Source organism: Agriterribacter sp., from assembly GCF_035497235.1.
Classification (GTDB): Bacteria; Bacteroidota; Bacteroidia; order Chitinophagales; family Chitinophagaceae; genus Agriterribacter.
In genome coordinates, this window is record NZ_DATJEB010000042.1 from 57,672 (window position 1) to 115,342 (window position 57,671).

At 43.1% G+C, this 57,671-nt stretch carries 43 protein-coding genes (2 of these 43 cut by a window edge); 22 read left to right on the top strand and 21 right to left on the bottom strand.

Going from position 1 to position 57,671, the window contains the following annotated elements; translation table 11 throughout:
- The 5 genes from VL121_RS14870 to VL121_RS14890 form a co-directional block, all read left to right on the top strand.
- Positions 1-104 carry the 3' portion of a gluconate 2-dehydrogenase subunit 3 family protein gene (locus VL121_RS14870; RefSeq protein ID WP_325406690.1) on the top strand. It extends 427 nt beyond the left edge of the window, so only the last 104 of its 531 coding nucleotides appear in the window; its start codon lies off the left edge, out of view; it ends in the stop codon at positions 102-104.
- A gap of 18 nt (positions 105-122) precedes the next feature.
- Positions 123-1,838 carry a GMC family oxidoreductase gene (locus VL121_RS14875; protein ID WP_325406692.1) on the top strand — a complete coding sequence of 572 codons (1,716 nt, stop codon included), beginning with the start codon at positions 123-125 and terminating at the stop codon, positions 1,836-1,838.
- A gap of 251 nt (positions 1,839-2,089) precedes the next feature.
- Positions 2,090-5,623 (top strand): PVC-type heme-binding CxxCH protein, encoded by a 3,534-nt coding sequence (locus tag VL121_RS14880; RefSeq protein WP_325406694.1) that lies wholly within the window; start codon positions 2,090-2,092, stop codon positions 5,621-5,623.
- Positions 5,624-5,826: 203 nt separating this feature from the next.
- Entirely contained in the window at positions 5,827-7,014 is a 1,188-nt protein-coding gene (locus VL121_RS14885; protein WP_325406696.1) for an FG-GAP repeat domain-containing protein, read from the top strand.
- A gap of 344 nt (positions 7,015-7,358) precedes the next feature.
- The gene (locus tag VL121_RS14890; RefSeq protein WP_325406698.1) at positions 7,359-8,219 is read left to right on the top strand and encodes a sugar phosphate isomerase/epimerase family protein; all 861 of its coding nucleotides are present in this window, start codon (positions 7,359-7,361) and stop codon (positions 8,217-8,219) included.
- Between the two features lie 293 nt (positions 8,220-8,512).
- Here the strand turns inward: VL121_RS14890 and VL121_RS14895 are convergent, their stop codons facing one another.
- A complete protein-coding gene (locus VL121_RS14895) occupies positions 8,513-8,689 on the bottom strand; it encodes a glycosyl hydrolase (protein WP_414635425.1) in 177 nt (58 codons plus the stop codon).
- A complete protein-coding gene (locus VL121_RS14900; protein WP_325406702.1) occupies positions 8,655-8,987 on the bottom strand; it encodes a glycosyl hydrolase in 333 nt (110 codons plus the stop codon). Before VL121_RS14900 ends, VL121_RS14895 begins: the two co-directional genes overlap by 35 nt.
- Before the next feature lie 205 nt (positions 8,988-9,192).
- Between VL121_RS14900 and VL121_RS14905 the strand changes: the two genes are divergently transcribed.
- The 4 genes from VL121_RS14905 to VL121_RS14920 all read left to right on the top strand — a co-directional run bounded on the left by VL121_RS14905 (position 9,193) and on the right by VL121_RS14920 (position 14,709).
- Positions 9,193-11,286 (top strand): ComEC/Rec2 family competence protein, encoded by a 2,094-nt coding sequence (locus VL121_RS14905; protein WP_325406704.1) that lies wholly within the window; start codon positions 9,193-9,195, stop codon positions 11,284-11,286.
- Between the two features lie 56 nt (positions 11,287-11,342).
- A complete protein-coding gene (gene purH, locus VL121_RS14910; protein WP_325406706.1) occupies positions 11,343-12,902 on the top strand; it encodes a bifunctional phosphoribosylaminoimidazolecarboxamide formyltransferase/IMP cyclohydrolase in 1,560 nt (519 codons plus the stop codon).
- A 121-nt stretch (positions 12,903-13,023) separates the two neighbouring features.
- Positions 13,024-13,998, top strand: coding sequence for a DMT family transporter (locus tag VL121_RS14915; protein ID WP_325406708.1), 975 nt, complete (start codon positions 13,024-13,026; stop codon positions 13,996-13,998).
- Positions 13,999-14,277: 279 nt separating this feature from the next.
- On the top strand, positions 14,278-14,709 hold the full coding sequence (locus VL121_RS14920; protein ID WP_325406710.1) for an SRPBCC family protein: 432 nt from the start codon (positions 14,278-14,280) through the stop codon (positions 14,707-14,709).
- Positions 14,710-14,712: 3 nt separating this feature from the next.
- Here VL121_RS14920 and VL121_RS14925 read toward each other — a convergent pair whose 3' ends face one another.
- From VL121_RS14925 to VL121_RS14940, 4 genes are all read right to left on the bottom strand, one after another.
- The gene (locus VL121_RS14925; RefSeq protein ID WP_325406712.1) at positions 14,713-16,029 is read right to left on the bottom strand and encodes a polysaccharide deacetylase family protein; all 1,317 of its coding nucleotides are present in this window, start codon (positions 16,027-16,029) and stop codon (positions 14,713-14,715) included.
- A 351-nt stretch (positions 16,030-16,380) separates the two neighbouring features.
- On the bottom strand, positions 16,381-16,992 hold the full coding sequence (locus tag VL121_RS14930; RefSeq protein WP_325406714.1) for a peptidylprolyl isomerase: 612 nt from the start codon (positions 16,990-16,992) through the stop codon (positions 16,381-16,383).
- Positions 16,993-17,542: 550 nt separating this feature from the next.
- Positions 17,543-18,622, bottom strand: a complete 1,080-nt coding sequence (locus VL121_RS14935; protein WP_325406716.1) for a glycoside hydrolase family protein — start codon at positions 18,620-18,622, stop codon at positions 17,543-17,545.
- Positions 18,619-21,384 (bottom strand): alpha-L-rhamnosidase, encoded by a 2,766-nt coding sequence (locus tag VL121_RS14940; RefSeq protein ID WP_325406718.1) that lies wholly within the window; start codon positions 21,382-21,384, stop codon positions 18,619-18,621. Before VL121_RS14940 ends, VL121_RS14935 begins: the two co-directional genes overlap by 4 nt.
- 782 nt (positions 21,385-22,166) lie before the next feature.
- Between VL121_RS14940 and VL121_RS14945 the strand changes: the two genes are divergently transcribed.
- The 5 genes from VL121_RS14945 to VL121_RS14965 are packed head-to-tail and all read left to right on the top strand — an operon-like array spanning position 22,167 to position 29,743.
- A complete protein-coding gene (locus VL121_RS14945) occupies positions 22,167-23,591 on the top strand; it encodes a DUF3375 domain-containing protein (protein WP_325406720.1) in 1,425 nt (474 codons plus the stop codon).
- A gap of 2 nt (positions 23,592-23,593) precedes the next feature.
- The gene (locus VL121_RS14950) at positions 23,594-24,160 is read left to right on the top strand and encodes a DUF4194 domain-containing protein (RefSeq protein WP_325406722.1); all 567 of its coding nucleotides are present in this window, start codon (positions 23,594-23,596) and stop codon (positions 24,158-24,160) included.
- 30 nt (positions 24,161-24,190) lie between these two features.
- Complete coding sequence (locus VL121_RS14955; RefSeq protein WP_325406724.1) at positions 24,191-25,192, top strand: virulence RhuM family protein; 1,002 nt, start codon at positions 24,191-24,193, stop codon at positions 25,190-25,192.
- Positions 25,185-28,565 (top strand): ATP-binding protein, encoded by a 3,381-nt coding sequence (locus tag VL121_RS14960; protein ID WP_325406726.1) that lies wholly within the window; start codon positions 25,185-25,187, stop codon positions 28,563-28,565. The genes VL121_RS14955 and VL121_RS14960 overlap by 8 nt, the downstream gene beginning before the upstream one ends.
- 14 nt (positions 28,566-28,579) lie before the next feature.
- On the top strand, positions 28,580-29,743 hold the full coding sequence (locus tag VL121_RS14965; protein ID WP_325406728.1) for a Wadjet anti-phage system protein JetD domain-containing protein: 1,164 nt from the start codon (positions 28,580-28,582) through the stop codon (positions 29,741-29,743).
- A 635-nt stretch (positions 29,744-30,378) separates the two neighbouring features.
- Here VL121_RS14965 and VL121_RS14970 read toward each other — a convergent pair.
- The 8 genes from VL121_RS14970 to mutY all read right to left on the bottom strand — a co-directional run bounded on the left by VL121_RS14970 (position 30,379) and on the right by mutY (position 37,251).
- The gene (locus VL121_RS14970; protein ID WP_325406730.1) at positions 30,379-30,828 is read right to left on the bottom strand and encodes an SRPBCC family protein; all 450 of its coding nucleotides are present in this window, start codon (positions 30,826-30,828) and stop codon (positions 30,379-30,381) included.
- A gap of 17 nt (positions 30,829-30,845) precedes the next feature.
- Positions 30,846-31,007, bottom strand: coding sequence for a hypothetical protein (locus VL121_RS14975; RefSeq protein ID WP_325406732.1), 162 nt, complete (start codon positions 31,005-31,007; stop codon positions 30,846-30,848).
- A 242-nt stretch (positions 31,008-31,249) separates the two neighbouring features.
- Entirely contained in the window at positions 31,250-32,632 is a 1,383-nt protein-coding gene (locus tag VL121_RS14980; RefSeq protein WP_325406734.1) for a LutB/LldF family L-lactate oxidation iron-sulfur protein, read from the bottom strand.
- On the bottom strand, positions 32,625-33,206 hold the full coding sequence (locus VL121_RS14985; RefSeq protein WP_325406736.1) for a DUF3109 family protein: 582 nt from the start codon (positions 33,204-33,206) through the stop codon (positions 32,625-32,627). Before VL121_RS14985 ends, VL121_RS14980 begins: the two co-directional genes overlap by 8 nt.
- A 283-nt stretch (positions 33,207-33,489) precedes the next feature.
- Positions 33,490-34,134 (bottom strand): gliding motility lipoprotein GldD, encoded by a 645-nt coding sequence (gldD, locus tag VL121_RS14990; protein ID WP_325406738.1) that lies wholly within the window; start codon positions 34,132-34,134, stop codon positions 33,490-33,492.
- A gap of 125 nt (positions 34,135-34,259) precedes the next feature.
- Positions 34,260-35,603 (bottom strand): gliding motility-associated protein GldE, encoded by a 1,344-nt coding sequence (gene gldE, locus VL121_RS14995; protein ID WP_325406740.1) that lies wholly within the window; start codon positions 35,601-35,603, stop codon positions 34,260-34,262.
- Positions 35,604-35,701: 98 nt separating this feature from the next.
- Positions 35,702-36,136, bottom strand: a complete 435-nt coding sequence (locus tag VL121_RS15000) for a single-stranded DNA-binding protein (protein WP_325406742.1) — start codon at positions 36,134-36,136, stop codon at positions 35,702-35,704.
- Positions 36,137-36,174: 38 nt separating this feature from the next.
- The gene (gene mutY / locus VL121_RS15005) at positions 36,175-37,251 is read right to left on the bottom strand and encodes an A/G-specific adenine glycosylase (protein WP_325406744.1); all 1,077 of its coding nucleotides are present in this window, start codon (positions 37,249-37,251) and stop codon (positions 36,175-36,177) included.
- A 230-nt stretch (positions 37,252-37,481) separates the two neighbouring features.
- Here mutY and VL121_RS15010 point away from each other — a divergent pair, with 230 nt between their 5' ends.
- From VL121_RS15010 to VL121_RS15020, 3 genes are all read left to right on the top strand, one after another.
- On the top strand, positions 37,482-37,814 hold the full coding sequence (locus tag VL121_RS15010) for an HU family DNA-binding protein (protein WP_324558639.1): 333 nt from the start codon (positions 37,482-37,484) through the stop codon (positions 37,812-37,814).
- Between the two features lie 22 nt (positions 37,815-37,836).
- Positions 37,837-38,688, top strand: a complete 852-nt coding sequence (locus VL121_RS15015; protein ID WP_325406746.1) for a tetratricopeptide repeat protein — start codon at positions 37,837-37,839, stop codon at positions 38,686-38,688.
- A gap of 307 nt (positions 38,689-38,995) precedes the next feature.
- A complete protein-coding gene (locus VL121_RS15020; protein ID WP_325406748.1) occupies positions 38,996-40,546 on the top strand; it encodes an Rne/Rng family ribonuclease in 1,551 nt (516 codons plus the stop codon).
- 325 nt (positions 40,547-40,871) lie between these two features.
- On the opposite strand, the gene VL121_RS15025 is transcribed toward VL121_RS15020, so the two are convergent.
- Complete coding sequence (locus tag VL121_RS15025) at positions 40,872-41,039, bottom strand: hypothetical protein (RefSeq protein ID WP_325406750.1); 168 nt, start codon at positions 41,037-41,039, stop codon at positions 40,872-40,874.
- A 218-nt stretch (positions 41,040-41,257) separates the two neighbouring features.
- Here VL121_RS15025 and VL121_RS15030 point away from each other — a divergent pair, with 218 nt between their 5' ends.
- The 3 genes from VL121_RS15030 to VL121_RS15040 all read left to right on the top strand — a co-directional run bounded on the left by VL121_RS15030 (position 41,258) and on the right by VL121_RS15040 (position 45,396).
- Positions 41,258-43,435: a DUF5916 domain-containing protein gene (locus tag VL121_RS15030; protein WP_325406752.1), complete on the top strand. Its 2,178-nt coding sequence runs from the start codon at positions 41,258-41,260 to the stop codon at positions 43,433-43,435.
- A gap of 189 nt (positions 43,436-43,624) precedes the next feature.
- Positions 43,625-44,095 carry a redoxin domain-containing protein gene (locus tag VL121_RS15035; protein ID WP_325406754.1) on the top strand — a complete coding sequence of 157 codons (471 nt, stop codon included), beginning with the start codon at positions 43,625-43,627 and terminating at the stop codon, positions 44,093-44,095.
- 113 nt (positions 44,096-44,208) lie between these two features.
- A complete protein-coding gene (locus tag VL121_RS15040) occupies positions 44,209-45,396 on the top strand; it encodes an MFS transporter (RefSeq protein WP_325406756.1) in 1,188 nt (395 codons plus the stop codon).
- Positions 45,397-45,475: 79 nt separating this feature from the next.
- Here VL121_RS15040 and VL121_RS15045 read toward each other — a convergent pair whose 3' ends face one another.
- From VL121_RS15045 to VL121_RS15060, 4 genes are all read right to left on the bottom strand, one after another.
- Positions 45,476-47,641, bottom strand: a complete 2,166-nt coding sequence (locus VL121_RS15045) for a S46 family peptidase (RefSeq protein ID WP_325406758.1) — start codon at positions 47,639-47,641, stop codon at positions 45,476-45,478.
- 111 nt (positions 47,642-47,752) lie between these two features.
- On the bottom strand, positions 47,753-48,163 hold the full coding sequence (locus tag VL121_RS15050; RefSeq protein ID WP_325406760.1) for a hypothetical protein: 411 nt from the start codon (positions 48,161-48,163) through the stop codon (positions 47,753-47,755).
- A gap of 303 nt (positions 48,164-48,466) precedes the next feature.
- Positions 48,467-49,831, bottom strand: a complete 1,365-nt coding sequence (hisS, locus tag VL121_RS15055) for a histidine--tRNA ligase (protein WP_325406762.1) — start codon at positions 49,829-49,831, stop codon at positions 48,467-48,469.
- A gap of 24 nt (positions 49,832-49,855) precedes the next feature.
- A complete protein-coding gene (locus VL121_RS15060) occupies positions 49,856-50,323 on the bottom strand; it encodes a low molecular weight protein-tyrosine-phosphatase (RefSeq protein WP_325406764.1) in 468 nt (155 codons plus the stop codon).
- 246 nt (positions 50,324-50,569) lie between these two features.
- Between VL121_RS15060 and VL121_RS15065 the strand changes: the two genes are divergently transcribed.
- Both VL121_RS15065 and VL121_RS15070 read left to right on the top strand, forming a co-directional pair.
- Positions 50,570-52,138 carry a serine hydrolase domain-containing protein gene (locus tag VL121_RS15065; RefSeq protein ID WP_325406767.1) on the top strand — a complete coding sequence of 523 codons (1,569 nt, stop codon included), beginning with the start codon at positions 50,570-50,572 and terminating at the stop codon, positions 52,136-52,138.
- A gap of 57 nt (positions 52,139-52,195) precedes the next feature.
- The gene (locus tag VL121_RS15070; RefSeq protein ID WP_325406769.1) at positions 52,196-54,007 is read left to right on the top strand and encodes an alpha-1,3-galactosidase-related protein; all 1,812 of its coding nucleotides are present in this window, start codon (positions 52,196-52,198) and stop codon (positions 54,005-54,007) included.
- 105 nt (positions 54,008-54,112) lie between these two features.
- Here the strand turns inward: VL121_RS15070 and VL121_RS15075 are convergent, their stop codons facing one another.
- Both VL121_RS15075 and VL121_RS15080 read right to left on the bottom strand, forming a co-directional pair.
- Positions 54,113-56,725: a family 20 glycosylhydrolase gene (locus tag VL121_RS15075; RefSeq protein WP_325406771.1), complete on the bottom strand. Its 2,613-nt coding sequence runs from the start codon at positions 56,723-56,725 to the stop codon at positions 54,113-54,115.
- An 84-nt stretch (positions 56,726-56,809) separates the two neighbouring features.
- On the bottom strand, positions 56,810-57,671 hold the 3' portion of the coding sequence (locus VL121_RS15080) for a THUMP domain-containing class I SAM-dependent RNA methyltransferase (protein WP_325406773.1). The gene runs 311 nt beyond the window's last position; 862 of the gene's 1,173 nt are visible here — the last part of the coding sequence; its start codon lies beyond the right edge, outside the window; the stop codon is at positions 56,810-56,812.

The following is a 57,671-nucleotide window of genomic DNA, read 5'->3' on the forward strand; positions in this document are numbered from 1 at the left end:
TGATACAGGGGTTCACCAATTCAAAATATGTGATGACAGACCTGAAGCAATATGAAATGGTTCCCGGCAGGTATAACGGGTATTTCCCCGTAGATAAGGTTTAATAAAACGCAATAAAAATTATGCCTCAGTTAAATACAGACAGCATTAAAGAACGCACATTCGATGCCATTGTAATTGGCTCGGGGATCAGCGGTGGCTGGTCGGCAAAAGAACTTACCGAAAAAGGATTGAAAACATTGCTGCTCGAACGTGGCAGGGATGTAAAGCACATCAAAGATTATCCTACCACCAATATGCTTCCTTACGAGTTTGAGCACAGGAACGAAGTGCCGCTGGCGATAAAGGAGAAATCGCCTATCGTTAGCAAGTGTTATGCTTTCAGGGAAGACGCTATGCATTTTTTTGTTAAGGATGATGAGCATCCCTACATACAGGAAAAACCATTCGACTGGATAAGGGGTTACCAGGTAGGCGGAAAATCGTTATTATGGGCCCGTCATACACAACGCTGGAGTGATTTTGATTTTGAAGGCCCGGCACGGGATGGCTTTGCGGTGGATTGGCCGATTCGTTATAAAGACATTGCTCCCTGGTACAGCTATGTGGAAAAATTTGCAGGCATAGCGGGTAATAAGGACGGCTTAAAAGAATTGCCTGATGGTGAGTTCCTTCCTGCTTTTCAACTTAATGCAGTAGAGGATTATTTTAAAGAACAGGTAGCGCTTAAATATAAAAACCGTCATTTGATCAGTGCACGGCTGGCACATTTGTCTCAACCGCAGCCTGTTCACCTGGAACAGGGCCGGGGGCAGTGCCAGAACCGAACCCTGTGCCAGCGCGGATGCCCGTTTGGCGGATATTTCAGCAGCAATGCTTCCACTATTCCCTGGGCGCAAAAAACAGGTAATCTAACACTGCGCCCTTTTTCTGTAGTGCATTCCATCATATACGATGAAAAGAAAGGAAGGGCAACCGGTGTTAAAGTAATTGATACCAATACAAAGGAAGAGATAGAATATTTTTCCAGGATCATTTTTGTAAATGCATCTGCCATCAATACCAATCTTATTTTGCTCAATTCAAAATCAAGCCGTTTTCCAAACGGATTGGGTAACGATAGCGGTGTATTGGGAAAGTATGTAGCCTTTCACCACTATGGTGGTAACGTGAGCGGCAGGTATGAAGGCCCGTTAGATAAATTCACAACGGATGGGCGTAGTCCGGGAAGTGGCTATATCCCCCGCTTTAGAAATGTATACAAACAGGAAACAGATTTCCTCCGTGGCTATGCAGCAGGGTTTAGCGCGGGACGTGGATTTTACAGCGATACATCTGCAATAGGTGAAACATTAAAAGATAATTTGCTGAACCGGAAACTCGGTTCATGGCATGTGGGTTCGCACATGATGGGCGAAACCATTCCTAAAGAACAAAGCTTTATAAAGCTGGATGCAGATAAAAAAGATGACTGGGGCGTTCCGTTATTAAAAATTTCAGTAGACTTTGATGATAATGATGCAAAGATGCTGAATGATTATTTTGAGCAGGTTAGTGAAATGTTTACAGCCGCAGGATTTAAAGACGTAAAAACCAGCAAACGCCCCGGCGCGCCGGGCCTGGATATTCATGAAATGGGTGGTGTTCGCATGGGGCATGATCCCGGAACATCCATGCTTAATAAATGGCATCAGTTGCACGCATGTAAAAATGTATTTGTAACCGATGGCGCCTGCATGACCTCAACTTCTACTCAAAATCCATCACTCACGTATATGGCTTTTTCTGCAAGGGCAGCCAATTTTGCGGTGGAAGAAATGAAGAAAGGGAATCTTTAATTTGAAAATTTGAAAATGTGGGAAATGTGAAAATGCCTGCCATTGATAAGCGAAAAAATGCAATGAGAAAGGAGTAAGGTGAGCGGTGGATTGCGAAAGGTAAATGTGCTTTGGCTGACTGCTCACTGCCGGTACCTTCACAAGGTTAGTGCAGGATGCTCATGTAAAATAAACTGCCTATTTTACATTTATTTCTATAATATGATATTTTCAATATCCATGGCATAACTTTTTAAACGATTGTATTCAATATGCGCCAATCTCTTTTTACCATCCCTTGTATTTTTATTTTATGTAGTTGTCTTTTGTCCTGCGACCGGTCTTCCGCTACAAAGCCGGGAAAGCGCGATGAGAAAAAATTTTCCGAACATGTTCGGAGTACAGCATTTCAAACACCTGAACAGGAACGTGCCGGGTTTATATTGCCGGAAGGTTTTGAAATAACACTCTTTGCTTCCGAGCCCGATATCACTAAACCTATGAATATTGCTTTTGACGACCAGGGAAGGCTTTGGGTTACACAATCATCGGAGTACCCGATGGCGGCAGGTTCCGGCAGAGGCGGAGACCGCATCAGCATACTGGAAGACACAGACGGGGATGGAAAGGCGGATAGATTCACTCATTTTGAAGACACTTTAAATATCCCTATCGGCATATTACCCGTAAGCGATGGCGCTATTGCTTACAGTATTCCTAACGTATACCGGTTTGCCGATACCAATAAGGATGGCAAAGCCGATAAGCAAAAAGTGTTATTGGGCCCCTTTGGTTTTAAAGATACCCATGGTATGGTAAATAATTTCATTCGTGGCTTCGATGGCTGGATACATGCTTCTCACGGGTTTACCAACACTTCTACCGTATCCGGTACGGATGGGGATTCCATTACCATGACATCGGGTAATACCTTCCGGTTTCAGCCCGATGGGAGCCGGGTGGAACAAACTACTTTTGGAAGGGTGAACCCCTTTGGTTATAGTTACGATGAATGGGGTTACCTGTATTCAATAGATTGCCATACCAAACCCATTTACCAGTTGATACCCGGGGCAGACTACCCGCATTTTGGAAAAAGAGCACCTGCCGGAATTGGTTTTGGACCGGAAATGACGAGTTATGAATTAGGGTCTACAGCGCTTGCCGGGCTGGAGTATTATACCGGTGAGCAATTTCCCGAAGCGTACAGAAATAGTTTTTATTCGGGTGATGTGGTAACCTGCCAGGTTAACCGCAATACCATGACGTTCAGCGGATCTACACCTATTGCTAAACGCGAGGAAGATTTCCTGGTAAGTAATGATCCCTGGTTTCGGCCGGTGGATGTAAAAGCAGGACCCGATGGTGCATTGTATATAGCCGATTTTTATAACCGTATTATTGGTCATTACGAAGTGCCGTTAAACCACCCGGGCAGAGACCGGGTAAGTGGCCGGATATGGAAAATTACTTATAAAGGAAAGGAAGCGCATAAGGATGTGAAAGTAAATGATTGGTCGAAAGCCAGCATAGAAGAACTGATAAACGGTTTGCAAAGCACGCAGCTAACTACCCGTTTTGCGGTTGCCAACCGCATCGTGGATGTATGGAAAGAGAAAGCCGTTGAGCCTGTAAAAAAGCTGCTGGCTGAGGCGCCACCGCAAAAAGTATATACACAGGCTTTATGGATTTTGCATCGTTTAAACGCATTGCCCGGTGAACAGCTCAATGAAGCGCTGCGCCACCAGGATCCGGTAATAAAAGTACATGCGCTAAGGATACTTACGGAAATGGATACCCTAAGCCCTTCGTACCATGATATGGTTGCAGAGGCGATGACTGATCAAAACCCTCATGTGCGGCGTATTGCGGCCGGCGTGTTCACCAAATTTACCCATGCTGAAAATATTGCCCCGCTGCTCAACCTGTATAGTAAAGCCGATGAAAAGGATTCACACCTCAGGTATACAGCATTGCTGGGCGTTCGCAATAACCTGAGAGATAATAAAGAAATAAAAAAAGTACTGGGTATGCAGTGGAATGAAGGGCAGTTGGCTATCCTGTGCAAAGTAATGCTGGATGTGCCTTCTGCTGAGACCGCGGATTTTGTGCTGAACTATATAAAAAGTCATGAAATGCCCCGGCAGCAGCTTATTCACAGTTTTGAATACGCGGGGCGTTATCTCTCTTCCTCAAGGGTAGACGATGCGGTTACGCTGATCAGCCAGCAGTTTGAAAAAGATAAGGACGTGCAATTTATGCTGTATAATACCATACGGCAGGGCATCGCCCAAAAAGGAGCAAAGCCTTCAGCACGGATGCAGCAGTGGGGTATCGGACTCACCAAATATTTCCTTGAAAACATTTCCGAAGCTGGTGATATCTGGAAAAGCCGCCCGCTCGACAGCACCGGTGAACCTGCGGATCCATGGAGGGTGTCTGATGAGTTTTTAACAAATGTGGCTCCGGCCTTCCGTATCATCTTCAGCGAGGCGCATGGTTATAATCCAATGGCAGTACTATATTCGGTTCCGTTTACATTGCCTGCCACCCTGCATATGAATGTTTTTGATAACGATATACACAATAGTGATACCAAAAAGGGTACATCAAAAAATGTTGTTCGCATACGCCTGCAGGGTAATAATGAAGTGGTAGCTGAATACAGGATGGAGCAGAAGGAAACCATGGAATTTAAAGATCTCATCAAAGAAAAAGTATCTTTTGATCTTTCGGCCTGGCAGGGAAAATTGGGTTATATAGAAGTTGTTGACAGTACAAAAACGGGTTCTGTTGGTATAGGCAAGCTGGAACCGGCGGTTGTACCCATTCCTGACCAGGGAACAGATGAAATTAATGAACGCCGCATACAGGCGGCCGAAATTGCCGGCGAATATAAAGTAGCTGCACTGCAGCCTGCTTTGCAAAAAATAGTGGCATCCGAATGGTTGAATTATAAAGTTCGTGCAGCAGCGGCCAATGCGCTCATGAATATTGCTCCCGGTAATAATACAGCATTGATCGGGAAGCTGTTCAATGATAAAACAGCATTGCCCGCACTCAGGCAAAGAATGGCTGCAACGCTGGCCCAGGCGCCTTCCGCAGCCGTTTACAGCATATTGCAGAAGGGGCTGACCGGAAGTGGCTTTTCAGTACAAACGGCTGTTGTTTCCAATCTCTCTGCTTCACAGGAGGGCATTGATCACATATTAGATGCGTTTAAGACAGGGCAGTTTAACCCGGCTGTGTTAACGGAGCCGTCTGTACGGGAAAGGCTGGCCGCCAATATTACACCGGCCCAGCAAAAGCAATTGGATGTACTTTGGGGTAGCAGTAAAACGGATGTGGAAGAAAGGCAAAAACTGATTGAGGCCCGGATTGCGGGGGTTGGTATTTCTACCGCTACTGCTGAAGCAGGAAAAAATATTTTTGTACAAAACTGCAGTATGTGCCACCAGGTAAAAAGCGAGGGTGGTTTGGTAGGCCCGCAATTAGATGGAATAGGAAACTGGGGTATTAAGGCGCTTACAGAAAAAATTCTTGATCCTAACCGGAATATATCGCAGGCTTTTCGTACCTATAACATTACTTTGAAAAATGGAAAACTAATGAGTGGATTATACCGCAGAACGGAGGGTGAAGTAATGGTATATGCCGATCCATCGGGTAAAGAATTTTCGGTGGCTAAAAGTGATATCAAAGAAAACAAGCCATCGCAATACACTTTAATGCCCGACCAGTTCAGGAATACCATTAAAGAGGAAGATTTTTACGCGCTGATGAAATATTTGCTGGGTGTAAAGTGAGAGAATGGTGAGAAGACGTGAGAAGTGAATAGTGAATTATTTATCGTCTCACGTTTATCGTTTCACGAGATGAAATGTGGAAGTGTATTTATTCACTATTGACCATTGACTACTCACGAATAAGGATATGTTCGTAAAATTGCCCCGGTACGTGTCTTCACGCACCGGAATAAGTAAATTTATAAATGTTTAAAATTTAAATTATGATAGCAGAGATGCATAAAATATTATTAAGCGGTTTAGCATTGGGCTTAATGGTTGCTGGCTGTACTGCGCAGGGCAAGCAAAAAAAATCCAGGGCGGTTGCATTTAGCAAGCAGGTGTTAACCAAAGATTTCGTTAGCGAAGGTGCAGCAATCGGAGACGTGAACAGGGATGGCAAAACAGATGTGATAGCAGGCGCTTTCTGGTTTGAAGCGCCGGACTGGAAAAAACATGAGATAGCAAAACCGGAAAAATATGTGGTAGGAGTGGGTTACAGTAATTCATTTTTGAATTTCAGCATGGATGTAAACCAGGACGGATGGATTGACCAGGTGCGTATTGACTGGCCGGGTAAAACAGCCGTATGGCACGAGAACCCAAAAAATAAGCCAGGCCATTGGCCGGTGCATGTTATTCATACATCGGTAGGTAATGAGGCGCCGTTGTTTGTTGACGTAGATGGTGATGGCAGGAAAGATATAGTGTGTAACGATCCTGAAAAAAAACAGATCATCTGGCTGCAATCGCCGCAAAAAAAGGGCGATACCGCATGGACGCTAACGGTTATAGCCGCCGGTGATGATATACCCGGCACGCATATGTATACGCATGGCTTGGGTTATGATGATATAAACGGAGATGGAAAAAAAGACGTACTGATCAGCAAAGGATGGTGGGAGGGACCTGCCGATCCTAAGCAAGCCAACTGGACGTTTCATGCGGCTGACCTGAGCCAGGATTGCGCGCAAATGTATGTGATGGATTTAAATGGAGACGGGTTAGCGGATATCATCAGTTCTTCTGCGCACAATTACGGCATATGGTGGCATGAACAGAAAAAGGATGCAAGCGGGAATATTACATTTGCGCATCATCATATTGATTCCAGTTTTTCGCAGAGTCATAGCCTGGCGTTGGTGGATGTTAATGGTGATGGCAATCCTGATCTTATAACCGGCAAACGGTATTTTGCACATAACGGCGGAGACCCCGGCGCACATGAACCCGCGGTATTGTACTGGTTTGAATATAAACCAGGTAAAGTACCTGCCTGGATGAAGCATGAAGTAGACAATGACTCCGGTTCCGGGTTGAATCTTGTAGTAGAAGATATAAATGGCGATAAATTGCCCGATATTATCGTGTCAAACAAAAAAGGCGTGCATGTTTTTTTGCAGAAAAAGTAAAGAGGTCCAAAGGCAGATGCATTTCAAGGCTGTAGTTTTATCAGGTTATCCGAATTAAGGCCAGCAATAACGTCCTGCTGCAGAAACCACAGTAGTACAAAAGCTTTAATCAGGGAACCATACCGAAAACGGGGTGTAATCGTTTTCGGGCGCCTTTTTTTGTTTCTTTTTTGGGCGAGCAAAAAAAAAAGAAGAAAAAGCAGATTTCACTCTCCTGTAAGAATTAATACGAGGCGTAAATACTTTCATTTTTTATTGTATGAAAAAAATTGAAATGTGTACTTGCAAAGCAGTCTGTCCTTCTTATATTTACAACTAACATTCACTAATTAAATATTTGATTCATGAGATTTGGTATCAACACGTTTTTATTTACCTCTCCTTTTACCACAGAAAGCATTTCATTATTCCCCCAGTTTAAAAAATGGGGATTTGATTCCGTTGAAATTGCCCTGGAAGATGCATCACATATTGATCCGGTTACTGTGAAAAAGGCATTGGATGATAACGGACTGGTTTGCGGTTCCATTTGCGCCGCTATGGGTGGAGGACGTGATCTGCGGGGTACTGCCGAAGAACAGAAAGGGGCGCTGGATTATTTAAAAGCGGTAATTGACCTGTCTCCGGCATTAGGGCATCCTACGTTAATTGGCCCCTTATATTCAGCGGTAGGCAGGGCAGAGCTGGTGGCACCCAAAGATTATAAGCAGCAATGGGATACCGTTGTAAAACATTTGCGTACGCTGGCCGCACATGCAGGCCAACTCAATGTAAAGCTGGCTATTGAACCGCTTAACCGCTTTGAAACGGATTTCATCAATACCTGCGACCAGGCATTGAAAATGGTGAATGATGTTAATGAAGGTTCACTGTTTGTGCATTTGGATTCCTTTCATATGAACATTGAAGAAAAAGATTCGGCAAAGGCGATATTGAAAGCGGGTAATAAGCTGGGGCATTTTCACGCCTGCGGCAGCGACAGGGGCACACCCGGCAATGATCACATTAACTGGACAGGAATATTCGATGCATTAAAGCAGGTGGGTTATGATGGTGATGTAGTCATTGAATCCTTTACTCCCGCCATTGAAATCATCGCCAGGGCTGCATGCATCTGGAGAGAGATGGAGCCTTCAAGAGAAAGCATTGCTATTGAAGGCGTGAAGTTTTTAAAGAAGCAACACGAAGCTGGGGCTGCCGGGTAAATTTTTTTGCAGGTGAATTATGCTGATGAAAGGGGTTGTCTAAAAAGTAATATTTTGCCACGAAGCAGTCACTAAGCCGCGAAGAAAATAAAACCTGAAGATCAGGACTTTGCGTCTTAGTAGCATATCTCCTATACCGGCCCTTTTGAGACAGCCTCTTTTTCTGTTTACGACTTATCATTATACCGCAGGAAGCATTTGTCTTTGCTTGAATCATTACAGACCCTTCCTTCGTCAGGGTGACTGGCCGTGGGTTCTTTGCCGGGTATTAGCACAAAGGCTCAACCCCATCACTACCGCCGGTCATTCCAATGCTGTAATGAAACTTTAGTGCGGCTATTTTCAACAGTATAATGCGCCGGCTCCTTTGCGCCCGTTTCAGGATGCCATATTTCAACCGCTTTCCCTGCAATCCTGAAGCTGGCTCCTGTTTGTTCATTCTTGGCGCTTCTGCTGTTTACCCAATACAATTCCTGTGCGGGTAATTTTCTGCAGTACCTTCAGCGGTATATGCCCATTCACGGATATCAGCTTTGTAGCCCGTACCATCCTTACCAATAGTCCCTGGCGCCACATGGCAGACATGGGAACAGCAGCGCTGCGTTTTACCTCCGTGCCATCCGCAATCAGCGTTCTTCCGCTTTCGTGAGATTCGGAATAGCGCTTCATTCCCCGTTCTTTTAACAGGCTGGTTAACTGGGCGTAATGATTTTCCACAACAAGCTCACTGAGTGTTTTGCGAAAATCCGGTATGGGGGAAAACTGCACGTACGGTTTGATGAGGGGGAAAGAGGTGGGGCATGACTGTAAGAAAACCACAATCTCTCCTGCTTCTCTTCTCTGCTCTGCTGGTGTACTTTGCCCTGTACAGCAACCTGTTGTATCCAAAGATCATCCCGCTTAGAGCAGACAATTTTAAAATTTATTGCGCCGGAAATTTTGTTTTTTCCGGCTTCTTTCTTAGCTTTTAATCATGTTGCTACCTGTGCTTCCTATATGGAAACAAGCACCGTTTATACGCCTGCTCATCCCGCTCATATTGGGGATAATACTGCAATGGTATTTCCCGCTTCCTGTAAAATACATCTGCATTATTGCCTGCATTGCCCTTATATTTTTCCTGCTTGCCCAATGTTTACGCGGTTATCTTTTATTCCTGCACAAATGGATATATGGTATTACACTTATGATGATGATCTTACTGTTTGGCGTAGCCATCACGCATTTTAAAAATATTACCCATCAGCAATACTGGTTCGGGCATTTGTATAATGATAGCATCGTTGTGGTTGCTGTTTTAGCTGAACCATTAATTGAGAAGAATAAATCCTACAAAGCCGATGCTACGGTGTATGCACTTATACACAATGGTAGCGTGGTTCAAACCAAAGGCGGCATCATTATTTATTTTAAGAAAGACAGCAGTCTTTTATCGAAATTAAACTACGGATCAACCCTTGTTTTTAAGAAAGGATTGCAGGCTGTCAGAAACTCCGGTAATCCCGGGGCATTCGATTATAAGCGGTACAGTCTTTTTCACGGTATTACGCATCAGGTATATCTTACAGAAAATGAATTTGCTGTAAGCAAGCTGCAAACCCGGTCTGCATATACAAATGGGCTGCAGCAGTCGCGTAAGGGGTTATTAGAAATATTAAAAAAATATATTCCCGGCAAGCGGGAAGCCGGTGTGGCGGAAGCATTGCTCATTGGCTACCGCGATGATCTGGAGCGCGACCTGGTACAGGCCTATGCCAACACCGGTGTAATACATGTTATTGCCATATCGGGCATGCACCTGGCCATGATTTACGGATTGCTGATTGTGTTACTGAAACCGCTGCAGCGAAATGCAAAAACAAAATGGGTGAGGGGATTGATCATACTATCGGTATTATGGCTGTTCACCTTACTTTCAGGAGCCGGGCCTTCCATTTTAAGAAGCGCGGTTATGTTTTCTTTTATTGTAGCGGGCGAAAGTATGCGCAGGAAAATATCGGTATATCACACGTTGAGCGCATCGGCATTTTTTCTTTTATGCTGGAACCCGTTTTTTCTTTGGGATGTGGGTTTTCAGTTGTCTTATGCAGCCGTATTAAGTATCGTTGTTTTTTTGCGTTCCGTTACCCACTGGTTTTATTGTAAGCATGCCATCGTTAATTATATGTGGAAGCTCATTGCCGTAACGCTTGCAGCGCAAATACTTACTACGCCATTGAGCATTTATCATTTTCACCAGGTACCCAACCTGTTCCTTATCAGCAACCTGGTTATTGTTCCGCTTTCCGGCTTTATACTGTATGGTGAGATATTGCTTTGCCTGCTATCACTGTTTCCTGCTGTTGCATTGCCTGCAGGAAAAATACTTTCCGCCATGCTGCGCCTGATGAATGATTGTATAACTTTTATAGATGATATTCCTTTTGCCGTTAGCGATAATATTTCCATCTCCATGCTTCAGACCGGTCTGCTGTACGTTTTTATTATTACCCTTGCCGTATGGTTAATGAAGCAAAAAAAGCAAATGCTGCCTTATGCTCTGATGGCGCTGCTGGCCTTTATGCTTTACCGTGTGGCAGACATTGGCATTAGGCAAAAGCAAAGCAAAATTATTGTATACAATATACCCCGGTACAGCGCTGTTGATTTTATAAGCGGAAGCGGCTATCATTTTGCGGGAGATGAGGCTTTGGCAGCCGACCCCTTCCTGTATAATTTTCATTTACGGCCTTCGCGGCTCATGTACCGCGCCAAACCGGCGGTTAGCCTGAGCGGTTTCCGGCCGGTATCGCCTTTTTTCTATTTTAATAAGAAGCGGATTCTTTTGCTTGATACGCTCCCGGCCTTAGCGCAGCCCGTTGAACCGGTAGATGTGGATGTCATTATTCTCTCAAAAAATATAAATGTGCGCATTGCCCGGTTGCAGCGTTTATTCCGCTGCCGGCAGTATGTTTTCGATGCTTCCAGCCCGGCGTGGAAAATCCGTCAATGGAAAAATGACTGCGATAGTTTACATTTGCGCCGCCATTCCGTGCAGGAAGATGGCGCTTTTATACTTGATTTATAACTTCAACTCCCTGAGGGGTAGCTATTATTACCGCAGGGTGTACAGCAATATATATTATGCAAAAAAAGATCAGTTCCGCACTTATCTCCGTTTTTTATAAAGACGGACTTGAGCCCGTTGTAAAAGAGCTTCACAAACTTGGTGTTACTATATACTCTACCGGCGGCACTCAAAAATTTATTGAAGATACCGGTATACCATGCGTGCCGGTGGAAAGTCTTACCACTTATCCTTCCATACTGGGGGGGAGAGTGAAAACCCTTCACCCCGTTGTTTTTGGGGGAATTTTAGGCCGCCGCGATGTGCCGCAGGATGTAGCGGAAATGAAGGAATATAAAATTCCTGAAATTGACCTGGTAATCGTTGACCTGTATCCTTTTGAAGAAACACTGGCACAGGCAAAATCATCCTCCTTTACGGGGAATGCGGAAGAAGCGGAGAAAATGATTACGGAAAAAATTGATATTGGCGGACCTTCCATGATCCGCGCCGCGGCCAAAAATTGTAAAGACCTGCTGGTAGTGGCGGCTAAAGATGATTATGCGGCCCTGGTAAACCTGTTATTGGCTCAAAACGGAGAAACAAGTTTTGAGCAGCGCCGGGCGTTTGCCGCCAAAGCTTTTGAAATTGTAATGCATTACGATATTGCCATCAGCAATTATTTCAATCCTTCCGGTGCGGTATTGCATTATGGCGGTAAAGAGCAAATATTGCGTTATGGCGAAAACCCTCACCAGCAGGGCATTTTTTATGGTAACCTTGATACTGTTTTTGATAAGCTGCACGGTAAGGAGCTTTCTTATAATAATTTAGTAGATGTGGACGCAGCCGTTCAGTTAATCAGCGAGTTTCCTTCCTTCGGTAATGGAGCCGGATCAGACGCGGTTTTTGCTATTATTAAACATACCAATGTTTGCGGAATAGCTGCACGGGGCAGTATTAAAGAAGCCTGGGATGCAGCCCTGGCAGGCGATCCGGAAAGCGCGTTTGGCGGTGTGCTGGTATGCAATGGAATAGTAGATAAACCCACAGCCGAAGCGATAAGCGAAATATTTTTTGAAGTGCTGATAGCCAGTGGATATAATGCGGAGGCGCTAAGCGTTTTACAGGGTAAAAAGAGCAGGATATTGCTTACGCTGAAAGAAAAACCCACTGCCACCCACCAGTCTAAAACAATACTGAACGGCGTGCTGATGCAGGAAAATGATAAAGGCAATTACACCGAATGGAAAGAAACGGGGGGCAGGGAAACCACTGCCGGCGAGAAAGCCGACCTGGACTTTGCCAATATTGTTTGCAAGCATTTGAAGTCGAATGCCATTGCATTGGTAAAAAACAAGCAGTTGCTGGGCAAAGGGTGCGGACAAACCAGCCGCATAGACGCCCTGCGCCAGGCAGTAGAAAAAGCGGGTCAGTTTAAATTTAATTTGAATGGCGCTGTGCTGGCTTCGGATGCTTTTTTCCCGTTTGATGATTGTGTTAAGCTGGGTCATGAAGCGGGCATTACCGCCTTTATACAACCCGGTGGTTCTATACGCGATAAAGATTCCATTGCATATTGCGTGCAAAACAAGCTGGCGATGGTCATTACCGGTTTAAGGCACTTCAGGCACTAACAGCAGGTTTGTAGTGTCTGTAGTATAAAGTGGAACAGCAACGGTTAACTTGTTATTTTAGGTTTCACAGTTAAAAAAATAATATGGACACTATCTGCATGCTTTGCCTGCAGCACCTGTTATGAAAAATTATATCTACGATATTTATGGCAGGGCTAAAAGCATCATAGAACCCGTTTATCTCCGTAATCAAAGCGACAGAACCAAGGCGGTACTTGCCGTGGTAGTGGTTTGCTTTTTTTGGGGTACTACCTGGCTGGCGTCTAAAAAAGGAGTGCAGTACATGCCTGCCCTGCAACTTTCGGGGCTGCGCCAGTTTCTTGCGGGATCCTTTTTCCTGGGTTATTTTTTTATAAAAGGATTTAAGCTGCCTACCCGCGATCAGTTCATACAATTTGGATGGATGAGCCTGCTAATGATCGTTATCAATAATGGTTTCAGTACCTGGTCAATGAAGTATATTCCCAGCGGACTGGGCGCGGTAATTGGCGCGGCATCTCCTTTATGGATAGCTATCCTGAGCACATTTGTGTTTAAAGAAACGAAGCTTAATACCATGACGATCATTGGTCTGCTACTTGGTATTGGCGGCATTCTCATCATTTTTTCGGATTATCTGCAGGATCTTTTCAATACCAATTTTTCTGTTGGCATAATATTAAATCTCGTAGCATCGGTTACCTGGGCTTTCGGCACCATATTTACCGTTAAAAACGCCAAACATGTTAACCCCTACTTCAGCTTAGGCTGGCAGATGTTCCTTGGTGGTATTGTGCTTCTGGTGGTAGCCTGGTTTAGCGGGCAGTACACGCCTTTACATAGTACAGGTACGGAAGTTTGGTATTCTATTTTGTACCTGGTATTTGTGGGCAGCATCATTACGTATTCGGCCTTTATTTACGCATTAAAAAGATTACCGGCGCAGCAGGTGTCCGTATACGCGTATATCAATCCCATCGTTGCTGTAATTGTAGGCGCATTATTGAACAATGAAAAGCTAACCATAATCATTGCCGCCGGCACGCTCGTAACCATACTGGGTATTTACCTGGTAAACACAGGATTTAAAAGAAAAGCGAAAGTGGATGATGAATAGCTGAACAGGAGCAGGCATCTTAGAGGCTGCTCAAAACTACTTACGAACACGGTCATAAAAAGCAGTATAGCTGCAAAGCGTTTCCCTTTGTGACCTTGTGCCTCTGTGGCAAAATCCCCAATTCCGTATTTATTTTTTCAATTTACGTAACATAAACTTAATATAGAGATTATAAATTGATAATCAGCAATATATGGCTGATCAGATTTATTCTGCATAAGTTGTTCACTTTTTTTATAATAATAGGAATACCTTGCCCGCAGTTCAAAAATCGTATCTATGCATATTACACATACCATGCTGACAAGCGCTAGCCCTGAAAAGATCTGGAAAATATGGACGGATGTAAAGAACTGGAAACAATGGGATGTGGCGTTGCGCGAGGCTTTGCTGAAGGGGAGTTTTCAAAAAAATGTGCATGGTGTGCTTATACCTGAAAAAGGTCCTAAAGCGGGATTTACCGTTACCTCCTGTAATCCTAATTTTTCCTATACTGTTACCACCAGACTGCCACTGGCTCAAATACACATTCATCGTTATCTTGGTTACCACAATATGAAAACCACATTTACGCATGAAATATGGGTGGAAGGTCCGTTAAGCTGGATGTGGTGGAAACTGTTTGGCCGCAATGCGTCCAGCAATCTTTCGCAGGCAATGAAGAATGTAAAACAATTAGCCGAATCCGAAACCTTACCACTTACCACTTAACACTCACAAATCCCAGTATACCACTTCTTTTAAAAATAATTCATACACTTCCTTCCAGCCATCAAACCTTTTATCGCTCCCAAAAAAGTTATTGTGCCAGATGCAGATCATGGCGCCATTTACCTTTTTAATAATATCGTGGTAGTATTGTATTTCACTATAGGCTTGTGCAGGAGTAAGTTTTTGTTCGTAGTACGCGTTGGCATCCATAAAGCAGAAAGGGTATACTAATAATGATGTTTTTTCTTCGCGGGGAAGATCGTACCAGTAAAAAGGAGAAGCGATGGAAGCCCGGAAGCCGTTAATGGTTCCATAGCCCATTGAAAATTCATTTAAAATGCCGCGATCAATTAGTTGCCGGTAGGTGCCGGGCAGGGTAAAGCGAATATAATGCTGGCGGCTGTGTACTACTTTCCGGCCAATAATATCTTCCAGTGTTTGTATCTCTTCTTCCAGTAGTTTGTGATCATCGCCACTTTGCCAGGAAGGATGTATACCTGTATTGTAGCCTACTGCGTGATACCTGATCAGTTCCCGCATTTCGGCGTGCTGCGGATCAACATTCTTGTCGTACTCGCCCGGTGAAGCCGCCACAAGAAAAAAATAATAGGGTTGCAGGTTATATTTTAAATGCAGCGCATAAAGCCACTCGTATACATCAAAGGGGTCATCTTTCTTTTTGGCCAATACGGCTATGCGCTCTTTCATATCCGCCAGTTCTCCTTTCAGAAGGGAACGCACTAACCCGCCTGCATTTCTTGCAATGCCTTTATGCAGGTATGCAAAGGCGATATCAATATCATAGGTGGGTATAAACCTGAATTTCTTTATTGCAAAAACCAGCGTGGTAAATTTAGACTGCAATAATTTTTGAAAATCAACCAGCCAGTAGTTGATCAAAGGCTGCTGCAGGAATCCTTCTTTGTACGCAGTGCTTTCGGTGTGCGCGAATCGTCCGTATTCATCCGGCTGGTGCGGCAGGTACTCTTCATACCTGCTGAGCAAATAAAAAGAGGCGGCAAAAATATCAAAAGGCAGGTCGCCATTGTCTGCGGGGAAAATTATTTTGTATCCGCCGCGTTCTTTACAGGGAATGTTTTGCGGCGCGATGCCGGTTTCAAATAGCAGCGATGCCGGTATTATTTTCAGCTCATCCTTTGCTAAGGTATTGGGAGAATAATTAATCTTGGGACCTTTATGTTCAATAAACTCATCGGGCCGGGTGGTAAAGGATACAGCTATACCACTTAGGTTATTCAGCAAAACATCTGCTATATATTGTAGTCTTGGGCTGTTATATGTAGAATAGATCAAAAGCATGCATCCATAGGCAAATTTGTTGCACAAAATAAACAAGTAAAGGAAACCAGCCGAAAAAATTGCCGGGAAGTCCTGAAATTAATTTTCAAATGCAATGCTCCTTTTTCCCGGAAATGAAATCCGGCATTTGCAGCATCTTTTGTTACCCAATAAGTAACAGCAATTGATTTTATCGTTCGGGCAGTGCTGCTTCATTAAACTATCGGGGAATCATTATAAGTTTGTCTTTCATGCGTATGGTACTGGCCTGGCCAAACGTATTGTTGTCGTACAAGCGAGCCTGCCTACCGGACAGGCAGGCGTGGCAACAACGGCTTAGTAGCAGCACCGGGCTAAGTACATTACCCTGCGTTACCTTCCGTTTGCCCGCAATACGGTTATTTCTTTCTTCACCTGGTCGTCATAGGTTTTTTTTACAATGTAGTGCCATTGCCGTTCGGGTACATCCACGAAAAAAATATCATCCTTTTTATGTTTCTGTACTGCGTCCTGGAATTCTTTGGGCATCATTTCTTCGCCGAAGAACCAGCCGGTATCACCATGTGTGGTATTGCCGTCCATAGTGTACTGATCGGAAAGCTTATCGAAAGATGTGCCTTCAGAAGCTTTTTGAAGAATTACTTTTTTGAGACTGTCAACCTCGGACGGAGATAGGGATGATCCGTCAAGAAAGATATAGTTTGACCGGTAATTCACTTCTTCTGTTCCGTCCAGCACCAGGTAAGTAACATAGCCAACGGAAAAAACATCGCCTTTTTTCTGCCGCAGCAGGCGCTTGTCTATAAGCGTTGTGTCTTTCCCCAGTGTAAGATGAAGCAGGGTGGGTTTGAGCGGCTGGTTGGCGTCAATGAATTTTTGCGCTTCCTGGGGTGTTTTGATCTTTTCAAATTGTTCCCTAACGGTTAACTGTGCAAACATTGGTGTAGTCAAGAGCAGGAATATCCATGTAAGACCGGCTTTCATATTTTTATTTTTAATTGGGTAGTTTTAAAAACTGCTGTTACTATTTCTGTTTATACCATGCTGAACACAGCCTGATGAAGATACTATTTTTATAGTTATTATCATGGCGTGTAAACCAATGCAAATTCCCCCAAAAATACGATGCAGCATTGAACCGATGGTTTGCCGGAGCTTAAAAGATCCTTAAAAATTATATAGGATTAGGCACATAAGTCGAAAACATAGATGTATTATTTGCTAAAGCTAATCAGTCATGACCGTCCATCTTAAAAGAATAAAAATTTAAAAGAGATAATTACTTTTTCTTTTTTGCTTGCCCAAAAAAGAAGCAAAAAAAGGCCCGCCCGACTGAACATCGTTCGTCCGCCCGGATGAGCCGTTCGGACGGGGCTGGCAGGGATTACTGCCCGTTTTCGTGTCTGTTCCCTGATTTGGCTATTATACTACTGTGGCTTCAGCTACAGCAAGCCTATAGCAGGCATCTGATTCAACCAGAGCACTATTTATAAAACACCTTCACGACTTAAACGACTAATCCTAAAATTATAAATTATGGTTTGGTATTCATATCTTTTGATGTTGCCAAAGCAATCACTCTCCCGTTTTCACCTACCGCGTTATAAAAATGATATACCACGCCCTCCCACTGTATTACCCAGGGCTTGTGCGCATACTGCTGATCGTAAGGTTCGGATGGCGCTACCAGGTTGGGTCCGTTCCATTCCGTCCAGTTCAGAAGGTCATAAGAACAGGCGAAGCGGTCAAAAGCCGAGGGGTCGTCATCCTTCCAGTTATGCCCAAAGTAAAACATCACATACAAATCGTTCATCTTTACAATCTGTGCATCGCCGCAAATGCCTCTTTCTTTTGTAATCATCGGCGTATTGCCTTTGCGTTTCCAATGTTTCATATCGTTTGAAACTGCCATGGCAATGCTTTCAAAGCTACCGGCGTTCTCCTGTGTACTGTTGCCGGCCGCATTGTAATACATCACAAACGGGTAACCGCTTTTTTTATCCTTATCATATATCACGGAGCTTTTAAAGATGGTTTTATTATCGTACCACCTGGCCGATGAATCTATAGCCGACAATACCGGCTGTGGTAATCTTTGAAGCTCCTTTGCCCGGAAGCTGTCTGTATAAGCCATGCCCACACCCAGGCGGCCTGCCTCATACCCTTTATCGGCGCCACCCAGGTAGGATACCCAATATTTTTCGTTATACTTCATGGGGGTATAGCTTCCGCCCCAGGTAATATCTACCAGTGCCGGGTACCCGGCTTTTTGATTGGCATCCCAGGTGTTGGAGGTAAAGGACATTATTTTGCCCTGCGTATCCCAGTGCAGCAGGTCGTTGCTTTCCGCGATCCAGGTTTCGTAACCGGTTCCATCAAAAATAATATAGGTCATATACCATTTACCATTTAAACGAAAAACGGTGGGGCTGTCGGCCATTTTTGCCGAATCGGGCGCTGAAACAACAATACCGTATTTAAAAGGCGTTTTTACCGCTTCATATACTTTTTGCATGGTTTCCTGAGCAACAGTTGCCGGCATGGGAGCTTTGCAACGGAATGTAATGATGCAGATGCAGAGAAGAAAAAAAAATATGCTGGTTTTATGGCTCATAAATTATGATTGAACGCAAATATATAATTGCCGGCGGCAATTGTAAAACTAACCTTACCTGCTTTTTGCTGTATATGAGTGATCCATTTATTTTTAATAAGCGGTTGGTTGCCTGCTGTAATATTTTTTGTATAGAGAGCGGGCAGGACAACCTGTGCGGTTGTATTAGCCGGGATAGTTACCGTTAATACTGTTTTGTTGCCTTCTTTTTTCCACGCGGTATGAATAATACCGTTTGGGGTAGAATATGAAGCGCTTACTGAATCCATGCCATCAACCATTTGCGGGGCGATTCGTATTTTACGAAACCCGTGATCATCTTCCTGCTGGTTAATACCACCTAATCCGCTATATAGCCATTCCATTAAATGTCCCAGCATCATATGGTTATTGGATACAAATCTCAGGGCGGGCCAGGATTCTGTTAAGGCGGTTGCGCCATGCTTTATCTGGTAACCATATCCGGGTACATCGGTCCTGTTATTCATTTCATATAATAGCCGGGAAGCGTTGCCGTCTTCCAAAGCCCGTACCAGGTAACGGTAGCCTATATCACCCGCGGTTAACGCTTTATTGCCGGCATGGATAGCACTTACCAGGTTATTAAAAACCCTTTCGCGGTATTGCTCTTCTACCAGGCCGGTGAACAGGGGCATGGCATAGGCGGTTTGACTACCGGTGGCGTATACCTGCGTTTCTTTATTAAAGAACTTATCATTAAAGGCTTTTTTAATTTTTACCGATAGCCCGGTATATAATTTCGCTTCTGCATCTTTTCCTAAAAGAGCGGCGGTTTTACCCAGTATTACTGCATCGTAGTAGTATATGGCAGTTGCGGTTAGTGCAAGTGGCGTAAGCTGCGAGGGGCCCGGATCTTTTGGACCAAGGTCGTACCAGTCTCCCAATCCATAGGATAAAATATGATCGTTGGCTTTGGTATTTAAATAGGATACATAGCGCTTTATCATATCATAGGCATTTATCAGTGCTTTTTTATCGCCGTACCACAAATACATGTACCAGGGAATGATTACGGCAGCGCTTCCCCATTCGGGGGAATCGCGGAATCCGCCTTCAAACGGAACGTATTCCGGCGCAATATCGGGAACCAGTCCGTTGGGCAGTTGCGCTTCTTTCATGTCGTCAATGATCTTCGTGTATAAATGCCGGATGTCGTATGCGTAGCGCATGGAAGCGCCTACCAGGTGGGTTTGCTCCAGCCAGCCTAATTTTTCGCGGTGAGGGCAGTCCGTAGCTACACTTGCCATATTACTTTTTATGGCCCAGTCAATCAGCCGGTAAATATTATTGAACAGGGAGTCGGAACAGGTAAAGCTTCCGGCCGAAGGGGAACTGTTTCGGGTATGCAACATCGTTACTTCCATCATTTGCGGTGCAGGAGCAGTACTGATGTATTCTACCAGCGCATAGCGTAAGCCGTAATAAGTAAACCGGGGCTCCCAAGTTTCTATGCCTCCGCCTTTAAGGATATAGGTAAAGTAATAGGGTTTTCCCGATGCGGACTGTTCGGGCAGTCCATCATCGTTCAGCAATTCAGCCGGCGTAATGCGAATGGTATCTCCTTTATTGCCTTTTATTTTCAGGCGAACGATGCCGGAAGCATTCTGTCCGAAATCGTAAACTGTTTTCCCTTTTGCTATCGCTGTTTGTGTTCTCACCGGGAAAGTCTCCATCACTTTTAAGGGATAATCGTTTTGCGCCCTCATTTGTCCGCCCGGGCCCTTTGTGATCAATACTTTTTTCCAGCCGGCATCTGCAAATCCGGGCATATCCCAGCCTGCCTGTTCTTTATTGGCGTCATAATCTTCTCCGCCGTATATGCTTGTAAATAGTACAGGAGAGGGAGCTGTTGTCCAGCTTTCATCTGTAATAATTTCTTTTGAGCTGCCATCTGTAAAGCGTACAATCAGTTTGGCCCGCAGCATGGGATAGCCTTCTGCGCGAACCAGCTTTCTGTATCTTTCGCGGTTGATGTAAAAAAAACCTGTACCAACAATAGCGCCTATTGCATTTGAGCCTTGTTTCAACCGGTTGGTAACTTCATAGGTGTTGTACAGGCAACGCTTTTCATAATTCGTCCACCCGGGCAACAGGAAATCATCACTTACCTTTTCCCCGTTGAGGTGCAACTCATATTGTCCTAAACCCGAAATGAAAACAAAGGCTTCCTTAACCGGCTTTTCCAATACAAATTCTTTTCTGAAGCAGGGAACCACAGCGCGTTGTATAGCTTTATTGCCGAGCGCATTGCCGTTGCCATGCACGCCGGGGATTACTTTCATGCTATCCGGTAAAATAGCATATGCTATCCAGTTACTGGTATCCCATTCCTGCTGCTGCAGGATGCCGGTAGAAAAAATGGCGGTTTCGCTCCATGCAGATACTTTGCCGGCACTGTTCCATACTCTCACTTTCCAGTAGTATTTGCGGCCCGATTGCAATGTCTTTCCCGCAAAGGCATTATTATTATTGTAATCAGAAGCGATGCGGCCGGAGTTCCAGGTGTCGGCGCTTTTTTCATTCAGTTTGCCCGGACTTGTTGCAACCAGTACCTGCCAGGCTGATTGTGCAAAGCCTCTTCCGGCTGAACTGATCCACCAGCCCAGTAGCGGCTTTGCACTTTCAACGCCGCATGGATTAATTTTTTGTTCGCAACTCAGATGATCCGGCAAAAAATCAGCTTTTGCCATCACCGCGCACATAAGCAGGCAAAGCAGCAGGAGGGGTTTTGTATGAGGCATAATATGCAGTTTGCCTGAAAGATAACAAATGGTACATAATTAATTGCCCTGATCTGTGGAGGATATACAGACAAGCTGTACGTTATTATTGTCCAGGCCAATACGACAATGGGCAGGTTGTTTTGTTTAATTCTGGTCAACATCCTTTTGCTGTTACTTGAAAGTGTCCAAAGCATATCAGCCCGTTATGCTCATATTTTCCGGATGTTTGATTATTTTTTCCTTATTGTTTTCAGCATAGAGTACATTTTTCATGGAATTTATTTTTCCGCAGTCGCATGTGCTGATGATTGTTCGTTCATTCCGGTTTTTACGGATATTCAGGATTTTCAGGATGGTTAAATTCTTAGATGAAAGCCGCCTCCTGGTATTTTCACTGGTAAAGAGTTTATTCTTTATTCAGTTTCAAGAATGCCAATGAGAATAGGACAGAAAAAGCAAAATCACTTATTATTAAACTTACTCAAAAGTATAGTAACAATGAAAAGATTGTATTAATGCTTATTGAAATTGTATATCATAATTTTAAGGGTTGGTTTATCGAATATTTCAGGGAATTTCTTCTTATCAATAAAGACGTAACTCTAACAAAGAAGATTAATTTTGGACGAAGCGAAAGTTGGTCAGGTAACAGAGTTCCTTTAATTTGGAAGAAAAAGGAAATTGAGGATGAACAAAGAAGAGATTTTATAGAAGAATTTTATTAATCATTTTGTAAACGCTTTTTATGTCGATACATCTAATAAATTTCTACTAATCAGGAAAATATCAGAACAAAATCAATGAACTACGAAAAAGCCTTATCCCTTTATCGCAATGATAAAACATTGCAACTGTTGCGGGCGGAACATTTTCCGCTATTGGTAGGCTTTTTGCATTTGGCATTCAAACAACAGGATAAGATATCCTACACCCAAAGCGAATTACAAAGCCTCCTGGCAGATTACCTGTATGCACTTGAAAGACAGGATATAAATGAGTATAATAAGTCACCCCTTGAATATCTTTCCCGTTGGGCACAACAGGGGTACTTGCGCAGGTACTATGAAACAGCCGATGAGCCGGTATATGAACTTTCTCCGGCCACCGAAAATGCACTCAAATGGCTGGAAGACCTGAACAAACAGCAATTTGTAGGTACTCATAGTCGTTTATTACAGTTTTTTCACTTGCTGCAGCAAATCGTTAATACCACGTCTGGGCCTTATGAACGGATACAACAGCTACAGGCAGAGCGCAATAAGATTGACCAGGAAATAGAGCAAATACGCCAGGGGAATTTCGTAAAGCCATCCGATACCCAGATCAAGGAAAATTATTTCCTGGCAGAAGAAACTGCGAGACGCCTGCTTTCTGACTTCCGGCAGGTGGAAGAGAATTTCCGTGAACTGGACACCCAAACCCGCCAGACGATTGTAAAAAGCAGTCTCGCAAAGGCAGATCTGTTGGACAATGTATTTGAACAGCAGGATCACCTGTGGAATACGGATCAGGGAAAAAGTTTTCGTTCCTTCTGGGAATTTCTGATGAGCGAGCAGATGCAGGACGAACTGGAAAACTTATTGGGTAAGATGAATGAAATACCTGCGATACAGGAAGTCAAAAAAGAACAAACAGTAGACAGGATCAAGACCAACCTTGTTGATGCAGGCGATAAGGTAAACCGGAGTAATGACGGCCTGATTGAGCAGCTCCGGAAATTTGTGGAGCAAAAAAATCTTTCAGAAAGCCGGCATATACTACGTAACATCGAAGAGATGGAATATCTTCTGCTGGAACACAATGAAACGATTAGCTCATGGGAATCTCTTTTGAAAATAGACGGACTTTTTAAACCCATCCTTATTATGGAACGACCTTTATTCAGTCCGCCGGTCAAAGTTTCTTTTGACAAAGCTGATATACAGGAGGGAATGTCGGAAGCAGACACTAACCTTTTATTTGAACAGTTTTATGTGGATATAGAAGAACTCCGGAACAATATCAAACAGGCGTTGCGAAACAAGACTCAAGTAGTGCTTTCCGAACTGCTTGATCTATATAAACCTCAAAAAGGGTTGACAGAAATTTTAGCGTATATGCAAATAGCCGCAAACGACAAGAAGCACTATATAAACAGGGAATTGCAGGAAGAATTAGTCGTTGAAAATATAGAGAGTAACAAAAAATATTCACTGAAAGCTCCGGTAATCATATTCAACAGGTAATTATGGAACAGGGATATTCACTCAGTCTTATTGCCTTACTCAGGGGAATTGTATTTAACCATCAGAAAGAGATATGGGAGAACCTCTTGCGATATGAACCGGATGTGAAAAAGTATTTTCAGCCGGTAGGACTGGAATTGTACCTCGACAAAAGTGAAGGTTATGCATTTCTTCGGCAAATTCAATGGGAGGAAGAAATAGAACTACCCCGGTTAGCCGAAAAACGTCAGCTCAATTTCTTTACTTCCTTACTATGTATTGTACTAAGGAAATATCTGCTGGAGCAGGATGCACAGGGCGGATCTGTCCGGTCTATCATCAGCGAGCAGGAAATGATCAACCGTATAAAAGTCTTTCTGCCGGTTACAAATGATGAAGCAAAGCAGCAGGAAAAAATAATCAGCACCATTAACAGAGTGGTTGACATTGGCTTTTTACGAAAACTGGATGACCAGGAAAAAAATTATGAAGTGCACAGAATAATTAAGGGATTTGTAAATGCCGATGTGATTGGCGATACATTGAGAAGATTAAGGGAATATGCTGCGGAGAAGAATATAGGCAACTGATTTTTTAAGGCGGGTATAAAAATTTCAACTATGGATAAAAGCAATATCATTATATACCAGAACGAAGATGGAAAGATTAAAATAGAAACACGTCTGGAAAACGAAACAGTTTGGCTTACGCAGGCGCAAATGGCCGAATTGTTTCAAAAAAACAGGGTTACCATAACGGAGCACATTCACAATATATTCAAAGAGCATGAATTGGAAGAAAGTTCAGTTAGTCGGAAATTCCGACTAACTGCTGCGGATGGCAAAGAATATGATACAACCTTCTACAATCTTGATGTCATTATCTCCGTGGGTTACAGGGTGAAAAGCCACCAAGGCACCCGTTTTCGTCAATGGGCTACTGCCAGGCTCAGAGAATATATAGTAAAGGGGTTTACACTCAATGACGAACTGCTGAAACAGGCGGGTGAAGGCAATTACTTTGATGAATTATTGGCCCGCATTCGGGACATCCGTTCATCCGAAAAAGTCTTTTGGCGGAAGGTGCTGGATATATACGCTACCAGCATTGATTACGATCCCGAACAAGATGTCTCCGTAAAATTTTTCCAAACGGTACAAAACAAAATGCATTGGGCGGCTCACGGTAATACAGCAGCAGAAGTGATCTTTAACCGGGTGGATGCTAATAAGCCCAGTATGGGACTTACCAACTTCAAAGGAAACAAACCCACGAAACAGGAAGTGGAGATTGCCAGAAATTATCTTACAGAGACAGAACTGAATATCCTGAACAGGATGGTAACGACATACCTGGAATTGGCAGAGCTGCAGGCACTGAGGCGACGTCCTATGTATATGAAAGACTGGATAGAACGACTGGATGATTTTTTGAAAATGACAGGAGATAATATCCTTCGACATGCAGCTACAATCAGCCATGAACAGGCAATAACAAAAGCAATGGAAGAATACAGGAAATTCAGGGAGCTGCATAAAAACGAATTATCCGAAGCTGAAAAGCATTTTATAGGATATATAGAGCAAACATCTAAAAAGCTGGGACAAAAGAAAAATGATTGATCTTTTTACTACTGCAAATGATCTTCCTGCCGGTTTTCGCCTGCAATGCCTTGAAATTTTCAATTGGGGTACTTTTAATCAGGTATGCTGGCAAATAGCACCTAATGGTTATAATGCATTATTGACAGGAGATATTGGTTCCGGTAAATCCACATTGGTTGATGCCCTAACCTGTCTCCTGGTGCCACATAACAAAATTATATTTAACAAAGCAGCCGGGGCTGAAGGCAAAGAACGAAACCTGCTGAGTTATATCAAAGGTGAATACAAAAAAGAAAAAGAAGAAATTACCAAAGTCGCTAAAAAAATATATCTGCGACCAAACGATGATACCTATACGGTAATAGTTGGAAACTTCAGAAATGAAGGATATAATGAAGATGTTTGTCTTGCCCAGTTATTTTGGATCGGGAAAGACAGCAAGGTCGAAAAACTCCTTATCATTAGTACAGTTCCGCTCACTATTAAACAGCATTTTAGTCAGTTTGCTGACATTAACGAACTTAGAAGAAAACTTAGAAATACAGCTGGTGTGCAATTGTTCAATGACAATTTCACACAGTATAGCGAGCAGTTCCGAAGGTTATTTGGAATGAATAGCGATAAAGCCATCGATCTTTTTTATCAAACCGTTTCTATGAAATCTGTAAGCAGCCTGACCGATTTTGTGCGGGATCAGATGCTGGAAAGAACAGATGTAAAAGAGCAGGTCGCCGCATTGTTGAAGCGTTTTGAAGACTTAAAAAAAGCGCACGAAGCCGTGGTACATGCCCGTGAGCAGTACCATATATTGAAGCCATTGACCGAAGCCTGCGTGGAATATGGAAACGTAAGCCGGGAAATTGAAAATATAGAAACCTTGCTCGAAATTGCTCCTGTCTGGTTTGCAGAAAGGAAATGGCATTTATTACGTAAAGCTATTGAACAGGCAGAAACTGACCTTGAAAAACTAACACAACAGCAACAAATTATCAGTAATGAATTGAACAGTCTTGAAAGCCGTAAACAGTCTATTGTGATTGATATTGCCAATAATGGTGGTAAACGCATTGAACAAATTGGTGATGAAATAAAGAGGCATGATCAAGATAAAGCTGTAAAACGGAAGGAGTTTGATGATTATGGACGGCTGGCATTACAAGCGGGACTGAAAGATGTGCAAAATGAAAAGGACTTTGATAAGAATATCTATAAGGCTAATGAATTAAATGAACAGTGCCTGCGCTTTGAAGAGGAATACCGCAATCAAAGAGACAACCTGATAAGCGAATTACGAAAACAGGAGGCCGAATTCCAGGCTGAGTTAAGAGAACTTCAATCGCTGCAGGAGCGCAAAACCCAGATTCCTGCCTGGCTGGTGGGATTCAGGACTCGCTTATGCGAAGACCTGCGCATTAATGAAGAAGACCTGCCTTTTGCTGGAGAATTATTAAAAGTTAATGAGCAGGAAACAGAGTGGGAGGGTGCTGCGGAAAAATTGCTTCATGATGCCGGCATCAGTTTGCTGGTGCCGGTTGCACACTATAAAAGTGTAAGCAGGTATGTAAATGATAATCCTTTACGAAGTACCGATGGACGAGGTATTAAGCTCACTTACCTGGAGGCAGATATACATAACCTTAATCGGGTGATCAAAGATTTGGATGAGAACAGTATCGTCTATAAAATAGAGATTAAGCCCGAAACAGCTTTCTATGATTGGCTGGAAAACTATCTACAGCGGAGTTTTGGCGATTATATATGTACAGATGTCAATGGACTGCAAAAGGTTCCATTTGGTATTACACGGCAAGGTTTGATAAAAAGCGGACGTATACGGCATACAAAAGATGACAGGAAGCGGATTGATGATCGTAGGAATTATGTATTGGGCTGGAGCAATGCCGAAAAAATAGAGGCGCTGGAAAACGCTTTGGCTAAGATGGAGAAAATACTGGAAGAATTAAATACTGGTATTAGAACAGTAGAAGCCAATGAAAAAAACAACCAGGCTACAAAGCAGGTAATTGGCTTATTGCTTTATATAAAGGATTTTTCCAGGATCAATTGGCAATATCATGTAACGAAGATATATGAACTGGAAGCGGAGCGTAATCAACTGTTAAATAACAATGATGTGCTCGCTCAGTTGGAAAAGAATAAAACAGAAGTTGAACAGCAGATTAAGCATACGAAAGAAAAAGAGAACCAGGTTACGGAAAAAATGGGTGGTTTGAAAAGCACAATTGCAAATTATAAAGAGCAAGTTGCCAATACAGAAAAAGCAAAAGAACAAGTTGATCAGCATCTGGAAGATAAATGGTTTCCTGTACTGCATGAAAAACTTACAGATGCTCATCTCACTTTGAAAAATATTGACAACCGGCAGGAAGATTTCCGTAAACAATACCAGGGAGAAAATGGAGAACTGAAAAAATTGCGTACAAAACAAACAAAGCTGCAATCTTCTATAGAAAGTTTGATGAGGCAAATAAAAGAACATTCAAAAGCAGAATACAGTGAGATTGCAGAAAGCATTGATGCACGGGCTGAGTACATTAAAAGGTTTGAGCAGCTTAACCGGGAAGATCTGAAACGGCATGAAGACCGGTTCAAAGAGCAACTCAATACCAATGTAATCAACAGCATTTCTGTATTTGACAATCAGTTGCAGAAACATGAAAACGATATCAAGCAAAAGATACGTACCATTAACCAGCATCTTTCCGAGATTGTGTATAATGCTGCGCAGGATACCTATATTACTATCCTGATGGATGCTGCCACTAATAAGGAGGTACGACTCTTCAGGGAAGAATTGAGGAAATGTTATATCCACTCCTTTAGCAGCAATAATGAACTCTATACAGAGGAGAAGTATGAACAGGTAAAAAGCATACTGGACCGCTTCGCCAGTATGGAATATGCTGATAAAGAATGGACGGGTATGGTAACCGATGTGCGCCAGTGGTTTGAGTTCAATGCCAGCGAACGCTTTCGCTCCGATAATAGTGAAAAGGAATTTTATGAGGGCTCCGGGGGGAAAAGTGGCGGCCAAAAAGAGAAACTGGCCTACACTATCCTGGCAAGTGCATTAGCTTACCAGTTCGGTTTACAATTTGGAGAAAGTAAAAGCAGGAGTTTCAGGTTTGTTGTCATTGACGAAGCTTTTGGAAGAGGAAGTGATGAAAGTACGCGATATGGGTTAGAGCTGTTTAAAAAACTGGATCTTCAATTACTTATCGTGACTCCGTTACAAAAGATTCATGTCATCGAAAATCATGTTAACTCCTTTCATTTTGTCAGCAACCGGGAGGGCAATAATTCACAGGTAAGCAATCTTACAAAAGAGGAATATGATGAGAAGAAAAAGCAACACAATATCACACCGTAAAATACAGAAAGCGAATGATCAGCCCAGAGGAAATAAAGAAACAAGCGCTGAAATGGTGGAGACCATTGCTGCAAAGTACTATATACGGAGACATGTTTTTCCCTAAATCAATAGACCGTATCGGGAAAATCCAACCCGGTCATATCACGCAACAATTTGAGACACTCCAACAGGAAATTGCAACGCTTTATCGCCATTCTAAAAACCAAACCGGCATTGGTTACCTTGTTAAAACGGCGGAAAAGAATTTCCGGCGTACGGGTAGCCACAAATTGCCTGATGCTATTATTTTTGAAACGGTTGAAGATTATGTGGTCTTCACCGGTAAAAAAAAGGAATGGAGGCTTTTCCTGCTCAACTACGAAAAAGTAATAAAAAGTATTTCTCGGTTAAAAGAGTGGGCTTTGTTGAACTGCGTGTGGTTAACAGATGCACAAATTAATTGGGATGATATACTTAAAGTATGCCATTATTTTCTGAATAATCCCAGATCCAATCTGTATCTGCGGCAGTTACCCATAGCTGTCCGTACAAAATTCATTGAAGACAATGTAACGCTTATCCAGTCGCTGCTTGATTTTCTTATTCCGGATCATATTCGCAGTCATCAGCAGAAGCGATTTGCAGAACGATACTTCCTGAAATATGACGAGCCGCTTATCAGAATACGCATGCTGGATACATACCTGACCTGCTTTGGTAACTTCACCGATATTAGTATACCACTTTCAGATTTTGAAAAACTGGATTTGTCAGTAAGGAATGTTCTGATTACAGAGAATAAGATGAATTTTCTCACATTACCGGCTATGTCTTCTACTATTGCTGTTTGGAGCGGCGGTGGATTTAATGTCAGCTATCTCAGAAACGTTGCCTGGCTGAAAGAGAAACATATTTTTTATTGGGGAGATATTGACGAGCATGGTTTTCAAATACTTCATCAGCTAAGAAGTTATTACCCGAAAACCCAAAGTGTTATGATGGATTGCAAAACATTTGAACACTTCACTGAATTTTCGGTTGTAGGTACACGTAATAAATCAGAACAACTTTCTTTATTAAATGAAGAAGAACACAAACTTTTTGATCAACTAAAATTGACAGATAAAAATAGGTTGGAGCAGGAAAAAATCTCTCAGGGGTATGTCGAAGAATATTTAAAAAGTCTTGGGCAATAAAGCTTGCAGCGGAAATGCAGAAGATTGTCAGGAAACGATAATTTACTAATAATCCAGGAGATACTTGTATAAAATAATAATAAAATACATTGTTTAATAGAATGAACACGACAACATTCTATAAAATCGCAACGAATTCCCAAGCGTATTATTAAATGATCAGCAATATTGTTGGTAAGTTATAAGGTTGCCAGATCGGTGAATTTTAGATATTTACAATTCACTTAGTCGCCTTAAATCTGCTAAAAAGTGGTTCGGGTTTTGTACCACGAGGGTCACAAACCATCGGCGATGAAAGACCGTTGGTTTGTATGCCCTATACTTACATCATATATTCGGATAAAGTAAACAAATATTATGGTGGCTACTGCCTGGCTTTTAATGAAATGGGATAAAGCAAATGCTCACCTGGCCATCTGCATTTGTTCGGTGGCGTCCATCCCTCCGGCGTTATACCCATAATTTCGGTGGCAACGCCCAGCGTTTAATAGGTGTTGAAGAACGACATCCTGCAGACCAGGCAGGTCCGGCGATGCTGTTGTTGCTACCGTTCATACTTAATGGTATTTTAGCTAACTGCATTCAGAGCCGTTGTTACTGTCAAAAATTTTAAATCACCAGGTAAGCGGTTCAAATCAGGCATCCGGTATCTCAGGCTCTACTAACTTAGTCAGCTTTTCCAGCGATTCCTGCCAGCCTAAATAGCACATTTCTACAGGTATAGCAGAAGGAATTCCTTCCTGCGTAATTTTTATTTCTGTACCCGCAATATTTTTCCGGAGCCACACAGAAGTGATCATATCTCCCGGCAGGTTGGGATCGTCAAATTTATCAGTGTATTTCAAAAACGCATTAGCTTTGATTTCAAGGTATGTTCCACTAAATGAATGACTATTTCCTGTTGAAAAATTTTGGAATGACATCTTGTAAGAACCACCTACGGCTACATGCATTTGGTGAACGGTGCAAAGAAATCCATAAGGAGGTAACCATGAAGCCATTGCAGGAGCTTCAGTAAAGGCGCGGTACACTTTTTCCGGCGATGCTTTAAGTACTCTTTGTAGCGAAACGGTATTGCCTGACATAAAATATATATTTATTCCTACTCGTCTGGCTTTTCGGTGCCGCCCGTTTTTGGAATGGTTGCTGCTCCACTTACCTTTAATGCTGGTTGTTTATCTATTACTTCAACACAACAAAGATGGTAAGAAGATTGAATTTGGATAGAGGCTGTATAAGACAATATAAGGGCTGTTTGCGACATAGCCCACAGCATTTTCTATTGAAAATTTAAACCGGTGCCAAATACCGGTTTGCGCGAACCGTTTTGCTGTATACTATTATGAATAGTGGAAAAACCGGTTGCCCTGCAGGGGAATGAATAATTGATTCGCACTGCGTTTATCCCCCATAAGAACTATGGTGCAGGCCAAAAGCTGAATGACCTGCTTTTTTTAGGCTTTAATCCCTTGTATGATTGTTGTATTATTTAACACAATCAGGCGGTCATTTTTTTAAAGTATGCCGCTCTTTCCATATTTCATTAAATGTTTTGGCCGGAAATTGCAATGCGCTTCGGTGCGTTGCCCATCCCTTAAAAAGTTTGTTTACGATCCTGCTTTTTAATTTACCGTTTCCCATATTCATCATTCCCCGATGCAGCATGGCCTGTTTCCACCCTTTCCATGCCATCCGTTCTGCAAAGGAGGTATCGTGATGCGCCACCGCTTCATTCCTGTTTTCGAGCAATAGCTCATGCAGGTTGATTTTTACGGGGCATACTTCGGTACAATTTCCGCAAAGAGAAGAAGCGTAACTTAAGTGTTTCCATTCATTAAATCCTTTTAAATGCGGTGTAATAACGCTTCCTATGGGCCCGCTGTAAGTAGTATTATAGCTGTGTCCGCCAATGTTTTTGTATACGGGGCATGCATTGAGGCAGGCGCCGCAGCGAATGCAATACAATGCTTCACGCGCTTTTGCATTAGCCAGCAGGTTGATTCTTCCGTTGTCTAACAATATTACATACATCTCTTCCGGGCCGTCTGTTTCATCGGGTTGTCGCGGTCCTGAAACAATAGTATTGTAAACGGTAATATGCTGACCTGTGCCATAGGTTGACAGCAGCGGCCAAAAAAGCCCGAGGTCTGAAAAGGAAGGGATCATTTTTTCAATGCCGGCAATAGCAATATGTACAGGCGGCCAGGCGCAGCTTAATCGTGCATTGCCCTCATTTTCGGTAATGGCTATGGCGCCCATATCGCCAATTAAAAAATTAGCGCCGGTAATGCCTATTTCTGCCTGCGTAAATTTTTCCCGTAAAATATTACGGGCAACCCTTGTTAATTGTTCCGGGTTGAGCTTTGAATCCGTTCCTAATTTTTCGGCAAAAAGTTTAGCAATATCCTCCTTGCTTTTATGCATGGCCGGGGTAACAATATGGTAAGGCGCTTCTTCATCTAACTGTTGTATATATTCGCCAAGATCCGTTTCTATGCTTTCAATACCGTGTTCCTTCAAAAAAGCGTTCAGGTGAATTTCTTCCGTCACCATACTTTTGCTTTTCACAATCGTTTTACAGGCTCTTGCTTTACAGATCATTAATATTTCATCTAAAGCCTGCTCCGCGGTTTCCGCCCAAATCACCTTACCACCTCTTGCGGTAAACTGTCTTTCAAATTCCTCTAATTGCTGGTCCAGCGTTTCTATGGCTCTCCATTTCACATTCTTTGCTCTTTCCCTGGCTAAACTCAGGTCATAAAACTGCAACTTGCCCGCAGGTACTGCAGCATTATACTTCCCTATATTATGATTGATGGTACGGCGATGCTCCAGGTCGGCCGCCTTGATGGTACTTTTGGCAATAAATGTAGCCGCTTGTTCAGTCATGTTCGTCGTAATATTGTTTAGCTGCCTGTTCCAGAATCTGGTAAAAATCTTCACCAAATTTTCTTATCAATGCCTCTTTCAGAAAAACATACACAGGAACCTCCAGTTTTTTCCCCAACTGGCAGGCCGGATTACACAGGCTTTCGCGGGGTTCATAATTTACCAGCTCGTATGTTTTTGTTTTTTTTGTTTTAAGAGGATAGAGATGACAGCTTATGGGTTTCTTCCATTGCGTTTTGCCGTCTAAATAAGCCTGTTCTATACCGCATTTAATAATGCCTTTATTGTCGTAATGCCCATAGGCGCAAATTTTTCCGTTAACGGTGGGTGTTACCCAGCCAAAATCCTTATCGTAATAATACCTGCCCCTTTTTTCAATTTCTGCTAATCCTTCTTTAGTAAGATAAGGTTTTACTGTTTCAAAAATGTTGTTGAGTATTTCTGTTTCTTCACCGGTTAAAGGGGCGCCGGCATCACCGTCTTCGCAGCATCCGCCTTTGCATTTTATGAGGTCGCAAACAAATTGCGCTTTTACCACATCATCACTTACCAGTACATTGTCAATTTCTATCACGCGTATTTTTTTGTAAAGATACTATATTGTGCAGGTGTGGAAATGGAGGAATGTGAGAAATGTGGACGTGTGGAAAATGTGATGAATGTGAGAAATTGGAGAAATGCTTATTTTGGGAAAGGAAGCCGGGTAAGGCTTCAGCATGTTGTTGTAATTCGTGACACGAACCAATGGCAGAAAACCCAATACCCCATATCCGGTTAAGTCTGAAGTGCGAAGGACAATTCCTCAAAATCAGAAATCAACAAATTAACAATCAGAAATGCTTATATCTACAGTTCCCTTATTTCCATTCCAGCGTATTGATCATATGCATCATATCCTGTTGTAAAAAATCGTAAATAATGTGTAGCGAATCTTCATTGGGCGTAGCGTTAAAATACAAAGCGCCGCGAAGAAAATGCCTGGTTGTGTCTGTTGCAAAAAACTGTTTACCGGTTGCCGCATTGCCGCCTACGCTAAAAAAAACACCACCAATACCATGCGGTGTTACAAATGCCGAATCTTCAATGGAAGATGCTTTTACCGTATGCTTGAAAGTTATTTTATAGGCGTCTTCGCGAAGGTTTTCAAACGTATTTAAGGAAGAGGAATCCTTAAAGCCGTGATCGGTTTTTACTTTGTATGACGATCTTCCCCCGATTGTTTTATAGCTCAGGTATAGCCGTGCGTTAAAAGAAGGAATGTCAATATTGATCCAGTAAGGATTGTCGGGGTTCTCATCAAAAAAAGAACTGTCTTTAGTTACCGTGCTGTATACCGGGTATTCAAAGCTATACGGATAACCCGGCTGGTTGAACAACTGGTATTGATGCCGGGGAAAGTCTATAGCAAAATATCCTTTGGGCCGCGGAGTATAATTGCTATTGCAGGAAAACAGTAGTATGGAAAATAAAAAAGAGAGCAGTGTGCCTGTTTTTTTAATCATCTTACAATTGCTTTAACAATATTTGACCAATCATTTCTCGCGGCGTACGCAGCGAAGCAGCGTGTACCGCGTGAAATAATGCTTTCCTATTAGTTTAATAACACCCAAAACTCATGGTACCTATGTTACTGAGCGGTTAACAGCCTGATGGTTACTTTTACTTTTTTAATCCTGTTTTTATCAATTTCAATAACGGTAAACTCAAAATCGCCGATAGGGATCACCTGCCCTTCCTGCGGTATTTCACCGGCTAATTCCAGTACCAGCCCGGCTAAGGATTCGCTTTCTCCTCTTACCTGGTCAAAGGTGTCGGCATTTAAGCCCATGGCCTTACAGGCGTCTGTTATCATTATCCTCCCTTCAAAAATATAGGTGTGGTCATCTATTTTTTTGTTCACGCTTTCTTCATCATCAAACTCATCGCGTATATCGCCAATAATTTCCTCCATGATGTCTTCCATGGTTACAATGCCTTCTGTTCCGCCGAACTCATCTACCACAACGGCAAAATGGGTATTTTTTCTTTGTAACTCGCGTAAAAGATCTTTGATGAGGTTTTGTTCGGGAACAAAATAGGGCTGCCGGATCAACTGGCGCCAGTCAAAATCATCCTTTTCATTTATAAAAGGCAATACGTCTTTACTGTGTATAATGCCTACTACATCATCGAGGCTGTTTTTATATACCGGCAGGCGCGAATAATGCAGCTCTTCTATTTTGCGTATCAATTCCCGGAAGTCTGTATTGTAATCAATAGCACTCACATCAAGCCGGGTACGCATAATTTGTTTTACCGTAACCTGGCCGAACCGCGCTATTCCACGGAGAATATTTTTTTCCTCTTCCGTGGTATTTTCTGTAGCGTTCATTTCTATAGCCTGGTCAATATCTTCAGGATTGTATACATGATGATGTTTTATTCCGCCAAAGCTTCTTTCAATACCATCGGTAAATTTTACAAACCACCTGCTCATGCTGCTAAAAAAGCTGTATAGTACTTCAATGAGCAGGGAAGCGCTGTAAGCAAACCTGATATTATTTTGCGTGGCCGATACTTTGGGTAAGATTTCCCCGAAAAGTACCAGTAAAAAAACAATGACGATTAATTTGATAATGAAATTCAGAAAAGCATTGGGCTGCTGCAGCAATTCATCCATTAATACATTAGATACGATGATAGTGCCTATGTTTACGAAAGTATTGGCTATTTGCAGTGTGGCAAGCAGTCTTTTAGGCTGATCCAGCAAGGTGATAATTCTGCGGGCGGAAGGGTGCTGCTTTGTTTTGAGCATATTAATGTCCCTGTAGGTAAGGGAAAATAAAGCCACTTCTGCCCCTGATACAAAAAATGATACAATGAGTAATGACAGCAGCAATATAATTAAAATGGTAATGCTTTCCGGGTTAACAGCCAGCAATACGGGCTTAATTTTAAGCAGACTGTTATATAAAACCAATGGGTGATCCAAGCGGAGTATTTTTTGTGAGTAATGCAGTGTAATCATAAAGGCAGGTCAATGGCCTGCCTGTTTTATTAACGTACAAAAATAAGTATTCGTGTAAAATTTTAAAAAGCCATATTCTCGGAAGAAGGATCGCTGATAGGAGGGACATCGCTATTGAAGCCCTCCGGATGGTCGCCGGAATGGTTGTGGCCATGCCCGCCATCCGCTCTTTTATCAAGCATAATCAGGTTATCGCCCACTACTTCGGTGGCAAATTTGCGATTGCCCTCCTTGTCTTCCCAGCTTCGTGTACGTAATCTCCCCTCAATATATACTAAACTGCCTTTGTGAAGATATTTTTGCGCCAGTTCAGCCAGGCCGCGCCAAAGCACTACCGTATGCCACTCTGTTTGACTTATTAATTTTCCGGTACGGTCTTTAAAAGTTTCTGTTGTTGCTAACGGAAATTTTGCTACGGCAATATTCCCTTCTAAAAATTGAATGTCAGGATCCTTGCCCAGGTTGCCAATTAACATTACTCTGTTTACTCCTCGCATAAAACTTGTTTTAGATTCATTCAAATGAACTTCCCTCATCAATGCTGACTTAAATTTACATTTTTTTCCTGCAAATAAGTAATCATAAATTTTGGAAAAGGATAGTTGCCCAGTTCAGCGTAGGTTACGCCTGTAAAATCCGCTCCCAGGTTAGGGGCTTTGTTTACACTGATTTCAATAAACTGCCCATGCAGCGTTTGATGGGTAAGCTGCTGGGTATATAATTTTGAAACCTGTGTAACCACGGCTTCATTAGGGTGGAGCAATTGCTTTACGGGGGAAAGCAGCAGCCAGTTCTTTTTGGTAACCGGACTGTCTTTTTCCACCAGTAAAAATTCATGCAAATTCTGCCAGATGTCTTTGGCGGTTCTTTTACGAATGTATACCTGGTTTTTGTATGTAATGATAAAGTAATACAGCCAGCGGCTTTTTTTAACGATTTTCTTTTCCTTTACGGGCAGGTCTGCCACCAGTTCAAGCTGGTATGCGCTGCAGTTTTCGTGCATTATACATTCGTTACAGGCAGGTGTTTTAGGTTTGCAAACCACGGCGCCAAAATCCATGATCGCCTGGTTATATAACCCGGGTTGTTTTTTATCCAGCAATTCAAAAGCGAGCTTGTTCAGCAATGTTTTGCCTTTCGCTGTATCTACAGGAGCCGTTATGCCGCCAATCCTGGCTATCACCCGCAGTACATTGCCATCTACTACAGCGTAAGGAAGATTAAAAGCGAAAGAAGCAATAGCGGCTGCCGTGTAAGGACCTATTCCGGGTAAACCCAGTATTTCTTCATACACAGCGGGAAACCGGCCGCCATAATCTTTATCAATGATTTTGGCAGCGGCGATCAGGTTTTTACACCTGGAATAATAGCCCAGTCCTTCCCATAATTTAAACACTTTTGTTTCCGGGGCATTTGCCAGTTGCTGAACAGTTGGAAATGTTTTTATAAACCTCAGGTAATAATTCCATCCCTGCTCTACCCTGGTTTGCTGCAGAATAATTTCACTTAACCATATTTTGTAAGGATCCTTTTCTCCTTTCCATGGCATTTCCCTCCGGTTGTATTTTTTATTCCATAACAACAACTTTTTAGTGAAAAATAACTTCATCATACGGTAATTAACTGTTATTCAAGCTTATGCCGGCCTTTTTGTTCATATAATATACAATTTTCTGATATTCTGTGCGTTCAGTAGTAATCAGATGCATGATGCCGGAAAATCAATGTGTGTTTTGCAGCCGGGGAATGCGATAAAAAAATATTTATAACAATAACTTGCAGGAAATATATTATTTGTGTTATTTTATCATTGAATTTCATTTACTTACAAAATACAATACTATGCGAAAAGCCGATCTTATTAACAATATCTCTGAAAAAACCGGAATTCCAAAAGTAGATGTTTTAGTTACACTGGAAACTTTGTTTAAAGAGGTTAAAGAAAATCTTTCAAAAGGGGAAAATATTTATATCCGCGGTTTTGGAAGCTTTATAACCAAGAAGAGAGCTGCTAAAATAGGACGTAATATAAAGAAAAACATAGCAGTACATATACCCGAACATTATATACCTGCATTTAAACCTGCCAAAGAATTTGTTCACGAAGTAAAGAAACTACAGTCGGCCAAACCGGTTGAGGAGAATTTTGATGATGAGACGGAAGATAGCATTTAACTTCGCTCCAAATTAAAAATGAGTGAAGAAACAACAATGGATAGTTGTGGCATCGGGGCTCGTGCTTTTATTGAGCCTTTATTTTTTGGGGAGAACCAAGCCACATGCTTCAAAAACCCCGGCGGCCCAAGCGGCGTCCGACCATAAGGAAGAACAATTAGAATCGGCTTCTATACTTGAAACAGCTAAATCAAGGCTTTCCCCCGAACGGCAGGCATGGCTTACTGCAAAAGAAAATTCTGTTGTAAGGGGAGATGTAGCAGGTCAGAAAATAAAACTGTACGATGAGCTGGCTGCTTTCTGGAAGGATTCCGCCCATGTTTTTGAGCCTTTCATGTATTATCTTGGCGAAAAGTCCAAATTGGAAAATTCTGAAAAAAGCCTCACCTTTGCAGCCCATTTATATTTAAAGCAGCTTAAGGGTGTAGATCAGCATGCTTTACAGGTATGGATGGCCAACCAGGCTGCTGACCTGTTTAAACAAGCCTTAACGTTGAATCCTGACAATGATTCCAGCAAAATTGGATTGGGAAGCAGTTATATTTTTGGTGCATCCGGCGCTTCAAGCCCAATGGAAGGTATTCAGAAATTACTGGAAGTGGTACGTAAAGATTCCGCCAATATGTATGCTCAGTTTATGCTGGGATATGGTGGAATAATGACGGGACAGTATGATAAGGCCATAGAAAGATTAAACCTGGTAGTACAGGTGGAACCGGATAATACGGAAGCCGTTTTTTTATTGGCGGAGGCCTACGAACGTCATGGTGAAAATGCTAAAGCAGCCCAGTGGTATGAAACAGGTAAAAAATTTGTACAGAACCCGGAGGCGCTTAAGGAAATTGATGAAAGAATTAAAGCGTTAAAGCATTAAAGTATTTGAATTAATAATAATTAACTAACAAAAACTATTTGGTTTATGCCTTGTGGTAAAAAAAGAAAGCGTCATAAAATTGCTACTCATAAACGTAAAAAGCGCCTCAGAAAGAATCGTCATAAGAAGAAGAACAAATAACTACTGCTGTTTTCAATGCCGGATAACCTGCACTGAATGATGTGTTAATGTGAGGTTAAGGGCTGCTTGTATCAGCAGTTGCATATAAATGTAAATGGTATATGCAGGCAGTCTTCCCGCTGGTTTTCTCCTGTTTGTTTGACGGTTCATTAAATGGCTTTTTTACTTGAACAAAGAATTAATTATTAACGCGGCTCCCGTAGGCGTGGAAATTGCCTTGCTGGAAGACAAAAAACTGGTAGAACTGCACCACGAAAAAGCAGACGCCAGTTTTGCAGTGGGTGATTTGTACCTCGGAAAAGTGAAAAAACTTATTCCGGGGCTTAATGCCGCTTTTGTAGATGTAGGCTTCGAAAAAGATGCCTTTCTGCATTATACGGATCTTAGTCCGTATGCCCGTTCTTTGCTCAAGTTTACCCACCAGGCTATGAATGATAATTCAGCAGCCGAATTTGACTTTGCACAGTTCCAGACAGAGACCGAGATTGTTAAAACCGGAAAAATAAATGAAGTACTCGGTCAAAAACCTAATATACTGGTTCAAATATTAAAGGAACCCATTGCGGCCAAAGGTCCGCGGCTGAGTTGTGAAATTTCGTTGCCCGGCCGGTTTGTTGTGGTTACTCCCTTTAATGATATTATCGCGGTTTCGCGTAAAATACATTCTTCGGAAGAAAGAAAGAGGCTCCATAAAATTGTGGAATCCATCAAGCCCAAAAATTTTGGTGTAATTGTAAGAACCGCCGCTGAAGGCAAGAACACGGCAGAGTTGCACGAAGACCTGGTTATGCTGGTGCAGAGCTGGAAAAACCTTCAGCACAACCTGAAAGGTGCAACGGCCCCCTGCAAAATATTGAGCGAGCAAACCAAAACCACCAGTATGCTGAGGGATCTTCTGAATGAAGATTTTAACCGCATTGTGGTGAATGATAAGAATATTTACACCGATACCCGTAATTATATTCAAAAGATAGCCCCCGAGAAAAAAGAGATCGTTTCTTTATACCATAATGGTACGCCCATTTTTGATCAGTATGGTGTTACCAAGCAGGTAAAAGCTTCTTTTGGTAAAACGGTAAACCTCCCCAGCGGCGCTTATCTTATTATTGAACACACGGAAGCCCTGCATGTAATTGATGTAAACAGCGGCTATAAAAGCGTTAGCAATAACCAGGAGATGAATGCCCTGGAAACCAACTTAGAAGCCGCGGCCGAAATTGCACGGCAGTTACGCCTGCGGGATATAGGTGGTATTATTGTGGTAGATTTTATTGACATGAAACTGCCCGACAATAAACGCAGGCTTATTGAGGCTATGGAAGATTGCATGCGGGCCGACAGGGCAAAGCATGCGGTACTCCCTATTTCAAAATTTGGGCTAATGCAAATTACCCGGCAGCGCATGAAGCCGGAAATGAATATCAATACCCAGGAAGTTTGTCCTACCTGTAACGGCACCGGAAAAATTTCATCCACACTTGTATTAGAAGATGAAATTGAGAAAAACCTGAGCTACCTAGTAATGCAAAAGCATACCGGGCTTAGCATTGTTGTACATCCTATCGTTTACGCCTACCTTACCAGGGGCTGGCTTTTTTCCATCCGCAGGAAGTGGAGCTGGAAATACAAGCAGCAGATCAAATTATCATCCAACAACAATTACTACCTCACCGAGTTTCATTTTTTTGATAGCAATGAAGAGGAGATAAAGTTGTAGAATGTTTATACGTTTCCGACCTTATTATTATTTGGTATATTTCAGGATATAGTCAAAATGGCCACAGGACCACCCATGGTTTTCATCTGTGAAATGTAATTCCACGAACTGCCCATTTTGCTCCTTGCCACCTAACTTCACTTCTTTAGTTCAATTCGTTCCTCCGTCAATAGTTTTGTAAATGCACTTAAGTGTATTGATATATCCTACATCTTTGGATATGGCAATATTCATTAAAATAGGTTCAACATGGCATACTGTTTTCCACGTGGTTCCACCATCCGGAGACTTGAGAATCTTATTTCCTCCAACCCCATACCCTGTGTTACCGGAAAAAAATATCAACGAAATAATTTCCTTCCCCTATATCAGCCTTACTCCATCCTGCTCCCGGCGAATCGGTTTGGGTTGATAAATTATCTGTGCTTCCCTTTTTGCAGAATGCCAGCAGTAGCCCGAATGATAAAAGACATAGTACTATGTTACGCGGCATATGAGAGCTTATATAAACAAATATAACATGAAATATTAATTGTATGAAGGAGTAGTCATTGTTTGCAATACGTACAAATTAAAATCGCAACATGATGCTTTAGCTCTAAAAGCAGGTTTGCATCATCAATAATTTTAATCAGCCAATCTGCGGCATATGGCATGCAACATTCAAAAAATCTTTATCTTTCCGTCTCTTCAAGATCAAAATATATTCCCTTGAACCGTTTTTTTACCTGCTGTTTTTTTCTACTGGCTTTTTTCTATTCGAGCGCTCAAAAAAAGAACGCTGCCTTTCAACTGCATATTCATAAAACCGATACACCGATTCATATAGATGGTATAGCAGATGAAGCCGGCTGGCAAAACGCAGAAGTGGCCGGTGATTTTCGAATGGTTTTACCTATGGATACCAGCGGTGCGTTGGTGCGTACGGATGTAAGCATGACCTATGATAACGAGAATCTTTACCTGCTGGCGGTTTGTTATAACTATGGCGAAGGAACACATATGGTGGAATCGCTGAGACGGGATTTTTCTTTTTTGAAGAACGATAATTTCCTGTTGTTCATGGACACTTTTGAAGACCAGACAACGGGTTTTTCTTTTGGTGCCAATGCGTTTGGCGCGCAATGGGACGGCGCTATGTATGAAGGCGGAAAAGTAGATCTGAGCTGGGATAATAAATGGGCTTCCGCTGTAAAAAACTATCCCGATAAGTGGGTATTTGAAGCGGCTATCCCGTTTAAAACGATCCGCTATAAAAAAGACGCGAAGCAATGGGGCGTCAATTTTGGCAGGAATGACCTGAAGACTACGGAGAAGTCGAGCTGGACCCCTGTGCCGCGCCAGTTTCCCACGGCATCACTTGCCTATACCGGATCCATTATCTGGGATGAAGCGCCGCCAGCCCCACGCTCTAATATATCCATTATACCTTACGTGCTGGGTAGTGTGGCAAAAAATTATACTCATCATACCAAATCCGTTTTTGATAAAGGTATCGGTGGTGATGTTAAGGTTTCTATCGGGCCTTCACTTAACCTTGACCTTACCGTGCGCCCCGATTTTTCGCAGGTGGAGGTAGATAAGCAGGTTACAAATCTCAGCCGTTTCGAGCTTTTTTTCCCCGAACGCCGTCAGTTTTTCTTAGAGAACGGCGACCTGTTCGCCAATTTTGGTTACGCAGATATACGGCCATTTTTTTCCAGGAGAATAGGACTGGGTGTTCCCATTAATTTTGGCGCCCGGCTAAGCGGTAAGCTCGACAAAAACTGGCGCATAGGCGTTATGGATATGCAAACCGCGAAAGTGGAAGAACGCAATTTGCCGGCCCAGAACTTTGCCGTGCTGTCTTTACAGCGCAAGTTATTCAGGCGGTCAAACATCGGCTTCATTTATATTGATAAAACATCGCTGAATTATAATCCCAATGCGGCCGACAGCAGTAAGAACGTTTACTCACGGTATAACCGGAATATAGGAATGGAATATAACCTCGCTTCTTCCGGTAACCAATGGACGGGCAAGGCACTGGTGCTCAAATCTTTTCAGCCCGGCTCCGCCGCGGATGACTGGATACAGGCGGCCAATATACAGTACAGCAGCCGTAAATGGTTTATTACCGCGCAGGCGCAGCATGTAGGCAAAAACTATACTTCAGAAGCGGGCTATGTGCCGCGCAAAGGGTATATGAAGCTTAACCCGCTTATCACACGTTATTTTTTTCCTGCGGGAGGAAATATACTTACGCACGGGCCGCAATGGAGCAGCGTGTTTTACTTCAATTCGGCGTTTAAGGAAACAGATCACTCCAATATATTATCTTACCTCATAACGTTTCGCTCCAAAAGCACATTTAACTTTGTTGCGCAGAACGATTATGTACAATTGCTGAACCCCTTCGATCCTACCAATTCCGGGAAAGATTCACTGGCTTCAGGATCAAAGCATAACTGGAATACCGTTGGCTTTGATTATGTTTCGGCGCCGCAGCACCTGTTTACCTACACCGCAAACATGCACTACGGCGGCTATTATGCCAATGGACATTTGTTTACTGCCGGTGGCGATGTGGGATACCGCTTTCAGCCTTTTGTGAATATTACTATGGGTGCCAGCTATAACCGGCTTTTGTTAGCGCAGCCCTGGGGCAATACTAATTTTTTACTGGTAGGCCCGCGTATAGATGTAACGTTTACGAATACCCTCTTTTTTACCACCTATATCCAGTATAATGAGCAATTGAAGAACCTTAACGTTAATGCCAGGCTTCAGTGGCGGTATAAGCCCGCTTCTGATCTGTTTTTGGTGTATACTGATAATTACTATCCGGGTCCTTTTGCGGTTAAAACAAGGGCATTTGTACTAAAGTTTAATTACTGGTGGAACCTGTAAGGGTGAATAGTGAGAGGTGAATGGGGAGAAACGGGAAATGTGAAAACAGGCCACCCTGAAACCTGTAGTTTTTTCATCTCTTTCCCGGGGAATACCTGACCTGTTTAGCAGCATATCTGCATATATGCATCAATAGGTGTGATCCATACCTGAATTTTCTTTAGCTTAGCGATTCTTAAAAATAATATTATGGCACTAATAATTGGATCAAAAGCACCTGATTTTACATTGATCAATACCGAAAAGAAAGAAGTATCCTTAAAGGATTTCGCAGGCAAAACATTAGTAATAAATTTTTTCCCTGCAGCTTTTACAGGCGTGTGCACCGAGCAGATGTGCAGTAACCGGGATGATTCGGGTTTTTACAGCAGCCTTGGCGCTTCGGTAGTAGGGGTTTCTGTTGACATGCCTTTTACCCTGGGCGTATTCAAAACGCAGAACAATATCAACTTCGATCTGCTATCCGATTTCAACAAAACCATGATCCGCGACTATGATATGTACCTTGAGGATTTTGCGCTGGGATTGAAAGGTGTGGCTAAAAGAGGTGTAACCGTAGTGGACGGCAGTGGTACGGTAGTGTATGCCGAAGAAACAGCAAACCCCGGAACACAGGTGAACTTTGCTGCATTGAAGACTGCCCTGCAAAAGATCAGGTAGGCAGGTGGTGAGCGGTGAATAGCGAATTCACCCTTGCCTATTCACATACTGCTGCCCGCTCATTTTCATCTTATGCTCACGTTTAAAACTTTATTACTTTCGGCTATTAATTCATGACAAATATTGAAGAAAAGGGAAAGCTTTGGAATAAAAATTTTATCATTACCTGCCTCACTTATTTCCTGGTCGCCTGTTCCTTTAATCTTTTAATGCCAACTATTCCGCTCTTTTTGTCGGGAGAGTTGGGGGTATCTCCATCGAAGATCGGAGTGGTGCTTTCGTCCTATGTCGCTGCCCTTTTAATCATCCGTCCGTTTAGCGGATATTTAGTGGATGTTTATGCAAGAAAGCCACTCTTAGTATTGGGGATCAGCTTGTTTGTGCTTACATTTTTAGGCTATTACTTTGCAGTCTCAATTTTGTTTTTTATTATGCTGCGGTTCGTTCATGGATTGTTCTGGGGATTGTCCACCGTTTCTGCAAACACGGTAGCCATTGACATCATTCCTGCATCGCGGCGTGCAGAAGGGATCGGCTATTTTGGCGTTAATATCAATATTGCTATGGCAATAGCTCCCTACATTGCGGTACAGATATATGATGCATACCATTTTAACGCGTTGATTTCATCTGCCCTGTTCATGGGATCCCTGTCCATTGTAACGTCCCTCTTTATCAAAGTACCCCATAGAAAAAAGCTCGAGAAGGTTCCTCCGATTTCCCTGGACCGGTTTATTTTGGTGAGAGCAATCCCCATTTTCCTGAATCAATTGCTTCTGGCTTTCGGCTGGGGCACTTTGGTGGCTTATGCCGTTTTATACGGAAAGGGTATAGGCATAAAAAATTCAGGGATTTTTTTCCTGTTTTTAGCCGGCGGAATTGTATTCTCCAGGGTTACTTCCGGTAAACTGGTTGATCGCGGGTACCTGCACCAGGTAATGGCTGTGGCGATATTGCTGATTAGCGGGGGATATGTGGGCTTCGCCCTGGTGCATGATATATATGTTTATTGTATTGCTGCTTTTTTGATCGGTACCGGATATGGAACGCTCTTCCCGGCTTTGCAGACCATTTATATAAATATGGCTCCGGCTTCTAAACGCGGTACCGCCAATTCTACCTATTTAACCGGCTTTGACCTGGGCATTGGAACCGGGATGCTGATGGGCGCCTGGTTAGCCGGCATTTTTGGATTTGCCAATATGTTTTTAATTACAGGGGGACTGAGTTTTGTTGCGCTCTTTATTTATTGGTTTAATTCGAGGCACGTATATGAGAAAGGCCGGATCGCGTGTCCATAAAGTTCAGCCGCAGGGCAGGATGGTTTTGGATGCAGGAATCATTAAGAGCCATTGGTAATAAACTTTTTCCCTGCTGCTTTTAAGGCTGCTTCACTAACTTTAATTCTTTGATAATATTGCCTGCACCGCCCAGCTTTTCAATGCACCATAATACATAGCGTATATCCACGCAAATACTCCGGTTCATGTCTTTGTCGAAAGCGAGCTTATGGCTTAATGCCTCATAGTTGCCATCGAAGGCCAGTCCTATTAAATTGCCATTAGCGTCTATTACCGGAGAGCCCGAATTGCCGCCGGTGATATCGTTGTTGGTAATGAAGCATACTACCAGGTCGTTCAGCCTTTTGTCAATATACTGTCCAAAATCTTTCCTCTTCACCAGGTCAATCAATTTAGGGGGGAGATCAAACTCGTAATCGCCGGGGATATATTTTTCCATAACCCCCTTCATGGTACATACGGCATCGTATTTTACCGCATCCCGGGGGCTGTAGCCTTTTACATTACCATAGGTTACCCGCATGGTAAAAGTAGCATCCGGATACATTTTCTTTTGCGGATCCATTTGCATATTGCCTTTGAGGTATAAGCGCCCGAGATCGTTATTTTGCATATTGAACCGTTGAAAAAGCGGCTCATATTTGGTATTATAGTTCTTTACAAACCCGCCTGCATAAATAAATGCTGGATCATTTTGAAGTGTTACGGCATCTGGCTTATTTATGAATGCCTCCCACTTTGCATCGTTTAAGAAAATGGTATTACTGAATACAGCCAGGGCCCAGTTCCTGTAAGTTGCTGCATCATTCAAATCGCCGTACGCGGCTTTTATTTTTTCATAAAAGCCAACAGGATGCTGGGCTTTATCAACATCGGTGTAAAACATATAGCATGTTGCAGCCATTATCTGCTGGTCGGAAATAATATCCTCATCATGCTTAAACTTTTTTCTTGCCGCATCTGCCGCTTCAAGTCCCTGCTTAACTACCGCGGCATCCGCACCCTGTTTAAGCATATCGCTTTCCAGCTTTATAAGTGTGGCTGCAAATTTAGCCAGCGAAGCGCCAAGAACACCCTCGTTAATATATACCCTGTGTTTGGCATAGGGTATCCAGGCCTCGTATACTTTTGGCCACGCTGTAAATACATTTTCAAATTCGGGTTTGCCCTTTGCCCATTGAATAAAACGGGCTTCTTCTTCCTGTTTCTTTTCGTAAATATGATATTTAAGCAATTGCTTGGTTTCTCCATCATAAAATTTCCAGTAGTTGGCAACGCCTGCATACATAGGGGCTAACCGGAGCTTTACCGCAGGATCTTTTTTCATTTCCTGAAACATCGCTTTCAGGCGTACATCGCGGAGGTTTACAAGGCTGGGGTTATTGATAGCTGTTGCCAGTTTTATACCATACGATGTTTCATAACGGTTTGTGCCGCCGGGATAACCATAGATCATCGCATAGTCGCCATCCTTTACTCCTTTAATAGAAACGGGTAAAAAATGCCTGGGTTTAAATGGTATATTATCTGCGGCATAAGCTGCGGGTTCGCCATTAACACCTGCATATACGCGAAACACGGAAAAATCGCCGGTATGCCGCGGCCACTCCCAGTTGTCGGTGTCGCCGCCAAACTTACCCACGCTTTCAGGCGGCGCGCCAACCAGCCGTATATCGTTGTATTGCTGGTATACAAAAACAAGAAATTGATTTCCTTTGAAAAGCGCGCTTACCCTTGCCTGTATGTTTTTAAGCGGGTCGGAATATTTTTCATTGACCTGCGCGATGAGCTCGCTTTGCTTTTTGGAGCGGTCATCTGCGCTTAGTCCTTCTAACTCCGGCGCTATTTCTTTTGTAACATCTTCAATTTTCAGCAGGAACTGAACGCTGAGCCCCGCTGCAGGGATTTCCTGCTTTTTATCATAAGCCCAAAAGCCATCGCGCAGGTAATTATGCTGTAAATCGCTGGCTGCCGTTATAGCGCCGTAACCACAATGATGATTGGTAAACAGCAGTCCTTCATTGCTTACCATTTCGCCGGTGCAGCCTCCGCCAAAAATAACGATAGCATCTTTTATAGATGCTTTATTGATACTGTACAATTGCTCGGAAGTGAGTTTAAGTCCCCGCTTAACCATGTCGGCATATACCTGTTTGCCAAGCAACAGCGGTAACCACATACCCTCATCGGCATAGGTTCTGCCAAAAGAAATAAACAGTGCCACCGTAATAAGGAATTGCTTCATAGTGCTTTCAGTTTTACACAACAAACCTACTGTAAATATTGAAAGCAAACGCTTAGTCCGGCGGCAATTTACGGGCAGGTATTCCCCGCCCGTATATGTATTCCTGAACTGCTATTGTAATTTCCTGACCATTACATCTTCCACCATACGTGTTTGGGTGTTCACCTCAAACGTCTCCGAATGCCTGTTCTTCTTATCACTGATGATAAAAATGAGCCTGCTGGCTTCTGTTTTAGGAAGAATAAATTTCTTGTTGAACTTACTGTCTGTAAAAGCGCCCTGGAAAAGGGTTTCTCCGTTTTCATCCTTAATGGTTACGAAAAACCTGGCAGCATTAATATTGTTGTATGTTACAGTAAACATTAATGACTGATTCTGCGAGCCCAGATATTGAATATTGGCTAATTTTTTGAACGGGTCAACGTCCATAGAGGAGCGGGCTGCAGCCGGAATGGTAATTGCTGCAATAGCGATAGCAAATAAAGATTTACGGATAACTGAAAAAAATGTACGCGGTTCCATATGTATTTGTTTTAGTTTACTTCGTTGTATGGAAGCAATCCTGTATTCATATGGCATTCGTGTGTATTAACTATAGCAAACGCAAGCAGGCAATGTATGGCTAAGTTGCATGTGTTTGGAATGAAGAGAGCAACAATTTATTGAAACAAAAGTCAATAACAGGCATGACGTGAAAGTTACGGGCGTATTAAAAGCAAGTTAAACTAAAAAAGGGCGTTATATTTTATATTTTGCAATGTGCGGAATAGCTCAGGAATAAAGGGCTTGTTTTTGAACTTAAAATATGACTGATAAAATACATGATCAAAAAGAATAGCCGGCAAGATCGGATAGTGCCACAGCAGATTGCTCCCCGGTTCCGAGTTTCTTTATAATGCAGGTATTGCTTTCCAGTTCACGGCTGCCGATCATTACTGCGTAAGCAATATGTTTTCTTTCCGCATATTTAAACTGCTTATCAAATTTAGATTGTTCATGATATAATTCGCAGGATATGCCTTTATCCCGCAGTTGCTGCATCAGGGAGAATGCTTTTTTACTTTCCGCTTCGCCTAAGTTAAAAAACAATACCTGTGTGCCACTATGCACTTCCTGCGGAAATAGTGCCAGTTCTTCCATTACATCGTATATCCTGTCAATACCAAAAGAAATACCCACTCCCGGAATATTGGGTACTCCAAATAAGCCGGTGAGGTCATCATAGCGGCCACCGCCGCCAATGCTCCCCATTTGTACATTTCTTGCCTTCACTTCAAAGATGCTCCCCGTGTAATAATTCAATCCTCTTGCTAAGGTGAAATCAATAACCGGCGGTTTAATATGTGCGGATGACGGATAGTGCAAAATGTATTCAAGCTCTTCTATTCCCTTTACTCCTGCCTGCGTGGTGCCAAGTAATTCTTTTATGGCGTTTATTTTTTCTGTGTTGCTCCCTTCCACATGAAGGTATTGGCGAATAATGCCAACCTGTTGCTCATCCAGCCCTCTCTGCAATAATTCTTCCTGTACTTTTTCAATTCCTATCTTGTCTAATTTGTCAATAGCGATGGTAATATCCGTTAGCTTTTCATTCCCGCCGCACAATTCGGCCAGGGCCGATAATATCTTCCGGCTGTTGATTTTAATGTCAGCATCAATGTGTAGCTGCTGAAATACCGTGGCGTATATATGCACCAACTCTACTTCATTCATCAGTGAAGTGCTGCCTACCACATCCGCATCGCACTGGTAAAACTCGCGGTATCTGCCTCTTTGCGGCCGGTCGGCCCGCCACACCGGCTGCACCTGGTAGCGTTTAAACGGAAACGTGAGTTGCCCGTGGTTCATAGCTACATAACGGGCGAAAGGTATGGTGAGGTCATATTTCAGGGCCCGTTCCGTAAGCTGCTTATCATTCTTTCCCTGTAATACATTTTCAAAAGCGGCCCTTGCCTTATCCGTATTCCTGGGATCACTCAGTCCGTTGTTCAGTATCTTAAAAATGAGTTTATCGCCCTCTTCGCCATACTTTCCCATCAGCGTATCTAAGTTTTCCATGGCGGGCGTTTCCAACGGTTCAAAACCATACAATTCAAATACGTTTTTAATGGTATTAATAATATAGTTTCTTTTTCTGACAACGCCGGCGCTGAAATCCCTGGTACCCTGTGGAATAGAGGCTTTGCTCATGCTGCTATAATATTGAGTGTAATGTTATTTTGATGATAAGGCATAGTGTTCAATGATATTATCGCAGGCTTTGTCAATCATGTCAAATACCTGGTGATAGCCCGCCTCGGGTCCCGACCAGGGGTCGGGTACATCCATATTACTGCCGGGGTATACTTCATTCATCAGCAACTTCACTTTTGCGCTATTGAATTTTTTCCCTGTTCTCCATTTCATTTCATCTATCACATCTCCGGCCATGGCGTAAATGATGTCAAATGCTTCAAAATCATCGCCGGTAATATTTCTGCCTCTTTGCATGCCGATATCTATACCATGCAGCCGCGCCACTTTTTGCGACAGGCGATGCGGGGCTTCACCCACATGATAGCCATTGGTGCCGGCGCTGTCTACCTGCCAGTTCAACCGCGCCTGTTCTATCTTGTGTTCCATAATACCTTCCGCCAGCGGGCTTCTGCAAATATTGCCCAGGCATACCATTAATATCTTCATAGTTAAAAAATCGGGGCAAAGGTAAACATTAGGATTTGAGATTGGATATTTCTGATTGGGGGCAGGGGAGGTTATAGGTCTCAGGTTGCACACACGGCAAACTACTAACGGCAGGCTGAGTACGCCTTCTTTCACCGCTCTCCTGAGTTTTTTAGTTTATCGTTTGTAGTTTATGGTTGCATTTCGCTTCAAATTTCGTATTCCCGGCTTCGTATTTAATCACGTATATTAGTTGAAAGTGAACTTATGTATATCATCTCACGGATAAAAAAATACCTGTTGATTTTTTTATTGCTGCCGGTTGTTATGGCAGCAGCGCAACAAGCTCCTGCTCCTGATGTTTCCACTTACCAGCCTCCTGTTTTTAAAGATGATGCAAGAGTGGGAAAAATTAAGACGTTGTTACCGGTAATAGAAAAAATGTATAAAGATTATGCGGAGGAAAAGAAATTCCCCGGAATGGCTTTTGGCATTGTGGCAGATGACCGGCTGATATATACAGGCAATGCAGGCTATACAAACCTGGCGAAGAAAATACCCGTTAGTTCGGCCTCGCTGTTCCGGATTGCTTCTATGTCAAAAAGCCTCACCGGAATGGCTATCCTGAAATTGCGGGATGAAGGTAAACTCAAACTCGATGATGAAGCCAGCCGTTATATTCCTGTGCTGAAAGATGTGCGCTTACTCACTGCCGATGCGCCGTCTATTACTATACGCGACCTGCTTACACACTCTGCGGGCTTTCCTGAAGATAATCCCTGGGGCGACAGGCAATTAGGTATTACGCACGATGTGTTTATGGCAATGCTGCAAAAAGGTATTTCTTTTTCTAACGTACCGGGTATTACTTACGAATACAGCAATATGGGTTTTGCTATGCTGGGTGAAATTATTACCGTGGTTTCGGGAACATCATACCAGCAATATATTACCAGTGCTATTTTAAAGCCATTGGGCATGACACATACCATTTGGGAATATTCCAAAGCACCTCCCGGATTGCTGGCGCATGGCTACAGGTGGCTGAACGGCAACTGGCAGGAAGAGAAGCTGCTGCACGATGGAGTGTATGGCGCCATGGGTGGCTTAATTACTTCGGTAGAAGATTTCAGCAGGTATATGGCTTTTCATTTAGCGGCATGGCCGCCACGCAATGATAAGGAAACGGGGCCGGTTAAACGAAGTGCTGTTCGTGAAATGCAGCAGGCATGGCGGTTCAGCAGTATCGTTAACACATTTACCTATCCCGGCGGACGAACTTCGGCTATGGTAAACAGCTATGGCTATGGACTGCGCATTAGTAAAGATGGTGAAGGGAGAGTGTATGCGGGACACTCCGGTGGTTTGCCTGGTTTTGGAAGTCAGTGGATGATTATGCCCGAATATGGGATTGGCGTTGTAGTATTTGGCAACCTTACTTATGCAGGAATGAGCGCGATAAACTGGGCTGTACTCGATACATTAATTGCCGGCGCTGAACTTGCTCCCCGTCAGTTGCCTGTTTCGCCTGTATTACAACAGCGAAAGGAAGAGTTGGTAAAATTGCTGCCTGACTGGAATGGAGCAGAAGAAAGTAATATTTTTGCTGTCAATTTTTTCCCTGACCGTTCATTGGCTATCCGTAAAAAACAATCGCAGGATTTATTCAGGAAAGCGGGAAAGGTTGTTCGTATTACTGAACTGGTTCCTGAAAATCAATTACGCGGTAGTTTTATATTGCAGGGTGAAAAAACAGGTATTGAAATCTATTTTACCCTCACGCCTGAAAATCCTGCACTCATACAGCAGTTGGATATGGAAGAGGTGAAGCGATGAATATATATTTGCACTATTAACAAAACAAAATAAACCTTACCGGAACAATTCTTATTCATGCGATTATCTATTTTGATTGGTATTATTTTTTTGGCTATCCATGGGCTGTATGCCCAAACTATTATTAATGTATTGGATTTTGGCGCCAGGCCGGATAGTTTTGAAGACGCTGTTCCGGCTGTTAGAAAAGCTATTGCAGCTTGTAAAGACAGCGAAACCATAACCCTTCTTTTTCCGGAAGGGCGATATGATTTTTGGCCGGATTTTGCGGAAGAAAGAAATTATTTTATCTCCAATACTTCCAGTGAAACCGAATGCCCTTCCAAAATGAAAAAGATTGGAATACTACTGGAGAACAAAAAAAATATTACGATTGACGGAAACGGATCACGGTTTATTTTTCATGGTAAAATGATCACGTTCGCATTTGATCATTGTAAAAATATCCAATTCAAAAATGTGTCCATAGATTTTGAACGGCCATCCATGTCTGAACTTACGTTTGTACATGTTTCTGATACGGCTATTGTTGCGGATATTCATCCGGATTCGCGATACGACATTATCAGCAACAAACTTGTTTTTTACGGCGAAGGATGGACCATGCATCACTATCATGCCATTCTTGTAAAACCCGCACAGGGTACTATGTTCTACAGCAGTTGGAACCCCTTTTTGAAAAGTACGGCAACCGCCTTATCGGCCAACCGGGTTGTTTTTAAGGGGAATTTTTCCGGTACCCGTTTTATGCCGGGTGAAGTGCTCACCATCCGCGATCCTATCCGCGACCATGTGGGCGCTTTTATTAACCGTTCTGAAAATATTTCGCTGCGGAATGTGCGCCTGCATTATATGCATGGCCTGGGTATTGTAAGCCAGTTCTCCGAAAATCTTCATTATGATAGTATTGATGTAACAGCGTCCCGCGGCAGGCAGATTGCCGCTTTTGCAGATGGTATGCATTTCTCGGGCTGCAAAGGAAATATACGGGTTGAGAACTGCCATTTTAAAGGATTACACGATGATCCGGTGAATGTGCACGGCACGCATTTGCAGATAACGGAAATACGATCGCCCACCAGCGTTAAAGTGAAATTCATGCATGCGCAAACCTATGGATTTGAGGCGTTCTTTAAAGGAGACTCGGCAGGGTTTACCCGTTCTGCCAGTTTACAAACTTTTGGATATGGCGTGGTAAAAATCGCCACGTTAATTTCGGAAAGAGAGATGCTGATTGAGTTTGAAAGAAGCATTCCTGCCGGGATACAAAATGGCGACTGCCTGGAGAATATAACGTGGACGCCTGCCCTCACCATACGCAACTGCCGGTTTGAGGGAACCAATACCAGGGGATTGCTGGTTACCACCCGGCGAAAGGTGTTGATTGAGGATAATACTTTCTATCGTACCGGCATGCACGCTATTCTTATTGCCAATGACGCTTCGGGTTGGTTTGAGTCGGGTCCTGTAGAAGATGTTACGATCAGGAGGAATACTTTCCAGGAATGTGGTTATAACAGCGCGCCCAATCATTATGTAATTAACATCGCACCGGAAAATCACCTCCGGGTTAAAAACTTTTATGTACACCGGAACATCAGAATTGAAAACAATATTTTTAAAGTATACGACCGGCCCGTTTTGGCAGTCAAAAGCGTTCAGGCGCTTTTGTTTCAAAACAATACCATTCTTAAAACAGGCTTCATGCAGGTAACAGATAATACCCGGCCGTCATTCCAGCTTGCAGAAAGCCATATGGTGAATATCAGTAAAAATCATTTTACAGGAATGGCGCCGTCAATACAATTGAGTAATATGAGTGCTAAAGAAATAAAAACGGACATACAAAGCGTTACTACCGAGCGTTAGAAAACGAAGGAGGAGTAGTCTGGTTAGATTTGCTGTAAAAGATGCCGCAGATGCACAGATGAAATCTGCGGTAAAAAAATCAAACATGACATGCGAGAACTAATTTTAGTTCAGCTTTTGCCGCTGTACGCCTTCCTGCACAACGGTTCTGCCGGCTTTACCCGATGCGTCAAATGTTTTAAATTGTAAAGTACCCGTTGCCGGAATGGGACCATTATATATGGCTGATTGTTGTGTGGGTTCAGAGCCATCCGTAGTATAGTGAATACTGACGCCCGGCAGCGATACGTTTGCCCTTGCCTCCCCGTTTTCTACGATTACGCCTGCGGGCGGTACCCGGTAAGCATACCCGCCGTTAGTATGCGCCAGTTTTGGAAATTCTTTTTGTGCAATGGTATTGGCAAACCGGTTCCATCCTTCATTAATGTTATTCAGTCGAAGCCGGCGGTTGCTTTGTGTTTCCCATTTCCTTTCGGGCGACCATGCGCTTTCAGCGAAGCCTATCAGCTTGGGAAGCATATAGTATTCCAGCATATCCCTGCCTTTTATGGTTTCGCTCCAAAGCTGGGCTTCAACCCCAATGATATTTTTTCTTGCCTCCGGTTTCAGATTCTGCAATTTTGCCTCCGGTACATCCCAGTGCAGTTCGTTGCCCATAGCACCTTTGAGGGTGGTATTAAACATATTGAAGGGAGCAAAGGCCCATGCGTTTTTAGTGTCAATAAACCCGGCCCAGTATAGCCCGGGTTCTTTCGGATCGTTATTATAGGCCAGGTCAAAATAAAAATTAGATACATTGCAAAGCACTACATGATAGCCCGCATTGGCTAACTGGTAACCCAAATCGGGATAATCGAAAAGATTATTCCAGGTATAGGGTACCACTTTTTTGTTTGCAAATTCAGGGTTGGGAATATACCTGCCCGTGGCATCTTTAATAAGCGCTACTTCTTCCCAGCCATGTACTTCGAGGTTCCTTTTTTCCATTCTTTTTAAAAGCTCACGAAAGAAATACGTTTGCAGGTTCTTGGGGTCTTTGATCTCGGGATGTTGGCTTAACAGTTCCAATGCTTCAGGCGATTGGGTCCATGCGCCTTCGGCCACTTCATCTCCGCCGGCATGAAATACATCCATCTTTAATCCCGCTTCTTCATACATCTTCGCAAATTCGTCTACCACCTTTTCAAAAAACCGGTAGGTTGATTCGCGGCTCACGTTCACTACATTGTCTTTATACATTTGAGCGGAAAGGTATACCGATTTGTCTGCCGGGTCAACCAGGCGGTATTCATTCGCTTCTGCTTCCTTTCCTTCCTTCATCAAACGCTGGTAGCGTGCTTCCATAGATTTAATGGCGGCGCGGGCATGACCGGGGAAGTTCAGTTCCGGGATCACTTTTATATGGCGTTTTTTTGCGTATTCCAGTATTTCAATAAAATCTTTCCTGGTATAAAATCCGCTGCCATAATGGCCTTTGTCGTAAGCAAAAGGTCCCGAGCCATAGGCGGGATGTAATGCCGGGGCATTTATACTACTCACATGCGAACGTTGTGCGCCTACTTCAGTTAATTCGGGCAGGCCGGGAATTTCAACCCGCCAGCCTTCGTCTTCTGAAGTGTACAGCAGGAAGTGATTGAGCTTGTACTGTGCCATCACATCCAATACCCTGAAAATAGTTTCCTTTTCCTGGAAGTTGCGGCTCACATCAAGGTGTACGCTGCGAAATCCAAACCGTGGCGCGTCATCAATGGTAACAAAGGGAACTGCCGCTTCCGCGTTTTTGCTGATGTATACCTGGGTTGGGATAAGCGCCAGCAGGCTCTGAACGCCATAAAACACGCCTGCCGCATCGGCGCCGGTAATAGCAATGCCGTTTTCGCTTATACTTAACCGGTAGGCTTCCGCTTTTTGTTCTTTAAGGGCCGATGGAGCAACAGATAAATAAATACCCTTGCTGTCAGCATTGCCTTCGCTCACGGCAAAATCCTTTCCTGTAATTTCTTTGAGTTTAGCCGACAATATATCCGCTTCGTTTTTCAGGGAAGATGTATAATGAATGGCGTTGCCTTCCAGCGCGAAGTTTCCGCTGCCCCTGGAAAAATGCATAGGCGTAGGAATAACAGGTAAAAGCTGATCGGGGTTTAATACAGATAAAGCGGCGTTTTCCCAATAGGTTTTAGTAGCAGATGCCGGCGCTTCCAAATCGGCTGTACCCCGCAATAATTGTTCCCTGCGTGTAAAAGGGATGAGTGTATAATCGTCAATTCTGGCAATGCGTTCTTCTTTGCCTTGTCCATCATAAAAAACAATATAAACGCCCAGCGGCTGGTCTGTTTCCTTTATTCTGGCCTCCCTGGCTTTATAGATGATGTCAATAGAATCACCTGCAGGCAGTGAAAAACCCGAATTGGGAGATAATTTATACCAGTCGCCGTTCAGGTGTTCAAGCTTTGCAGGTTGCGGGGTATCCGGCGGCAGCAGGGGGCTGGGAGCAATGGAAAAGAAAACCGCCCAGTTTTTATCGGTAAGTTGCTGTTCTTTTTTATTAACCAGGTTTATCCGTGCAGTATAGCCTGAGTCGGTGAAATTACTCACCAGTTCCCATTTCATACCAATGGCGGCGATATCATCCTGTTTTATTTTCGTTGCCTGTTGATTACAGGAAATAAAAATGGTAAGGGCAAGGAGCAGCGAAAGAGGTAGTTTGAAATATTTCATATCTAAGCGCATTGGGATATAAAGATATGGTGAGAGAGATATTTGCCGGGGCAGTATACTATGTAAAGCGAAGGTATTTATACGTTATACTTCCTTCTCTCTTCTGCTCCCGGCATACAATTCATATTCGAGTAACCGGCAATCAATAGTGCTGGTATAAAATTCTATGCGGCGACTGGCTTTTAACCCTGTTTTTTTAGCCAGTTCCAGGTTGCCTGTAAATACGTAGCCATAGTAGCCTCCGCAGCGTTGCTTCATAAAATCGCCGATGCGTTTATAGGTTGCTTCCAGTTCCTGTACCTGCCCCAGCCGTTCTCCGTATTCGGGATTCATAAACATAATACCTGCCGCATGCTGAGGCACTTCGGTATCCGCAAAATCGCAAATAGTAAAATCAATCAGTTTAGCAACGCCCGCCGCTATAGCATTTTTCTTTGCATTTTCAATAGCCCTTTCGCTATAGTCTGAAGCAATAATACGCAGGCCCGGTACATCAATGATCTGCGCTTCCAGCAGTGCGTCTTCCTCCAGGTATACGGCATCGTCATATCCCTGTATATGCATGAAGGCATAATTTGTTCTGAACAGGCCCGGCCGGCGGTTGGTAGCAATCAGCGCCGCTTCAATGGCTATTGTTCCCGATCCGCACATGGGGTTTACGAACGGCGAAACCCTGTTCCAGCGGGTGGCATAAATGGTGGCGGATGCCAGCGCTTCCAGCATGGGTGCCAGTCCTGGTATTTTGCGGTAACCATGCCGCGCTAATGAATTGCCCGAAGTATCTATAAAAATTTCCGCCTGATTGTTTTTCCAGAACAGGTTAAAAACGGCGCCCGTGAGTTCGGATCCGGAAGATGGGCGTTTGCCTGTTTTTTCCCGTATCCGGTCAACAATAGCATCCTTTACCCGCAGGTTGGCAAACAAATTATTATTGATGGTTTCATTG

Coding starts and splice junctions, on each gene's coding strand:
- VL121_RS14950 (WP_325406722.1), top strand. CDS start 23,594: ATGGAACAGGGATATTCACTCAGTCTTATTGCCTTACTCAGGGGAATT.
- VL121_RS14925 (WP_325406712.1), bottom strand. CDS start 16,029: ATGCTTTTGATCTATTCTACATATAACAGCCCAAGACTACAATATATA.
- VL121_RS14885 (WP_325406696.1), top strand. CDS start 5,827: ATGATAGCAGAGATGCATAAAATATTATTAAGCGGTTTAGCATTGGGC.
- VL121_RS15045 (WP_325406758.1), bottom strand. CDS start 47,641: ATGAAGCAATTCCTTATTACGGTGGCACTGTTTATTTCTTTTGGCAGA.
- VL121_RS15050 (WP_325406760.1), bottom strand. CDS start 48,163: ATGGAACCGCGTACATTTTTTTCAGTTATCCGTAAATCTTTATTTGCT.
- VL121_RS14965 (WP_325406728.1), top strand. CDS start 28,580: ATGATCAGCCCAGAGGAAATAAAGAAACAAGCGCTGAAATGGTGGAGA.
- VL121_RS15035 (WP_325406754.1), top strand. CDS start 43,625: ATGGCACTAATAATTGGATCAAAAGCACCTGATTTTACATTGATCAAT.
- VL121_RS14890 (WP_325406698.1), top strand. CDS start 7,359: ATGAGATTTGGTATCAACACGTTTTTATTTACCTCTCCTTTTACCACA.
- VL121_RS15070 (WP_325406769.1), top strand. CDS start 52,196: ATGCGATTATCTATTTTGATTGGTATTATTTTTTTGGCTATCCATGGG.
- gldD (WP_325406738.1), bottom strand. CDS start 34,134: ATGATTAAAAAAACAGGCACACTGCTCTCTTTTTTATTTTCCATACTA.
- VL121_RS14905 (WP_325406704.1), top strand. CDS start 9,193: ATGTTGCTACCTGTGCTTCCTATATGGAAACAAGCACCGTTTATACGC.
- VL121_RS14875 (WP_325406692.1), top strand. CDS start 123: ATGCCTCAGTTAAATACAGACAGCATTAAAGAACGCACATTCGATGCC.
- VL121_RS14955 (WP_325406724.1), top strand. CDS start 24,191: ATGGATAAAAGCAATATCATTATATACCAGAACGAAGATGGAAAGATT.
- mutY (WP_325406744.1), bottom strand. CDS start 37,251: ATGATGAAGTTATTTTTCACTAAAAAGTTGTTGTTATGGAATAAAAAA.
- VL121_RS15040 (WP_325406756.1), top strand. CDS start 44,209: ATGACAAATATTGAAGAAAAGGGAAAGCTTTGGAATAAAAATTTTATC.
- purH (WP_325406706.1), top strand. CDS start 11,343: ATGCAAAAAAAGATCAGTTCCGCACTTATCTCCGTTTTTTATAAAGAC.
- VL121_RS14915 (WP_325406708.1), top strand. CDS start 13,024: ATGAAAAATTATATCTACGATATTTATGGCAGGGCTAAAAGCATCATA.
- VL121_RS14940 (WP_325406718.1), bottom strand. CDS start 21,384: ATGCCTCATACAAAACCCCTCCTGCTGCTTTGCCTGCTTATGTGCGCG.
- VL121_RS14975 (WP_325406732.1), bottom strand. CDS start 31,007: ATGTCGCAAACAGCCCTTATATTGTCTTATACAGCCTCTATCCAAATT.
- VL121_RS15075 (WP_325406771.1), bottom strand. CDS start 56,725: ATGAAATATTTCAAACTACCTCTTTCGCTGCTCCTTGCCCTTACCATT.
- VL121_RS14945 (WP_325406720.1), top strand. CDS start 22,167: ATGAACTACGAAAAAGCCTTATCCCTTTATCGCAATGATAAAACATTG.
- VL121_RS15010 (WP_324558639.1), top strand. CDS start 37,482: ATGCGAAAAGCCGATCTTATTAACAATATCTCTGAAAAAACCGGAATT.
- VL121_RS14920 (WP_325406710.1), top strand. CDS start 14,278: ATGCATATTACACATACCATGCTGACAAGCGCTAGCCCTGAAAAGATC.
- VL121_RS14880 (WP_325406694.1), top strand. CDS start 2,090: ATGCGCCAATCTCTTTTTACCATCCCTTGTATTTTTATTTTATGTAGT.
- VL121_RS15000 (WP_325406742.1), bottom strand. CDS start 36,136: ATGCGAGGAGTAAACAGAGTAATGTTAATTGGCAACCTGGGCAAGGAT.
- VL121_RS14980 (WP_325406734.1), bottom strand. CDS start 32,632: ATGACTGAACAAGCGGCTACATTTATTGCCAAAAGTACCATCAAGGCG.
- VL121_RS14935 (WP_325406716.1), bottom strand. CDS start 18,622: ATGAGCCATAAAACCAGCATATTTTTTTTTCTTCTCTGCATCTGCATC.
- hisS (WP_325406762.1), bottom strand. CDS start 49,831: ATGAGCAAAGCCTCTATTCCACAGGGTACCAGGGATTTCAGCGCCGGC.
- VL121_RS15065 (WP_325406767.1), top strand. CDS start 50,570: ATGTATATCATCTCACGGATAAAAAAATACCTGTTGATTTTTTTATTG.
- VL121_RS15060 (WP_325406764.1), bottom strand. CDS start 50,323: ATGAAGATATTAATGGTATGCCTGGGCAATATTTGCAGAAGCCCGCTG.
- VL121_RS14970 (WP_325406730.1), bottom strand. CDS start 30,828: ATGTCAGGCAATACCGTTTCGCTACAAAGAGTACTTAAAGCATCGCCG.
- VL121_RS15025 (WP_325406750.1), bottom strand. CDS start 41,039: ATGCCGCGTAACATAGTACTATGTCTTTTATCATTCGGGCTACTGCTG.
- VL121_RS14930 (WP_325406714.1), bottom strand. CDS start 16,992: ATGAAAGCCGGTCTTACATGGATATTCCTGCTCTTGACTACACCAATG.
- VL121_RS14960 (WP_325406726.1), top strand. CDS start 25,185: ATGATTGATCTTTTTACTACTGCAAATGATCTTCCTGCCGGTTTTCGC.